General features: G+C 65.3%; 51 protein-coding genes and 1 pseudogene (1 of these 52 cut by a window edge). 27 read left to right on the top strand and 25 right to left on the bottom strand.

Annotation, left to right across the window (positions count from 1 at the left end; genetic code table 11):
* The 6 genes from OCK02_RS21680 to OCK02_RS21655 form a co-directional block, all read left to right on the top strand.
* Window positions 1-1,222, top strand: partial view of a DUF3141 domain-containing protein gene (locus OCK02_RS21680; protein WP_263814826.1) — the 3' portion only. Its footprint begins 1,007 nt before the window's first position; only the last 1,222 of its 2,229 coding nucleotides appear in the window; the start codon falls outside the window, past its left edge; the stop codon is at window positions 1,220-1,222.
* Window positions 1,223-1,243: 21 nt separating this feature from the next.
* Window positions 1,244-2,194, top strand: a complete 951-nt coding sequence (locus OCK02_RS21675; RefSeq protein WP_263814825.1) for a phosphate acetyltransferase — start codon at window positions 1,244-1,246, stop codon at window positions 2,192-2,194.
* 3 nt (window positions 2,195-2,197) lie between these two features.
* A complete protein-coding gene (locus OCK02_RS21670; protein ID WP_263814824.1) occupies window positions 2,198-3,376 on the top strand; it encodes an acetate/propionate family kinase in 1,179 nt (392 codons plus the stop codon).
* A 27-nt stretch (window positions 3,377-3,403) separates the two neighbouring features.
* A complete protein-coding gene (gene fabI, locus OCK02_RS21665) occupies window positions 3,404-4,189 on the top strand; it encodes an enoyl-ACP reductase FabI (protein WP_263814823.1) in 786 nt (261 codons plus the stop codon).
* Window positions 4,190-4,415: 226 nt separating this feature from the next.
* Window positions 4,416-4,898, top strand: a complete 483-nt coding sequence (locus OCK02_RS21660; RefSeq protein WP_230808882.1) for a MaoC family dehydratase — start codon at window positions 4,416-4,418, stop codon at window positions 4,896-4,898.
* Window positions 4,898-5,767: an HpcH/HpaI aldolase/citrate lyase family protein gene (locus tag OCK02_RS21655; protein ID WP_263814822.1), complete on the top strand. Its 870-nt coding sequence runs from the start codon at window positions 4,898-4,900 to the stop codon at window positions 5,765-5,767. The genes OCK02_RS21660 and OCK02_RS21655 overlap by 1 nt, the downstream gene beginning before the upstream one ends.
* Before the next feature lie 52 nt (window positions 5,768-5,819).
* Here OCK02_RS21655 and OCK02_RS21650 read toward each other — a convergent pair whose 3' ends face one another.
* From OCK02_RS21650 to pxpB, 3 genes are all read right to left on the bottom strand, one after another.
* A complete protein-coding gene (locus OCK02_RS21650; RefSeq protein ID WP_148191180.1) occupies window positions 5,820-6,233 on the bottom strand; it encodes a VOC family protein in 414 nt (137 codons plus the stop codon).
* A gap of 71 nt (window positions 6,234-6,304) precedes the next feature.
* Entirely contained in the window at window positions 6,305-7,261 is a 957-nt protein-coding gene (locus tag OCK02_RS21645; RefSeq protein ID WP_263814821.1) for a biotin-dependent carboxyltransferase family protein, read from the bottom strand.
* Complete coding sequence (gene pxpB / locus OCK02_RS21640; RefSeq protein WP_263814820.1) at window positions 7,258-7,983, bottom strand: 5-oxoprolinase subunit PxpB; 726 nt, start codon at window positions 7,981-7,983, stop codon at window positions 7,258-7,260. The genes OCK02_RS21645 and pxpB overlap by 4 nt, the downstream gene beginning before the upstream one ends.
* Window positions 7,984-8,194: 211 nt before the next feature.
* On the opposite strand from pxpB, the gene OCK02_RS21635 reads away from it, so the two are divergent.
* The 7 genes from OCK02_RS21635 to OCK02_RS21605 all read left to right on the top strand — a co-directional run bounded on the left by OCK02_RS21635 (window position 8,195) and on the right by OCK02_RS21605 (window position 15,331).
* Complete coding sequence (locus OCK02_RS21635) at window positions 8,195-8,971, top strand: 5-oxoprolinase subunit PxpA (protein ID WP_263814819.1); 777 nt, start codon at window positions 8,195-8,197, stop codon at window positions 8,969-8,971.
* Between the two features lie 5 nt (window positions 8,972-8,976).
* Entirely contained in the window at window positions 8,977-9,837 is an 861-nt protein-coding gene (locus OCK02_RS21630) for a D-amino-acid transaminase (protein ID WP_263814818.1), read from the top strand.
* Window positions 9,838-10,071: 234 nt separating this feature from the next.
* The gene (locus OCK02_RS21625) at window positions 10,072-10,716 is read left to right on the top strand and encodes a DUF47 domain-containing protein (protein ID WP_263814817.1); all 645 of its coding nucleotides are present in this window, start codon (window positions 10,072-10,074) and stop codon (window positions 10,714-10,716) included.
* Window positions 10,716-11,726, top strand: coding sequence for an inorganic phosphate transporter (locus OCK02_RS21620; protein ID WP_230808890.1), 1,011 nt, complete (start codon window positions 10,716-10,718; stop codon window positions 11,724-11,726). The genes OCK02_RS21625 and OCK02_RS21620 overlap by 1 nt, the downstream gene beginning before the upstream one ends.
* Window positions 11,727-11,882: 156 nt before the next feature.
* Complete coding sequence (locus tag OCK02_RS21615) at window positions 11,883-12,635, top strand: transporter (protein WP_412178889.1); 753 nt, start codon at window positions 11,883-11,885, stop codon at window positions 12,633-12,635.
* 246 nt (window positions 12,636-12,881) lie between these two features.
* On the top strand, window positions 12,882-14,342 hold the full coding sequence (locus OCK02_RS21610) for a DUF3300 domain-containing protein (RefSeq protein ID WP_263814816.1): 1,461 nt from the start codon (window positions 12,882-12,884) through the stop codon (window positions 14,340-14,342).
* A gap of 23 nt (window positions 14,343-14,365) precedes the next feature.
* Window positions 14,366-15,331: a DUF2950 domain-containing protein gene (locus tag OCK02_RS21605; protein WP_263814815.1), complete on the top strand. Its 966-nt coding sequence runs from the start codon at window positions 14,366-14,368 to the stop codon at window positions 15,329-15,331.
* Window positions 15,332-15,371: 40 nt separating this feature from the next.
* Here OCK02_RS21605 and OCK02_RS21600 read toward each other — a convergent pair whose 3' ends face one another.
* The 10 genes from OCK02_RS21600 to OCK02_RS21555 form a co-directional block, all read right to left on the bottom strand.
* Window positions 15,372-16,151 (bottom strand): carbon-nitrogen hydrolase family protein, encoded by a 780-nt coding sequence (locus tag OCK02_RS21600; RefSeq protein WP_263814814.1) that lies wholly within the window; start codon window positions 16,149-16,151, stop codon window positions 15,372-15,374.
* A gap of 91 nt (window positions 16,152-16,242) precedes the next feature.
* The gene (locus OCK02_RS21595) at window positions 16,243-17,535 is read right to left on the bottom strand and encodes a hypothetical protein (RefSeq protein WP_412178885.1); all 1,293 of its coding nucleotides are present in this window, start codon (window positions 17,533-17,535) and stop codon (window positions 16,243-16,245) included.
* Window positions 17,536-17,581: 46 nt separating this feature from the next.
* Window positions 17,582-18,313, bottom strand: coding sequence for a histidine utilization repressor (gene hutC, locus OCK02_RS21590; protein WP_263814876.1), 732 nt, complete (start codon window positions 18,311-18,313; stop codon window positions 17,582-17,584).
* A 56-nt stretch (window positions 18,314-18,369) separates the two neighbouring features.
* Window positions 18,370-19,383, bottom strand: coding sequence for a zinc-dependent alcohol dehydrogenase (locus OCK02_RS21585; protein WP_263814813.1), 1,014 nt, complete (start codon window positions 19,381-19,383; stop codon window positions 18,370-18,372).
* Window positions 19,384-19,386: 3 nt separating this feature from the next.
* A complete protein-coding gene (gene hisD / locus OCK02_RS21580; RefSeq protein ID WP_263814812.1) occupies window positions 19,387-20,715 on the bottom strand; it encodes a histidinol dehydrogenase in 1,329 nt (442 codons plus the stop codon).
* A gap of 37 nt (window positions 20,716-20,752) precedes the next feature.
* Entirely contained in the window at window positions 20,753-21,553 is an 801-nt protein-coding gene (locus OCK02_RS21575) for an ABC transporter permease (RefSeq protein WP_263814811.1), read from the bottom strand.
* Window positions 21,550-22,494, bottom strand: coding sequence for an ABC transporter permease (locus tag OCK02_RS21570; RefSeq protein ID WP_263814810.1), 945 nt, complete (start codon window positions 22,492-22,494; stop codon window positions 21,550-21,552). Before OCK02_RS21570 ends, OCK02_RS21575 begins: the two co-directional genes overlap by 4 nt.
* A gap of 108 nt (window positions 22,495-22,602) precedes the next feature.
* Window positions 22,603-23,709, bottom strand: a complete 1,107-nt coding sequence (locus OCK02_RS21565) for an ABC transporter substrate-binding protein (RefSeq protein WP_263814809.1) — start codon at window positions 23,707-23,709, stop codon at window positions 22,603-22,605.
* Window positions 23,710-23,743: 34 nt separating this feature from the next.
* Complete coding sequence (locus tag OCK02_RS21560) at window positions 23,744-24,871, bottom strand: ABC transporter ATP-binding protein (RefSeq protein ID WP_263814808.1); 1,128 nt, start codon at window positions 24,869-24,871, stop codon at window positions 23,744-23,746.
* 199 nt (window positions 24,872-25,070) lie between these two features.
* Window positions 25,071-25,838, bottom strand: coding sequence for an SDR family NAD(P)-dependent oxidoreductase (locus OCK02_RS21555; RefSeq protein ID WP_263814807.1), 768 nt, complete (start codon window positions 25,836-25,838; stop codon window positions 25,071-25,073).
* A 125-nt stretch (window positions 25,839-25,963) separates the two neighbouring features.
* Here OCK02_RS21555 and OCK02_RS21550 point away from each other — a divergent pair, with 125 nt between their 5' ends.
* A complete protein-coding gene (locus tag OCK02_RS21550; RefSeq protein ID WP_263814806.1) occupies window positions 25,964-27,073 on the top strand; it encodes a histidinol-phosphate transaminase in 1,110 nt (369 codons plus the stop codon).
* A 31-nt stretch (window positions 27,074-27,104) separates the two neighbouring features.
* Here OCK02_RS21550 and OCK02_RS21545 read toward each other — a convergent pair whose 3' ends face one another.
* The 5 genes from OCK02_RS21545 to speB all read right to left on the bottom strand — a co-directional run bounded on the left by OCK02_RS21545 (window position 27,105) and on the right by speB (window position 32,174).
* Window positions 27,105-27,908 carry an ABC transporter permease gene (locus OCK02_RS21545; RefSeq protein ID WP_263814805.1) on the bottom strand — a complete coding sequence of 268 codons (804 nt, stop codon included), beginning with the start codon at window positions 27,906-27,908 and terminating at the stop codon, window positions 27,105-27,107.
* Entirely contained in the window at window positions 27,905-28,759 is an 855-nt protein-coding gene (locus tag OCK02_RS21540) for an ABC transporter permease (RefSeq protein WP_230808902.1), read from the bottom strand. Before OCK02_RS21540 ends, OCK02_RS21545 begins: the two co-directional genes overlap by 4 nt.
* A complete protein-coding gene (locus OCK02_RS21535) occupies window positions 28,756-29,793 on the bottom strand; it encodes an ABC transporter ATP-binding protein (RefSeq protein WP_263814804.1) in 1,038 nt (345 codons plus the stop codon). The genes OCK02_RS21540 and OCK02_RS21535 overlap by 4 nt, the downstream gene beginning before the upstream one ends.
* Before the next feature lie 167 nt (window positions 29,794-29,960).
* Window positions 29,961-31,049, bottom strand: coding sequence for an ABC transporter substrate-binding protein (locus OCK02_RS21530; protein WP_412178884.1), 1,089 nt, complete (start codon window positions 31,047-31,049; stop codon window positions 29,961-29,963).
* 66 nt (window positions 31,050-31,115) lie between these two features.
* Entirely contained in the window at window positions 31,116-32,174 is a 1,059-nt protein-coding gene (gene speB, locus OCK02_RS21525) for an agmatinase (RefSeq protein WP_263814803.1), read from the bottom strand.
* A gap of 185 nt (window positions 32,175-32,359) precedes the next feature.
* On the opposite strand from speB, the gene gcvA reads away from it, so the two are divergent.
* The 5 genes from gcvA (at window position 32,360) to repC (ending at window position 38,311) form a co-directional block, all read left to right on the top strand.
* Window positions 32,360-33,382 carry a transcriptional regulator GcvA gene (gene gcvA, locus OCK02_RS21520; RefSeq protein ID WP_263814802.1) on the top strand — a complete coding sequence of 341 codons (1,023 nt, stop codon included), beginning with the start codon at window positions 32,360-32,362 and terminating at the stop codon, window positions 33,380-33,382.
* 29 nt (window positions 33,383-33,411) lie between these two features.
* A complete protein-coding gene (locus OCK02_RS21515; protein ID WP_263814801.1) occupies window positions 33,412-34,587 on the top strand; it encodes an aminotransferase in 1,176 nt (391 codons plus the stop codon).
* A 192-nt stretch (window positions 34,588-34,779) separates the two neighbouring features.
* On the top strand, window positions 34,780-35,235 hold the full coding sequence (locus OCK02_RS21510) for a MarR family winged helix-turn-helix transcriptional regulator (RefSeq protein WP_263814800.1): 456 nt from the start codon (window positions 34,780-34,782) through the stop codon (window positions 35,233-35,235).
* A gap of 291 nt (window positions 35,236-35,526) precedes the next feature.
* On the top strand, window positions 35,527-36,774 hold the full coding sequence (gene repA / locus OCK02_RS21505; RefSeq protein WP_412178883.1) for a plasmid partitioning protein RepA: 1,248 nt from the start codon (window positions 35,527-35,529) through the stop codon (window positions 36,772-36,774).
* 334 nt (window positions 36,775-37,108) lie between these two features.
* Window positions 37,109-38,311 carry a plasmid replication protein RepC gene (repC, locus tag OCK02_RS21500; RefSeq protein WP_263814798.1) on the top strand — a complete coding sequence of 401 codons (1,203 nt, stop codon included), beginning with the start codon at window positions 37,109-37,111 and terminating at the stop codon, window positions 38,309-38,311.
* 69 nt (window positions 38,312-38,380) lie between these two features.
* Here repC and OCK02_RS21495 read toward each other — a convergent pair whose 3' ends face one another.
* Window positions 38,381-39,550 (bottom strand): alanine racemase, encoded by a 1,170-nt coding sequence (locus tag OCK02_RS21495; protein ID WP_263814797.1) that lies wholly within the window; start codon window positions 39,548-39,550, stop codon window positions 38,381-38,383.
* Window positions 39,547-40,839, bottom strand: coding sequence for a D-arabinono-1,4-lactone oxidase (locus OCK02_RS21490; protein ID WP_263814796.1), 1,293 nt, complete (start codon window positions 40,837-40,839; stop codon window positions 39,547-39,549). Before OCK02_RS21490 ends, OCK02_RS21495 begins: the two co-directional genes overlap by 4 nt.
* Before the next feature lie 378 nt (window positions 40,840-41,217).
* Between OCK02_RS21490 and OCK02_RS21485 the strand changes: the two genes are divergently transcribed.
* Together OCK02_RS21485 and OCK02_RS21480 are read left to right on the top strand one after the other, a co-directional pair.
* Window positions 41,218-41,883 carry a TetR/AcrR family transcriptional regulator gene (locus OCK02_RS21485; RefSeq protein ID WP_263814795.1) on the top strand — a complete coding sequence of 222 codons (666 nt, stop codon included), beginning with the start codon at window positions 41,218-41,220 and terminating at the stop codon, window positions 41,881-41,883.
* Window positions 41,884-41,935: 52 nt separating this feature from the next.
* Window positions 41,936-42,196 carry a heavy-metal-associated domain-containing protein gene (locus tag OCK02_RS21480; RefSeq protein ID WP_263814794.1) on the top strand — a complete coding sequence of 87 codons (261 nt, stop codon included), beginning with the start codon at window positions 41,936-41,938 and terminating at the stop codon, window positions 42,194-42,196.
* A gap of 147 nt (window positions 42,197-42,343) precedes the next feature.
* On the opposite strand, the gene adh is transcribed toward OCK02_RS21480, so the two are convergent.
* Window positions 42,344-43,852 (bottom strand): aldehyde dehydrogenase, encoded by a 1,509-nt coding sequence (adh, locus tag OCK02_RS21475; RefSeq protein WP_263814793.1) that lies wholly within the window; start codon window positions 43,850-43,852, stop codon window positions 42,344-42,346.
* A gap of 281 nt (window positions 43,853-44,133) precedes the next feature.
* Window positions 44,134-45,108 (bottom strand): helix-turn-helix domain-containing protein, encoded by a 975-nt coding sequence (locus tag OCK02_RS21470; RefSeq protein ID WP_230808915.1) that lies wholly within the window; start codon window positions 45,106-45,108, stop codon window positions 44,134-44,136.
* 295 nt (window positions 45,109-45,403) lie between these two features.
* Between OCK02_RS21470 and OCK02_RS21465 the strand changes: the two genes are divergently transcribed.
* The gene (locus OCK02_RS21465) at window positions 45,404-46,096 is read left to right on the top strand and encodes a GntR family transcriptional regulator (RefSeq protein WP_263814792.1); all 693 of its coding nucleotides are present in this window, start codon (window positions 45,404-45,406) and stop codon (window positions 46,094-46,096) included.
* 42 nt (window positions 46,097-46,138) lie between these two features.
* On the opposite strand, the gene OCK02_RS21460 is transcribed toward OCK02_RS21465, so the two are convergent.
* Window positions 46,139-47,437, bottom strand: a complete 1,299-nt coding sequence (locus OCK02_RS21460) for an alpha/beta hydrolase (protein ID WP_263814791.1) — start codon at window positions 47,435-47,437, stop codon at window positions 46,139-46,141.
* Window positions 47,438-47,702: 265 nt separating this feature from the next.
* Here OCK02_RS21460 and OCK02_RS21455 point away from each other — a divergent pair, with 265 nt between their 5' ends.
* From OCK02_RS21455 to repB, 3 genes are all read left to right on the top strand, one after another.
* Entirely contained in the window at window positions 47,703-48,839 is a 1,137-nt protein-coding gene (locus OCK02_RS21455; protein ID WP_263814790.1) for a M24 family metallopeptidase, read from the top strand.
* 292 nt (window positions 48,840-49,131) lie between these two features.
* On the top strand, window positions 49,132-50,349 hold the full coding sequence (gene repA, locus OCK02_RS21450; RefSeq protein WP_263814789.1) for a plasmid partitioning protein RepA: 1,218 nt from the start codon (window positions 49,132-49,134) through the stop codon (window positions 50,347-50,349).
* Window positions 50,346-51,377 (top strand): plasmid partitioning protein RepB, encoded by a 1,032-nt coding sequence (repB, locus tag OCK02_RS21445; protein WP_263814788.1) that lies wholly within the window; start codon window positions 50,346-50,348, stop codon window positions 51,375-51,377. The genes repA (OCK02_RS21450) and repB overlap by 4 nt, the downstream gene beginning before the upstream one ends.
* Before the next feature lie 109 nt (window positions 51,378-51,486).
* Here repB and OCK02_RS21440 read toward each other — a convergent pair whose 3' ends face one another.
* Window positions 51,487-51,627: a hypothetical protein gene (locus OCK02_RS21440; protein WP_263814787.1), complete on the bottom strand. Its 141-nt coding sequence runs from the start codon at window positions 51,625-51,627 to the stop codon at window positions 51,487-51,489.
* A 159-nt stretch (window positions 51,628-51,786) separates the two neighbouring features.
* Between OCK02_RS21440 and fba the strand changes: the two genes are divergently transcribed.
* Window positions 51,787-52,830: a class II fructose-bisphosphate aldolase gene (gene fba, locus OCK02_RS21435; RefSeq protein ID WP_263814786.1), complete on the top strand. Its 1,044-nt coding sequence runs from the start codon at window positions 51,787-51,789 to the stop codon at window positions 52,828-52,830.
* A 317-nt stretch (window positions 52,831-53,147) separates the two neighbouring features.
* Here the strand turns inward: fba and OCK02_RS21430 are convergent.
* Window positions 53,148-53,228: pseudogene (locus OCK02_RS21430) on the bottom strand (IS6 family transposase); the annotation flags it as partial.
* Window positions 53,229-53,612: 384 nt separating this feature from the next.
* Here OCK02_RS21430 and OCK02_RS21425 point away from each other — a divergent pair.
* Window positions 53,613-56,974, top strand: a 3,362-nt coding sequence (locus OCK02_RS21425; RefSeq protein ID WP_263814785.1) for an FG-GAP-like repeat-containing protein, incomplete at its 3' end; no start/stop codon positions are given.

Raw genomic sequence — 56,974 nt, 5'->3', positions numbered from 1 at the left:
GCAGGCGCTGGACTGGATTCTCGATCTTTACGACAGCGTCGACGAAATCCGTTCGCTCGGCCAGACCATCGTCTACGTCGTCCATGAGACGGTCGGGCACCTGGGGATTTTCGTGTCCGCCGGCGTGGCGCGGAAGGAACATGACGAGTTCGCCTCCAACATCGACCTGATCGACGTGCTGCCGCCGGGTCTCTACGAAGCGGTCCTGGAGCCCACCGGAGAGGCGGCGGAGCATCCGGAACTCGTCTCGGGCCAATGGATCATGCGCTGCGAGACCCGCACGCTGGACGATATCCGCGCGCTTGGCGGCAACGACATCGAGGACGAGCGCAGCTTCGAGGCCGCCGCCCGTCTCTCTGAAATCAACCTCTCGCTCTATCGGGCCTTCCTCCAGCCGGCGGTCAGGGCCGCAGTCAATCCGGTCATGGCCGAAGCGATGCGGCGGCTGCACCCGCTCCGTCTGTCCTACGAATGGTTCGGCTCCTCCAACCCGTTCATGACCTGGATCGAGAACGCCGCTGCGGGCGTGCGCGACGACCGGCACCAGACCGCGCCGGACAACCCGTTCATCGCCGTGCAGGAGCAGGTCTCGACCCGGATCGTCGAAGCGCTGGAAGGCTGGCGCAAGATGACGGAGGCGATGGCGGAGGAGACCTTCCGGATCGCCTATGGCGCCCCGGCGGTTCAGGCGGCGCTCGGCATCGACCCGACATCGAACACCCCGCCCCGCAAGGCGCCGAAGAGCCTGCTGACGAAGGCGCTGATCGAGGCGAAGACGGAAGCGTTGAAGGCCAGGCTCGCCGAGGGCGGACTGGTGGAAGGACTGGTCCGTTCTCTGCTGTATGTCGGCATGGCCCGCGGCAGTGTGGACGAGCGCGGTTTCGAGGCCATCCGCCGGGTCCGGCGCGATCACGCGAGCACAACGCAGATGAAGCTTGCGGAATTCAAGGCGCTTGTGAGGGAACAGTACTATATGCTGCTCATCGATGAGGCGGGGGCTCTCGCTGCCATCCCGAAACTGCTTCCGCAAGACGCGGGCCAGCGCCGCGCCGCCTTCGATGTCCTGCGCGGCGTGCTGGAATCGTCGGGCTCTTTGGGCGATGCTGCAGCGGGGCGCCTTCAGCGCGTTGCCGAGTTGTTCGATCTCGGAGAGAGCAGTCCGGGCAGCGTCCCGAAGCCTGTCGCCGTCCGCGGTAGCACGCGTGCCCGCAGCGCATATTGATCACCAGTCGGAGCTTCGCCCGTGACCGAATCGAACGCGACCAAAGCCGCACCGTCGAAATACGACCGCCTGATCGGCGCGGCGCAGGAGGCGCCCCCGGCCGTCACCGTCATCGCCCATCCATGCGACGAGACCTCGCTGCGCGGCGCGCTGGAGGCGGCGGACATGGGCCTGATCGTTCCGATCCTCGTGGGGCCGGAAGCAAAAATCCGCAAGGTGGCGGCCGAGAACGGCCTCGAACTGGGCGGGCACGAGATCGTCGACGCCCCGCACAGCCATGCCGCGGCCGCCCAGGCGGTCGCCCTGATCCGCGAGGGCAAGGGCGACCTCTTGATGAAGGGCAGCCTGCATACCGACGAACTGATGCGCGAGGTCGCAGCCTCGGCCACGGGCCTTCGCACCGAACGTCGCATCAGCCACGTGTTCGTCATGGACGTGCCGGGCCACGCCGAAACGCTCTTCATCACCGATGCGGCGATCAACATCTTTCCCGACCTCGACGCCAAGCGCGACATCGTCCAGAACGCGATCGATCTCTGGGTCACGATCGGGCTTGGCGAGCCGCGCGTGGCGATCGTTTCCGCGGTCGAGACGGTGACGACGAAGATTCCCTCCACCATCGACGCGGCAGCGCTGTGCAAGATGGCCGAGCGCGGTCAGATCACCGGCGGCGTGCTCGACGGGCCGCTCGCCTTCGACAACGCCATCAGCCCGGAAGCCGCCGAGATCAAGGGGCTGACGTCGCCGGTCGCCGGCCGGGCGCAGATCATCGTGGTGCCCGACCTCGAGGCAGGGAACATGCTGGCCAAGAACCTGACCTTCCTCTCCCATGCCGACGCGGCCGGGATCGTGCTCGGCGCGCGGGTGCCGATCGTCCTGACCTCGCGCGCGGATTCGGTCCGAAGCCGGCTCGCCTCCTGTGCGGTGGCTGCGCTCTACGCCGCCCGGCGGCGGCGGCAAGTGGCGGCCTGACGCATGGACGCCATCCTCGTCGTCAACGCCGGCTCTTCGAGCCTCAAGTTCCAGATTTTCGGCATTGCCGACGGCCGGTTGTCGCGAAAGGTGCGCGGCCAGATGGACGGCATCGGGACCCGCCCGCGCCTGTTAGCCAGCACCGCCGAGGGTGAGGTGCTGGTCGACAGGTCGTTTGCCGCGGATGCGGTCAAGGACCTGCCGGCCGCCATCGCCGAGACCCGCGCCTGGCTGCAGTCGCTGGTCGGTTTCACCCTGCGCGCCATCGGCCACCGCGTCGTCCATGGCGGGCCGGACTATGCGAAACCGGTCCTGATCGACCACGACATACTGGACAGGCTCGCGACCTTCCAGGAACTCGCGCCGCTGCACCAGCCGAACAACCTGGCGCCGATCCGGCTTGCCATGGAGATCGCGCCCGGTGTTCCGCAGGTAGCCTGCTTCGACACGGCCTTCCATCGCGGCCATGCCCCGCATACGGATTGCTATGCCCTGCCGTGGGAGTACTACGAGCACGGCGTCCGGCGATACGGTTTCCATGGCCTATCCTACGAGTACATCGCCGAGCGTCTCGCCGAGGTCGCGCCCGATGTGGCGGGCGGACGCGTCATTGTCGCCCACCTCGGAAGCGGCGCGTCGATGTGCGCGATGAAGGGCGGTCGCAGCATCGAGACGACGATGGGGTTCACCGCGCTGGACGGCCTGCCGATGGGGACGCGACCGGGCCAGATGGACCCGGGCGTGGTGCTCTACCTGATCGATCACAAGGGCATGAGCGTCGCATCGGTGACGGACCTGCTCTACCGGTCGTCCGGGCTGAAGGGGCTGTCCGGCGTCTCGGCCGACATGCGCGACCTCCTCGAAAGCAAGGAGCCGCACGCAGCCTTCGCCATCGATCACTTCATCCATCGTTGCGGGCTGAGTGCGGGCCTGCTGGCCGCCGCACTCGGCGGCCTGGACGCGTTCGTCTTTACCGCCGGCGTCGGGGAGAACTCGGCGCCGATCCGCGCCCGCATCGCCGAACGCCTCGCATGGCTCGGCGCCGACCTCGATACGGCGGCAAACGCGGCCGGAGCGGCGCTCGTCTCCACGCCGTCGAGCAAGGTCGCGCTCTACGTCCTGCCGACGGATGAGGAACTGATGATCGCCCGCCACACGCTCGCGCTCATCGCCAGACCCTGAAACCCGAGGCAATGGAGAGAAGCAGCCATGTCCCTTCCGGTCGTTAGTGCACAGCTTCTCAAGGGAAAGAAGGGACTTGTGGTCGGCATCGCCAACGATCGATCGATCGCCTGGGGATGCGCGCGGGCCTTCCGCGCCTTCGGCGCCGAGCTGGCGGTGACCTACCTCAACGACAAGGCGAAACCCCATGTCGAACCGCTCGCCCGGGAGCTGGAAGCGCCGATCTTCATGCCCATGGACATGGCCGTGCCGGGGCAGCTCGAAGCGGTGTTCGAGACGATCTCCAGCCAGTGGGGCGAACTGGACTTCCTCGTCCACTCCATCGCCTATTCGCCGAAGGAGGCGCTCGGCGGTCGCGTTGTCGACGTGTCGCGCGAGGGGTTCGCCCAGACGATGGAGATCTCCTGCTGGTCGTTCATCCGCATGGCCCATCTTGCCGAACCGCTGATGAAGAACGGCGGCACGCTCTTCACCATGACCTACTACGGCTCCCAGATGGTCGTCGAAAACTACAATATCATGGGCGTCGCCAAGGCGGCCCTCGAGAGCGCGGTGCGCTATCTCGCCGCCGAACTCGGGCCGAAGGGCATTCGCGTGCACGCGATCTCGCCCGGCGCGCTCGCAACGCGGGCGGCGTCGGGCATACCGGAGTTCGACGAATTGCTGGAGAAGACGCGGACCAAGGCACCGGCGCGGGAACTGGTCAAGGTCGACGACGTCGGCGTTGCCACGGCATTTCTCGCCCATGACGCCGCCCGGCTGATCACTGGTCAGGTGCTCTACGTGGACGGCGGCTACCACATCGTAGACTGACGCCGGGCGGGCCCCCTCCGTCACTGCCTCTCCTCCTGCCGCCCGAACGAGCGGCGCTGGCGTGTTCCGGAGTGCTCCGCCGGTGCGCGTGATCGATTGCGATCAAGCGGCAACGCTCTATTCTCTGAGATGACGCCGCCCGCGGAATCGCGACAGGATTAAGTTGCGGGCGGATCGATCAGGAGGACGCAGTTCGCAAGGCGGCCTGACGTCAGAGGAGGAAACGATGCCAGAGGCTTCCCAGCCCCACCCCCGCGGCGGCCTGTATTTCGAGGACTTCGTCGTCGGCGCCACCATCGCGCACCGGCTGACGCGCACGGTCACCCAGATGGACAACATGCTGTTCTCCAACATGACCCTCAATCCCCAACCGCTGCATATCGATGCGCATTTCTGCGCCACGGAGACGGAATGGGGACGGCCGCTCGTCAATTCCCTGTTCACGCTCGGCCTGATGATCGGAATCTCCGTCAACGACACGACGGTCGGCACCACCATCGCCAATCTCGGCATGACGGACGTGACGTTTCCCGCCCCCCTGTTCGAGGGCGACACGGTCAACGTCGCGACCGAGATCGCGGGCAAGCGCGAATCGAAATCGCGGCCGAATGCCGGCATCGTCGAGTTCCTGCACCGCGCCTACAAGCAGGATGGCACGCTGGTCTGCGAATGCCGCCGCCAGGCCTTCATGCTGAAGAGGAACACCTGATGCGCTCGCTGCTGTTCGTCCCCGGCGACAGTGCCCGAAAACTGGAGAAGGCGCTGGCCTCGCAAGCCGATGCGCTGCTGATCGACCTGGAGGATTCCGTCTCGCTCGAGGCAAAGGACGAGGCCCGGTCGATCACCGCGGAATTCCTGCAAGGGAATGTCGCCGGCAGCGGCAGGCCGCGTCTCTATGTGCGCATCAACGGATTGTCGACCGGCCTCGCCGAAGCGGATCTCGATTGGGTCATGCCTGCGGCGCCCGATGGCGTCGTGTTGCCCAAGGCGGTCGGCGGGGCCGACGTGGCCGCGCTTGCAGCCCTCCTGTCGAGGCACGAGGCCGGGAATGTGCGGGCTGCGACCCGCATCCTCGCAATCGCAACCGAAAACGCCGCCGGCGTCTTCGCCCTCGGGACCTTTGCCGGCAGCAGCGACCGGCTGGTCGGTCTTGCCTGGGGCGGGGAGGATCTTTCGGCCGACCTCGGCGCCGCCTCCAACCGCACCGATAGCGGCGCCTATGCCGATCCCTACAGGCTGGCACGGACGCTGACCCTCCTGGGTGCTGCATCGGCCGGGGTTGCCGCCATCGATGCGGTCTATACCAATTTCCGGGACATGGCAGGGCTGGAGGCGGAATGCCGGGAGGCGCGGCGCGACGGTTTCGTCGGCAAGATGGCGATACATCCCGCACAGGTCCCGATCATAAACGCGGCCTTCGCGCCGACGACGGAGGAGATCGCAAGGGCCAGGGCCGTCGTCGCCGCATTTGCCGACAATCCGGGCGCGGGCGTCGTCGGTGTCGATGGCGAGATGCTCGACCGCCCGCACCTGCTGCGGGCCGAGCGCCTGCTCGCCCGCGCCGGCGAGGTGATCTGAGCGGCCGCGCGACATGGCGGCAGCGGGCCCCTGCCCCTGCCCTGCTCCGCCTTCAGCGCGCGAAGACGCTGTCGAAATCCTTGAAACCCTTGACCTCGATCGGGTTGCCGCTCGGGTCGAAGAAGAACATCGTCCGCTGCTCGCCCGGCTCGCCCTCGAAACGGACGACCGGGGGGATGTCGAAGGCGATGCCGCCCGCTTCGAGCCGCGCGGCCAGAGCGAACCAGTCGTCGAGCGGCAGGACGACGCCGAGATGCGGCATCATCACCATATGGTCGCCGACCCTGCCCGTGCGGGTCACTTCGAAGGGCTTGCCGAGATGCAGCGAGATCTGGTGGCCGAAGAAATCGAAATCGACCCAGGTGTCGGTCGAGCGGCCCTCGGCGCAGCCGAGGACGCCGCCATAGAAGCGGCGCGCCTCGTCGAGATCGGTGACGTGGTAGGCGAGATGGAAGAGTGAGCGCATCGGTTCTCCTTGATATCTGTCTACGAGGACAATTTCGGCGCGGGCGGCCCCTTGCCGGCCTCTGCCACTTATCACGAAAGCGTTGCGACCGGAGGTTTCTCCGTCATGCCGGCGATGGCGTCTGCGAGCGCGCGCCGTCCGTCGACCAGCAGGTCCTCCGCCTCTTCCTGCGAGATGGCGGCGAAGCGGATCGACCGCCCGCTCGGTGTCTGCGCAAGCCGCGGCAGGTCGACCGAGGCGACCGTGGCGATCTTCGGATAGCCGCCGGTCGTCTGTCGCTCGGCCATCAGCACGATCGGTCGACCGGAGGCCGGCACCTGGATGGATCCCGCCAAGGTGCCGTCGGAGACGATGTCGTGACCGCGCGCGGCCGGCAGCCGTGGTCCGTCGAGGATCTGCGCCATGCGGTCGCGACTGGGCGAGACGATGAAGGGTTCACCAAGAAAAGTGCGCCAGACGGCTTGGTCGAAATAGTCGTCCTGCGGACCCGCAACGACGCGGATCGGGCCGCGATCCTGTCGCCAGAGCCGGCGAAACGCCAGAAGCGGCGCGGCCTTCGCCTTGCCCAGCGGCAGACGATCGTTCGCCGCGAGCCGCCGGCCTTCCAGGCCGCCGAGGCCGGAGCGAAGATGCGTCGCCCTGGAGCCCAGCACCGGCGGCGTATCGATGCCGCCCGAAAATGCGAGATAGCCCCACACCGCATCCCGCATGGCGCCGATCGCCAGCGTCCGGCCCGGCAGAAGATGATGGCTCTCCCATGGAAAGGCAGCCACGCCGTCGATCCGGATGTCGACCGCGCCGCCGGCGACTGCGAACCGGACCGGCTCCGTCACCTCGAAGACGCCGCCGCTGCCGGCGAATTCGAGAACGGCACAGTCGGGCCCGTTGCCGGCGAGCGCATTGGCGATGTCCATGGACGGGCCATCCATCGGACCCGAGCCGGACACGCCGGCGTGCAGCAGGCTGCTGCGGCCACGATCCTGCACCGTCACCATCGGGCCGGCCTGTCCGATCAGAAGAACCGTCATGCGGGTTCGGGCTCCACCGCGGTCTTGCCGGCCGCGACCGCTGCGTCGAGTGCGGCGGCTTCCTCGGGTCCGATCGGCCGGAAGCGCACCCGGTCGCCGGCGCCAAGCAGGAACGGCTCGCTGCGTGCGGGGTCGAAGAGCCTGAGCGGCGTGCGGCCGATGTAGCGCCAGCCGCTGGGACCGGGGACGGAATTGATGCTGGCCTGGCGACCGCCGATGCCGATCGAGCCCGCCTCGATCCGCTGGCGCGGCGTGGCAAGCCGCGGCGTATGGAGGATCTCCGGCAGTCCGCCGAGATAGGCAAAGCCCGGCGCGAAGCCGATCATGTAGACCCGGTATTCGGCCGCGGCGTGGATCGCCACGAGTTCTTCGACGCTCAGGTCCTTCATCTCGGCGAGCGCGGCAAGGTCGAGGCCGGCCTCGCCGCCGTAGACGACCGGAACGACGAAGCGCCGGGCGGCCCGGCTGCCGGGCACCGCTGCCCGCAATCGTGCCTCCAGTTGCAGCCTCAGCGCCTGTGCCCGCAGGATGGAAGGATCGTAGAGGACGAGAAGCGAGCGATAGGTCGGCACCATTTCCGTGATGGCATCGACCGGCCGCTCGGTCAGATCAGCGGCCAGGGCGATCACGCGCGCGTTGACGTCCTCATCGATCTCGTCGGATAGCTCGATCGAAAGGGCGCTGTCGCCACAGGCGACGATGCGTGGATACGTCACCGACATTGCGTCATGCGTCCTTCAGATCATCCTTGCCCAGAGGGCGTTCCGCGTCATCGCCGGTCGCCTGGTGTTTCAAGACGGGCTTGGCATTTCAGCACGCCGACTGTATCTCAAGCTATCGGATCATAAGGGGTGGAGTCCGTTCGACGCAACACGTTGCGCAAGGTTACATGCCATCCGTGACGTCCACCGAAAACAGAAACGCTGCGAGACTATGACGACCGTCGACCTGAATTGCGACATGGGAGAAAGCTTCGGCGCCTACCGGATCGGCGACGATGCGGCCATGATGGAACTGGTCACCACCGCCAACATCGCCTGCGGCTTCCATGCCGGTGATCCCGTCGTCATGCGCGACACGATCCTCGCCGCCAAGGCGCGCGGCGTGTCGATCGGCGCGCACCCGTCATTCATGGACCTCTACGGATTCGGACGCCGGCGTATCACCGGCGAGCGGCCGGAGGATGTCGAGGCGCAGCTCGTCTACCAGATCGCCGCGATCCAGGGCATGGCGACTGCGGCCGGGTGGCCGATCACCCATGTCAAGCCACACGGCGCGCTCGCAAACATGGCAGCCGAAGACGCCGCCCTTGCCATCGTCTGCGCCAGGGCCATCAAGGCCGTCGATCCCGGATTGGTGTTCGTGGCGCTCCCCTATTCGCAGGCGATGCGGGCTGCCGAGGCGGCCGGGCTCGCGGTGGCCTGCGAGGTCTATGCGGACCGGCGCTACGACGACGACGGCATGCTGGCCTCCCGGCAGATGGAAGGTGCCGTCATTCACGACCTGCAACAGAGCGTGGACCAGGTGCTGTCCATGGTGCTGGACGGGCGCATCCCGACGATCGGAGGCAAGAAACTGCCGGTCGAGGCCGCGACTATCTGCATCCATGGGGACACGCCCGGCGCCGTCGGCGTGGCGCGCGCCCTTCGCGAAGCCCTTGCTGCCGCCGGGATCGAATTCTCCGCGTTCAAGAAGCCCGATCTCCAATAGAGGAAATGCGCGTGACCCGTATCGTCTACCTGAACGGCGCCTGGATCCCCGAAGCAGACGCCAGGATCTCCATCTTCGACCGTGGCTTCCTCTTTGCGGATGCGATCTACGAAGTGACGGCGGTGATCGGCGGCAAGCTCATCGAATATGCCGGGCACGCGGCCCGCCTGCAGCGGTCGACGGAGGAACTGGCCATGCCGTGTCCCCTCAGCCCCGAGGCGCTTCTGGCTGTGCATCGCGAGATCGTTCGCCGCAACGACCTGCAGGAAGGACTGATCTATCTGCAGATCTCGCGCGGGGTTGCCGACCGCGACTTTGCCTATCCGCAGGACGCGGCGCCGACGCTGGTCCTGTTCACGCAGGCCAAGGCAGTTGTCGACAATCCCAAGGTGAAGACGGGAATATCGGTGGCGATGCAGCCCGATCTGCGCTGGGCGCGGCGGGACATCAAGACGGTGCAACTGCTCTATCCCTCCATGGCCAAGATGGAGGCCGCAAGGCTCGGCGCGGACGATGCCTGGCTCGTCGAGGACGGCTTCGTCACCGAGGCGACGTCCGCGAGTGCCCATATCGTGACGAAGGACGGCACGCTCGTCACCCGGCAACTGTCGCAGGCGATCCTCCACGGCATCACCCGGGCCAGCACGCTGGACCTGGCGCGACGGGCCGGCATTCCCGTCGACGTGCGCCCGTTCACGCCGAAAGAGGCCATGGACGCGGCGGAGGCCTTCATCACCTCGGCCACGAGCTTCGTGCTTCCGGTGACGAAGATCGACGGTCAGCCCGTCGGCAGCGGCGTCCCGGGTCCGGTCTCCGCCCGGTTGCGCGAACTCTACATCGCCGAGAAGCTCGCCAGCGCCATCTGAGGCCGACGTCATCCTCCGGCCGGCTGGCACCCCTTCGCTTGTCGTCGCCGGCACGACGCCGATCAGCCTGAAGACCGGCCCGACGCTCCGAGAACGCCATGGAAGTTGCGAATGGAAGGTGAATTGTGTGGCCTAGCGCAAGCAAGCCGGTGATATCCGCTCGTCCGCACCTTTTCATCGCGGCCGCAACCCGTTATGGGCTGTCACAAAACTGTCATATATGGGAAAACGATCGTGCTGAGCTGGTTTCGCGCCCTGATGCCCCGGGAAGACCGTTTCTTCGACCTCTTCGACGCACACGCGCTGACGGTGGTCGAGGCGGCGGAGGCGCTTGAGAAGGTTCTGGCGGGCGGTCCGACCCTGGAACAGCACTGCAGCCGGATCGTCGAACTGGAAGACAAGGCCGATCGCATCACGGCCGACGTGTTGCTTGCCGTGCGCAAGAGCTTCATCACCCCCTTCGATCGCGGCGACATCAAGGACCTGATCCAGTCGCTCGACGACGCAATCGATATGATGCACAAGGTGGTCAAGACGATCCGCCTGTTCGAGCAGAAGAGTTTCGACCCCGGCATGCAGGAAATGGGCGTGATCGTCGTGAAGGCCGCCCGCCTCGTGGCCGAGGCCGTGCCGCTGCTCCACAAGATCGGCACCAACGCGACGCGCCTGAATTCGATCGCCGAGGAGGTGATGCGCATCGAGGGCCGCGCAGACGAATTGCACGAGAAGGGCCTGAAGGACCTGTTCCAGCGCCACGGCGCCTCCGACCCGATGGCCTACATGATCGGCAGCGAGCTCTATGGCGAACTGGAGAAGGTGGTCGACCGCTTCGAAGACGTGGCGAACGAAATCAGCGGCATCGTGATCGAGAACGTCTGATGGACGCGACGCTTGCCTTTCCGCTGCTGGTGGCGCTCATCGGCATCGCGCTCCTGTTCGATTTCCTGAACGGGTTGCACGATGCGGCGAACTCGATCGCCACGATCGTCTCGACGCGGGTGCTGCGGCCGCAATTTGCGGTGATGTGGGCCGCGTTCTTCAATTTCATCGCTTTCCTATTCTTCGGCCTGCATGTGGCCGAGACGATCGGCAGGGGGATCATCGATCCGGCAATCATTTCGCCGGCGGTGATCTTTGCGGCACTCATGGGCGCGATCATCTGGAACGTCGTCACTTGGCTGTTCGGAATTCCCTCCAGTTCCTCGCATGCGCTGATCGGCGGGCTCGTCGGCGCGGGGCTGGCACGGAGCGGCTTCGATTCGATCGTGCTCTCTGGCGTGCTGAAGACGGTAGGTGCCATCTTCATGTCGCCGGCAATCGGCTTTTTCCTTGCGCTGATGCTGGTCCTGATCGTTTCCTGGGTCTGCGTGCGGCAGACGCCGTTCGCCGTCGACAAGGCTTTCCGCGGGCTGCAGTTCATTTCCGCCTCGCTCTATTCTCTCGGCCATGGCGGCAACGATGCGCAGAAAACCATGGGTATCATCGCGGTTCTTCTCTATTCGCAGGGCCACCTCGGTTCAGAATTCTACGTTCCATTCTGGGTCGTCATCACCTGCCAGGCGGCAATCGCACTGGGCACGCTCTTCGGCGGCTGGCGCATCGTCCACACGATGGGCTCGAAGATCACCCGGCTCAACCCGATGCAGGGTTTCTGCGCGGAGACGGGCGGTGCGATCACACTGTTCGCAGCCACCTGGCTCGGTATTCCCGTCTCGACCACGCACACCATCACCGGCGCGATCATCGGCGTCGGCGCGGCGCGGCGCGTCTCGGCGGTGCGCTGGGGGCTTGCGGGCAATATCGTGATCGCGTGGTTCGTGACCCTGCCGGCGGCGGCACTCGTGTCGGCATTGACCTATTGGGCCGTCAACCTCTTTGGTGGCCACTGAAGCCGGCTCGTCGATTTCCAATCACGGCGCTTGCCAGCCTCCGGCTTTGCGTGCACCCTCCCTTGCGGAAGAGGATTCGCGGCTGCTTTTCGGGGGACGAGCATGGCAGGCGGAATGATGCGGGTGACCGCCCTTCTCAGCGTGAGTTGTGCTCTCATGAACGCCGCGGTCGCGCAGGAGAGCAGTGCCGACCTGGCGAAGAAGCTGTCCAATCCCGTCGCGTCGATGATCAGCGTACCGTTCCAGTTCAACTACGACCGTGGCTTCGGTCCGGAAGACGGGAACCGGGAGACGCTGAACATTCAGCCCGTCGTCCCCATATCGCTGAACGATGACTGGAACCTCATCTCCCGGACCATCATGCCGGTCATCTGGCAGGATGACATCGCCGGTCCGTCGGGCCACCAGTTCGGGCTCGGCGATATCACCCAGAGCCTGTTCTTCTCTCCCAAGCAACCCGGACCCGGCGGATTGATCTGGGGCCTCGGTCCGGTATTCCTGATCCCGACCGCCACAGACGATCTCACCGGCAGCGGCAAATGGGGCGCCGGTCCGACCGGCGTGGCGCTGAAGCAGGACGGTCCCTGGACCTATGGGCTTCTGGCCAACCATATCTGGTCGTTCGCCGGCCAGGATGACCGCACGGACGTCAATTCGACCTTCCTGCAGCCCTTCCTGTCCTACACGACCCACGATGCGTGGACGTTCACCCTCAACACCGAATCCACCTACGACTGGGAGGGCGACCAGTGGTCGGTTCCCGTCAACGTCATGGTCGGAAAGCTGGTGAAATTCGATCAGCAGCCGGTGAGTTTCACGGCCGGCCTACGCTACTGGGCCGACGCGCCGGAAAACGGCCCGGAAGGCCTCGGCTTCCGCTTCGTGGTGACGTTTCTTTTTCCGCAGTGAAGACACGCTGGCCCGGTCATGCCGGCGTTCGTGGTCGCACCGTCACCGCATGGGCCTGCCTTGGAGGGGCCATCTATCTTTATTCCGCTGCTTGATGAATAATAAACGAACAATCCAGCCATTCCTTGTGCTGCCTTGCGGTTCAAGCTATGCGTGCATCAGATGCCGTGCCGATGGGTCTGCAGACCCGAATATCGCCGTTGGGCGATTGGATTTCTCGAGACTGAAGCAGGGAGGGCCGAGGTCATGGGTGCCGACAGGTTTTCGTGTCAATTGCGTTCCGGTCTTGCCGTCGCCCTGTTGCTCGGTCTTGCCGGGGGTTTCCAGCCGGCAGGCCGGGCACTGGCGCAGGAGCAGACGGCGGCCGCATCCGCCGCGACCGGACAGGATGGCGACGAGCAGCCGGATCTTCTGACAGAAGACGAGCTCGAGGTTCTGGTTGCGCGCGTTGCGCTCTATCCGGACGAACTGGTCGCCCTCGTCAGTTCCGCCTCGCTCTATCCGCTGCAGGTGGTCGAGGCCGAGCGGTTCCTGCAGCAGAAGGCAAAGGACAAGGACCTGCAGCCGAAGGACAGCTGGGACAGCAGCATCATTTCGCTGCTCAACTACCCCGATATCGTCAAGATGATGAGCGAGGACCTCGACTGGACCCAGGCGCTCGGCAGCGCGCTGGCCTACCAGCAGAAGGACGTGCTCATGGCCATCCAGACGCTGCGCGACAAGGCCGTGGCCGATGGTGTCATCAAGACGGACGACAAGGTGCAGATCGTCAATCAGGGCGACAACGTGGTGATCCAGCCGGCCGACCCGGAGAAGGTGTATGTGCCACGGTATGAGCCGGAGATGCTCTATGAGCCCGGCTACGTGCCCGCCCCCATCACCTACTACGACGATCCCTACCCCAGCTACTACTATCCGTCCGCGCCCTATTTCGCGGCCGCCATCACCGGTGGCGCGATCTGGGCTGCGACGGTGGACTGGGACGACTGGGGCGTGTGGGGTGGTCGCTGGGACGGCGACGTCGACATCGATTGCGACAAGTGCTTCAACGACATCGACATCGATCGCGACAAGTTCAAGATGAACGACGTCGACTGGAAGAACGTCGACCGTTCGAAGATCAAGTTCGACAAGAACCAGTTTGCCAATGTCGATCGCGACAGGCTCAAGAACGAGTTCAAGGGCAACCGCGACAACAACATCGCGAACCGTGCGAAGGACGTGCGCCGTAACGGCGACGGCCGGATCGCAAACCGGGGCGGGAAGATCTCGGTCGACGATGTTCGCAAGAGCAAGGTGGATGCCGATCGCGCCCGCCAGCGGGCCGGCAACATCGACCGAGGCAACATCGATCGCGGCGGACAGGCGGCTGCCGCGCGCAGGGATGGCGGGAACGTTGCCAATCGCGCGGGCGGTTCCGCGGCTGCCAAGAAGGTGACGGGTGCCAAGTCGCAGAACATCAACCGGAAGGCGAACAAGCCGCGGCCCGGCGGGCAGGCGCAGAAGCGCTCCGGCGGAAAGCCGTCGGCGCTCGGCAAGGTGGGCAACGGCAAGAAGACGCAGTTTGCATCGCAGCGCGGGCGGCAATCCATGAGTGGCGGCGGCGGCCATCGCCGGCCGCAGGCCTCGGGCGGCCGCCGGGGTGGCGGTGGCGGTCATCATGGCGGCGGAAGGTCCCGCGGCGGCGGTGGCGGTCACAGGCGCTGAGACGAACCGGTCGGGAGGCGAAGATGAGAAAAATTGCTTTTGACAGGCTGGTACGCTCGCTCACCGGAGCGATCCTTATCGGTGGCGCAATGCTGCAGGTTCCGGCGATGGCCGCGGACGAGCCGGACGACGCGCCGCTCACGGAATTCCTGTCCGAGAAGGATCCGCCCGGCTTCGACACCCCGGAAAAGGCGGTGGAGGCCTTCAAGTTTGCCGTGACGGATGGCGGGTTCGACCAGTTGGCGGAACTTCTGGGCCTCGATCCGGCCAAGGCCAAGACAAGCGGCGACGCGATGGACACGTTTGCCGACATCCAGGCCGGCGTGCAGGAGAAGGTGGTCGTCGTCGATGAGGGCGCTGACAAGATCATCGAGATCGGCAATATCCTCTGGCCCCTTCCCTTCCCGATCGTCCGCCACGACGACGGCAAGTGGGCCTTCGATACGCTTGCCGGCCTCGACGAGATTGCCGACCGGCACGTGGGCGAGAACGAACTGGAGACGATCGACACGTTGAAGGCCTATGTCGATGCCCAGGAGGACTATGCCTCGCAGGATCGGGACGGCGACGGGGTGCTCGAATATGCCCAGAAGCTGATCAGCAGCGAGGGCGCGCATGACGGGCTCTACTGGCCGGCCGAGCAGGGTGACGCCGAGCAGAGCCCGGCCGGCCCGGCGCTCGCCGATGGCGATGCGTTCGAGAAGGCAAAGGCCGGCGAAGGCTATCACGGCTATCGCTACCGCATCCTCGGCGGACAGGGCGACAACATCGCCGGCGGCAAGTACGACTATGTCATCAACGGCAACATGATCGCCGGTCACGGCGTGGTGGCCTGGCCCGTCCGGTACGGCATCACCGGCGTGAAGACCTTCCTCGTCAACAAGAACGGGATCATCTACGAGGCCGACCTCGGTGAGAATACGCCGGAGATCGCCTCGCGGATCCGCACCTTCAACCCGAACGACGAATGGGACATCGTCCAGGAATGACGGTCGGCTCGGGCGCCGCCCGATGCAGCGCAGGCTGGGCTCAGACCTGGCGTGCCAGGTCGGCGAGGTAGGTGTTCTCCGCCCGCGAACCCGCATAGGCGGCAGGGTCGATCTCGGCGAAGATCAGGGCCTCCCCTTCCGCCGGCGCTTGCGCCAGCAGGCTGCCGTCGGGAGCCGCGATGCGCGACAGGCCGGCATAGCCGAACAGGGCGTCGGCGCCGCAATGATTGACATAGGCGACGAAGACCTGGTTTTCGAAGGCGGGCACCTGGATCATCTTCTCGGCGACGAAGGTGCCCGAGGCGCCCTTCGGAAGCGCCGTCGGCACGACGACGAGATCGACGCCGGAAAGCGCCAGCCGGCGGACGTTCTCCGGGAACTCGACGTCGTAGCAGATCAGCATGCCGAGATTGAGCCCGCAGAGCTTGACCTGCACCGAAGATGGAACGTCGGGGCGGAACCACTGCCGCTCGTAGTCGCCGTAGAGATGGGACTTGCGGTAGACTGCGTTCGTCCCGATGCCGTCGGTGAAAAGGGCGCTGTTATAGACATCGTCGCCGTCGCGCTCGGCAAAGCCTGCGATGATCGCAAGGCCGCTTTTGCGAGCGATCGCCGAAAGGCTGTCTGCGATCGCGCCTTCGGCCGGCGAGGCAGTCCCGGCAAAGGCGGCGCCGGCGCCGTAGCCCGGGACCGCGAGTTCCGGCGCGATCAGGAGCTTCGCCCCGCCTTCGGCGGCCGCCTTCGCGGCGCTGGCGATCCGCGCGACGTTGGCGTCGACGTCGCCGGGGATGGCCTGCATCTGCAGGGCTGCGATCTTCATGCACTATCCTCCCGGTTGCTGGCGCCCTGGAATATGGGGGCGCCCTATGCATTTACAAACCTGCCACTCCGGCACGGTTCGCTGCAAGCCGTCATCCCCTGGCGGGATCGATGGAATCGAGAAAGCGCGACACGACGTCGTCACCCTCGACGGGTTCGCTTCCCGCCATGACGGCGACGGAAAAGCCGATCAGCGAGGAGACCGGATTGTGGGTCGTGGCGCCCGCCCGCAGGTTCATCACCAGCGTGGGGCAGAGGAACAGGCCGAGACGGATCACCGTGCGCCAGTCGGCCGGCAGCATGTCGCGGGCGGCGAGCTCGGCCAGCAGCGGACGCCACAGCCGCTCGGCCCTCACCTGCAGAAGGCCGAGCCGTACGGCGCTCGGCGCCCAGTCGGTGGTGACGTCGAGCACGCCATCGGCATAGGCCGCCGTCGCCGAATAACGCTCCGCCGCCAGCGCGGGATCGTAGAGCCAAAGCGGGTGGGCGAGGATGTTGTGGAAGGTCGTCTTGATCTCGGCCAAAAGCGTCGGCACATGCTCGCCGGCAAAGGCCGGGTCGAAGAAGGCGAGCACGGCGCGGCCCTCCTTCTCCTGATACCAGACGTTGGCATTGTGAGCATCGCCATGGGCGGTCACCCCGCCGGCGTCGGCAAGGTTCTCCGGCTTCAGCCGCTGCACGGCGGCGTCGAAAAGTTCGCCGACAGACCTTTCGTAGAGCACGCCGTTGACACGGAACCGCGCCTGCGAAAACGTCTCCCAGACGAGGCTCGCGCCATCAAAGGCAAAGTGCTTGCCAACGTAGAAGCCCGCGAGACGCCCGCCGGGGTAACGGCCTTCGGGGAGATCCACCAGCCGGTCGTGGAACAGCCGGTGGACGGGCTCTGCGGCCGCCTGCTGCGGCGTCACGGGATGCAATGTCTGCCGGTAGACCGCGAGCACGGCTTCGGTCAGGCCCGTCTCGGCGGCAACGGCAAGGTCGATGCCATCGGCGTCCGGCTGCAGGTCGAGCGTGCGCAGCACGTCGGAAAAGCGGGGATCGGTGCGGCGGCGGTAGACGAGGATCTGTTCGCCCGGCAGGACAGACATCAGCACCGGCTGGTCGACGGGCAGGCCGGCGCGGGCGAGGATGTCGGCGCGGTAGTATTCGCCGGTCATCGCTTCCTCGCCGTCCTCCTGATGGAACTTGAAGAAGAAGCTGCCGTCCGCCGTCTCGAAGAAGCCGTTCAGCGAGTTGAGGCTGTACTGGTCGTGATTGATCGTCAGGCCGGTGGCCTCGATCGAAAAGAGACTGCGCAGAAGCTCGACGAGCATGGCTTCCGCCACGCCGTCGCGCGCGCCGGCGAGCCGGCGGATTTCCGCAGTCCTGCTGGGGGCGGTGCTCATGGGTGCGGGCTCCTGTAGGCTGGCAGGGCAGGCATTTTCACCGGCCTCATTTGCTGTCTGGACGATAGCGGCTGCCGAGCGTGTAGCGGCTGCCGACATAGCTGAAGACGTTGACGGTGGCGACGACGGGGCCGCTCCAGGTCTTGCGATCGAGCACCAGGCAGCTGTCGCCCGGCTGGATATGGAGCAGGCGCGCCTCGTCTGCGCCGGCGGGCCGGGCGCTGATCAGGTGCTCGACCTCCGTCAGCGGCGTCGCGTTCTGCAGGTAGTCATAGGTGGCGGTCCGGGTGAAGTCCTGCTCGACATAGCCGGAGACGAGATCGGGGTTGACGTAGCGCTCCTCGAGCTGCACCGGCAGGTCGTTTTCGAAGTGGATGATGACGGAATGGTCGACCGGCCGCGCCGCAGCGAACTCGAAGGCGAGCAGCAGTTGCGGCGTCGGCCGCTCGATGCGTTCCAGCACGACGACCTCGGCACGATGGCGGCTGCCGCGGGCGCGGATCTCGGTGGCGATGTTGCTGATCTCGATCAGCGTCGACTGCGGCTTCGGCGGGGCGACGAAGGTGCCGACACCCTGGATGCGGCGCAGGTGCCCCTCGGACGTCAGCTCCCGCAGTGCGCGGTGTACCGTCATCCGGGATACCCCGAGTGCCGAGACGAGTTCGTGTTCCGACGGCAGCCGTGTGTTTCGCGCCCACTTGCCGCTGCCGATGTTGCCGAGGACGAAATCCTTGACCTTCTCGTAGAGAGGGGACGCGGAATCGGAAAGCACGTCCATGGTCACTGTCTCCCGCATATTGTCGTTCCCGTCCAGGTCGGCTGCCGGTGTCGCCGTCAGTCGGCAATCGCCACGATGGTCTTGAGCGCGGCCGTTTCGCCCTTCAGCAGCCTTTCATAGGCGTCGGGCACCGCCTCGAGCGAGGGCAGGACCTCGATCAGACGGGCCAGCCGGTCGGCAAGCCGCGGCAGAAGCGCGACGGCGTCGGGCAGTTCGCCGGCGAAGGCGTGGCAGCCGATCATCGCGATTTCCCGCTCGACCAGGACGTTGGGGTCGAAATCGAGACGGCCGTGGCTGATACCGACGAGAGCCAGCGTTCCGCCGCCGTGCAGAAGGTCCAGCGCGGCTATAATCGCCGCCGTGCTTCCGGTCGCATCGACCGCATGGCGCAGCCGGGCGTCGCCAAGGGCCGTAGAGACGGCCCCGGCATCGAGCGTGACGATCCGGCCGCCGGTCAATTGCGCGACCGTCTCCGCCCGGGCGACGTTGCGGTCGGACAGCAGGATCGGGCCGTCGTGCAGGTCGGCAAGCAGCAGTGCCGTCAGGCCGCCGATCGTGCCGCAGCCGACGACGAGCACCGGTTCGCCGGCGCCGGGGGCAAGGCGGCGTACGGCGTGCAAGGCGACCGCGAGCGGCTCGGCCATCGCCGCAACCCTTGCCGGCACCGATGCCTCATGCCGCACGAGCAGGCGGGCGGGGAGTTGAACGGCTTCGGCAAAGCCGCCGTCGCAGACCTCGCCGACAAAGCCGAGCCTCTCGCAGACATTGCTGCGGCCACTCCGGCAGGCGGGGCATTCGCCGCACCAGAAGCGCGAATCCGCCACGACGAGGTCGCCGGCGGACAGGTCGGACACCCCCTCGCCCACTTCAATCACCCGGCCGCAGAACTCGTGGCCGGCGGTCGAGGGCCGGCGGCTGATCCATTGTCCGGTGCGGTAGTTGTGCAGGTCCGATCCGCAGATGCCCGCGGCGCGGACGTCGAGATTGACGAAGCCGGCGGGCGGGGTGCCGGGAACTTCGATCTCTTCGACCCGAAGGTCCCTGGCATCGTGAAGCCGGACGGCCTTCATCGCTCAGGCGTCCTTCTTCAGATAGGCGTCGCGCACGGGCGAGACGGCGAGCGCATGCGAGGAGAAGCCCTCGTAGAGCGCCAGGTTGTGTGAATGCCTGGCAAATTCGGGATAGGCGGGGGCGGTGACGTAGCCGATCGAGCTGCGCTTGACGAAATCGGTCACCGACAGCGGGCCGAAGGTGCGTGCCCAGCGGCTGGTCGGCAGCACGGCGTTCGGTCCGAGCGAGAAGTTGGCGATGCTGACGGGCGTGTGCGTGCCCATCAGGATCTCCGAGGCCTCGGTGATGTGACCGAGATGGATGAAGGGCTCGATGGAGAGAAGCTCCAGATGTTCCGGCGCGTAGGCGTTGACGAAGGCGTAGCTCTCCTCGATCGAAGAGGTCAGCACGATACCACCGGTCTTGCCGCTGAGCACGGCCTTCGAGAAGGCGACACGCTGCTCGGTCATCCGGCTCCAGTGGTCGGGAAGTGCTGCCAGCGCCTGTTCTGCAACACGACGGCTGTGGGTGACGAGATAGGCCGACGAATCCGGGCCGTGCTCCGCCTCGATCAGGAGGTCGAGGGCGGCAAGGCCGCCATGGACGGTGTCGTCGGCGAGGATCATCACCTCCGAGGGGCCGGCCGGAAGCCCCGTGTCGATGACGCCGGACAGCGCGCGCTTGGCGGCGACGACCCAGGGACTGCCGGGGCCGACGATCTTCAGTGCCGGCTTGACGGTCTCGGTGCCATAGGCGACGGCGGCGACGGCCTGGGCGCCGCCGACCTTGTAGACCGTCTCGACGCCGGCGAGGCGGGCGGCGACGAGGGTTGCCGCATCGACGCTGCCGTCGGGCGCGGGCGGGGTGACGATCGCAAGATCGGGAACGCCGGCGACGACGGCCGGCACGGAGGTCATCATCGTGACCGACGGAAAAGAGCCCTTGCCGCGCGGGACATAGAGCGCCACCGAGCGGATCGGGGTGAAGCGGTCGCCGGCAAACGCGCCGGGCCGGATCTCCTTCAGCCACATGGCCTCGGGCTTCTGCTCCTCGTGGAAGGTGCGGATGTTGTCGATGCCGAACTTGATCGATTCCACGACGCTGTCGTCGACGAGCTTGAAGGCGGCGTCGAACTCGGCCTCGGTCACCTTCAGGTTCGCCTCGGTGACGGCAGCCTTGTCGAGGTCGCGGCCGAAGCGCGCCAGTGCCGCGTCGCCCTCGGTACGGACCGCCTCGAGGATGGGGGCGACCTTCTCGATGAAGCTCGAGATGTCGGTTTCCGAGCGGCGCAGCAGCGCGGCCTTCTCGTCTGCGGAGAGCTTTGCATATTCGTAGAACGACACGTCAGTCATGGGTCTGTCCTTCATGCCGGCCGCACGGGCCGCGCCGTCATTTCGATTTCAGAAAGATGTCGAGGCCGACCAGCCGGTCGAGCACGGCGATTGCGATCGCGGCACTGGCGATGAAGACCACCGAGATGGCTGCAAGGTCGGGCGTGATGATCGAGCGGATCGAATTGTAGATCTGCACCGGCAGGGTGACGCTGCGCGCGTCGACCAGAAGCAGGCTGACCAGGAATTCGTTGAGCGCCAGGATGAACATCAGCAGCGAGCCGGTGATGATCCCGGGCAGCACCGCCGGCAGGGTGATGTAGAGGAAGCGCTGCAGCGGCGGCGCGCCGCAATTGGCGGCGGCGAGCTCGAGATCGGGCGAGAGGTTGCTGGCGCTCGCCGTCACCGCCCAGATCATGAAGGGAAGGTTGATGACGCAGCAGGCGATGCCGACCGGCCAGAGTTTGCCGAGCACGCCCATGTTGCCGAACACCAGCATCATGCCGATGCCCGAACCGATCAGCGGGATGGTGAACGGCAAAAGCAGGTAGATCTGGATCGAACGGGCGAAGCGGACACGATACTTGGCGAGTGCGATGCCGGCGAGCGTTCCGACCGGGATCGAGACGATCGTGCAGATGGTGGCGACGATCAGCGAGCGGACGAAGGCCTGCCGCAGGTCGCTCGCCTGGGCAATCGCGCCGTACCATTTCAAGGACAGCCCTTCCGGCGGGAAGGTGATGATGTTGCCGGCGGTAAAGGACGCGCCGAGCACGACGATCGTCGGCGCCGACAGCATGACGAGCGCGGTGGCGACGAAGGTCCAGATGACGACGGACTTGCTGCGGCTGCCGGTCATTTGCGGCCTCCGGTCATGGCGAGCGTGCCGGCGCCGAACAGCATGAAGACGAGCCCGACTAGGAGCGAACCGACGGCGACGAGCATCAGGGACAGCGTCGCGCCCATGCCTTGGTCGGAGGTGCGGAAGAACTGGTCGTAGATGGCGTTGGCGATGAAATCCTGCGAGCCGCCGCCGAGGATGGCGGGAATGGCGAAGTCGGTCAGAGACAGGGTGACGACGACGAGACCGGCGCCGACGAGGCCCGGGCGCGCAAGCGGCAGCACCACATGGCGGAAGGTGCGCAGCCAGTTGGCGCCGAGCGAGCTTGCGGCCGATTCGAGTTCGGCCGGGATCGCCGTCAGCGCCGGCGCCAGCATCAGGACGGCGAAGGGCAGCATGTATTGCACGAGGCCGAAGAGGACGGCGGGATAGTTGTAGAGAAGCCGCATCGGCGGCACGCCGACGAGGCCGAGGGCCTCGTTGACCATGCCCTGGTTGCCGAGGATGATCAGCCAGCCATAGGCGCGCACCACCTGGCCGATGAAGAAGGGCAGGAACAGCGCCACCAGCAGGAACTTGCGCAGTGCCGAAGACGGCGTGCGCACCATGAGATAGGCATAGGGAAAGGCGAAGATCAGCGTGACGACGGTCACGATCACCGAGCCGAGCAGGCTGCGCCCGGCGACGGTGGCGAAGAAGCTCTCGGTCAACGCCCGCTGGTAGTTGGCAAGCGTCAGTTCCTCCGACATCAGGAAGGTGGAGGTGTCGAGGACGCGCAGGCTGGAATCGCCGATCTGGACGAGGCCCAGCACCAGGATGCCGACCAGAAGCACCGCCGGCGCCAGCATGAGATAGGGCAAGCCCTTCTCGAAGCGGGCCGGCCAGAGGCGGGCGGCGAGGCTTTCGAGCCCGTCCATGACACGCCACGTCCATGGATAGGCGGCACGGGATCTGCGCATCGTTTCCGTCCTGCTTGCGATGGCCCTTGGGGGCATGACCCGGTTCCTGTGGGCAACGGCCCGCCAGGAGCCCGCCGCGCCCGACGGCGCGGCGGGAAGCGCTGGCAATCAGCCCTGCATGATTTCCTTGAACTTCGAGAACCACTGGCTCTCGTTTTCGACCTGGATCTTGGACGAGATGCGGATGAGGTGCTTGAAGTCCTCTTCGGTCGTCGGATAGGACGGGTCGCCGACGAGGTCGGCCGGGGGCGTCAGGCCGGGGACGACGCCCGGAAGGCCGAGGCCGTCGAGCCAGACCTGCTGGGCTTCTTTGGTCAGGGCATGGTTGATGTACTGCTTGGCCCAGTAGAGCTCGTTCTCCGGCAGGCCCTTGGGGATCCAGAGGCCGTCGGTGTCGAACTTGGCGCCTTCCTCCGGCACGACCCAGGCGAGTTCGATGCCGTTCTTCCTGGCTTCGCGGGCGTTGGTGGAGATGGTGCAGGCCGCGTCGATCTCGCCCTTCTGGAACCAGGTGGTGAAGTCCGGGTCTTCGCCGAGCAGCGGCTGCTGCTCCTTGACCTTGGCGATGAAGTCCCAGGCCGGCTGCATGTTGGCCGGGATGTCCTCCAGCTTGCCGCCGCCGGCGACCTGGGCGGGGAAGTGGAAGCCGATGCCATCATTGTAGAGCGCGATGCGGCCCTTCAGCTTCGGATCGAGCAGGTCCTTCCAAGACTTCGGCGGGCCATCCGGGAAGGCGGAGGGGCGATAGGCCAGCACGTAGACATAGCCGTAGGTGTTGACGATCGGGTAGCCGTCGAGGCCGACCGGCTTGGCAAGCTCGGTAGTGATCTTCAGGTTCGGCAGATCGGACAGGTCCTCGGTGACGCCGCGCAGCGCCGACTTGGTGGCGTTGGTGGTGGTGTCCCAGTTGATGTGGATCGGCGGTACGCGGCCCTGCGCGACGGCGGCCCAGACCTTCGGCTGGATCTCGTTGTCCTCGGTCAGGTCGTGACGGACGGCGATGCCGGTCATCTTGGTGAAGCTGTCGGAGACGCCCGCCTTGAGGCTGTCGACCCAACTGCCGCCCCAGGCGCGGACAATGATCTCGGCCGGCTTCTCGGGCTCCTGGGCAAAGGCCTTGCCGGTGCCGAGCGTGGCGGATGCACCGACGGCCGCCATCGAGGCAAGCAGCGTGCGGCGGCGGATTTCAGTGGTCAGGAATTTATCATGTGACATCGTGCGTTCTCCTCTGGCCGAAACCTTCTCTGGTTTACTTCTTGAAGACATGCATGTCCCGCGCATTCCAGCCGAGGCAGACGGAATCGCCCGGGCTGAACTGCAGGTGGTTGACGGGATCGTGGTCGAAGACGCGGAAAAGCTGGCCGCCGAGGCCCGGCAGCCGCACCTCGTAGACGATGCGCTCGCCCTCGAAGATGGCGTCGGCAACCGTGCCCTCGACGAGGGTGTCGAGATTGCCGAGGGCTTCGACGCGCGGGGCGATGCGGGTCTGCTCGGCGCGCACGGCGCCCGCGCAGGCGTCGCCGCCGGCCAGCGTTTCGCCGACGGCGAGCCCGGGAAGCGTGCGGCCGTGCGCGCTGACCGACACCGTAGTGCCGTCACGGGCGGCAACGACGCCCTCGATGAAGTTGGTGACGCCGATGAAATTGGCGACGAAGGCGTTGGCCGGGGTGCGATAGGCCTGCACCGGCTCCGCCTTCTGCTGGATCAGGCCGCCTTCCATGACGATCACCTCGTCGGAGACGACGAGCGCCTCGCGCTGGTCATGGGTGACGTTGATGGTGGTGACGCCGAGTTCCTTCTGTATGCGGCGGAACTCCAGCTGCATCTCCTCGCGCAGCTTGCGGTCGAGGGCTGCGAGCGGTTCGTCGAGCAGGAGCAGATCCGGCTCGAATACCAGCGCCCGGGCGATCGCCACGCGCTGCTGCTGGCCGCCGGAAAGCTCGTTGATGCGGCGGCCGCCATAGCCGCCGAGGCGGACGAGCTCGAGATAGCGTTCGACCTTCTCGGGGATCGCGCGGGCGTCATGTCGGCGCATCTTCAAGGGGAAGGCGACGTTTTCGGCCGCCGTCATGTGCGGGAACAGCGCCAGCTTCTGGAACACCATGCCGATCGCGCGGCGATGGGGCGGAACGGCACTGACGGGGCGGTCGTTGATGTAGATCTCGCCGCTCGTCGGCGCGTCGAAGCCGGCGATCATCCGAAGCAGCGTGGTCTTGCCGGAACCGGAGGGGCCGAGGATGGTGAGGAACCTGCCCTTGGGAAGGTCGAAGGAGGCATTGCGCACGGCATGCACGTCGCCGAAGACCATGCCGACGTCCCGGACGGAGACGGCGATGGTATCGCGGGGCCCGCGACGTTCGGCGGAAGCGGCTGCCATGACTATTCCCCCTGCCCTTGCGGGCTCCTGCGCGTCATGGCGGTTTCCGGGGAATCCATTCATGGCGCCAAGTTGCCTATACAAATACGTACAAGTAACGTCAATCGCATCTGCGTATAAAACATGCTGTTGCGCGAGTTGCCTCGAATATGTGCAGGGCCGCCGCTGGGCCATGCCTCCGATGCTTCCGCGCCGTCTCTCATATCGAAGCGAGGTATCCCCCGTCCACCGGGATGCAGTGGCCCGTGACATAGGCGGCCGCATCGCTGCACAGGAAAATCACCACCCCGCCGATGTCGCCCTCGCCGCCGAAGCGCCCTTGCGGGATCTTTGCCAGCATGCGCTCCTGCCAGGCCCGGTCTTCGTAGAAGACTTCCGTCATGGCGGTGCGGAAATAGCCCGGCGCGATCGCGTTGACGCGAATGCCGTGGGCAGCCCATTCCGTCGCCAGTGCACGTGTCATGCCGAGCAGGCCGGTCTTCGAGGCGCCGTAGGGAACGGCGGTCGGGATGCCGACGAAGGAGGTGAGCGAGCAGAGATTGACGATGGCCCCGCCACCCCTCTCCGCCATGATGCGGCCGGCGGCGCGGGCGCAGAAGAAGGCGCCCTTGAGGTTGGTGTCGACGATGCTGTCCCACAACGCCTCGTCAACGTCGAGCGAGGGGCGCACGTTCTCGAAGCCGGCATTGTTGACGAGGATGTCGAGGCCGCCGAGGGCTTCCGCTGCCTTCCCGATCGTCGCGGTGGAGGCATCGATGTCGCGCACGTCCTGCGCCAGCGCCACGCATCTTGCGCCGGCCTGCTCGACCAGGGCGATCGTCTCGGAAAGCTGCTCCGGCTTCCGGGCGGTCACCGCGATGTCGGCGCCCGCGCCGGCAAGGGCCACGGCGATCGTCTGGCCGATGCCGCGACTGGCTCCCGTCACCAGCGCGCGACGGCCGGTGAGATCGAAGAGGGGGCGGGGCATGGCGGCTCCTTTCATGGCTGGTTTCGGGATCACAGCATTAAACGCTTTACATGTCTATACATATGTACAGACTGACGGCGCCGACCTATCGGCGGCTCGGAACGATGCTTATGGAGAATACGCAGATGGCAGATCCTTCAAGCCCCATTCGCGAAGAGGTTCGCGCCATTGCGCCCTACAATGCCGGCCTGACCATCGACGAGGTCCGGCGGCGCCACGGGGTCGAGGTGGTGGCCAAGCTCGGTTCGAACGAGAACCCGAACGGTCCCTCGGCAGGCATCGCATCGGTGCTCTCCGCGATCCATGAACTGGCGCGGCTCTATCCGGATCCGAGCGGACGGGCGCTCGCGGCCGAGATCGCCGGCAGGTTCGGCGTGGAGGAGGGCCAGGTCGTCCTCGGCAACGGCTCGGAGGATCTGATCGCCGTCATCTGCCGTGCGGTGGTGCGCCCGGGCGATGCCGTCGCCACCCTTTACCCGTCCTTCCCGCTGCACGAGGACTATACGACGCTGATGGGCGGTCGGGTCGATCGCATCGCCGTGAGGCCGGACCTGACGATCGATGTCGACGCGCTCGTGACGGCGGCGCGCCGCAAGCCGCGCATGCTTCTCTTCGCCAACCCGATGAACCCGGTCGGCTCCTGGCTGACGCCGGCCGAACTCGACCGCGTGATTGCGGCGGTGGACAAAGATACGCTTGTCGTCGTCGACGAGGCCTATGCCGAATATGCTGCGGGCGAGGACTATCCCTCGGCCGTCGATCTGCTGCGCGACACGCCGCTGAACTGGGCCATGCTCCGGACCTTCTCCAAGGCCTACGGGCTGGCCGGTCTCCGCATCGGCTACGGCATTGCGAGCTCGGCCGAACTCTGCGGCTTCTTCGACCGCGCCCGGACGCCGTTCAACACCAACGCCATCGCCCAGGCGGCGGCACTCGCAGCGCTCGCCGACCCGGCGCATCTCGACCTTTCCGTCGCCATGGCGCTGTCCGAACGCGACCGCATTGGGAAGGTCCTGCTCGACCTCGGCTACAGGATCGCGCCGTCGAAGTGCAACTTCCTGTTCTTCGATGCCGGCCGGGATGCGACGGTGCTGGCAGAGGCGCTGCTCGCCCGCGGCGTCATCGTCAAGCCGTGGAAACAGCCGGGTTTCGAAACCTTCGTTCGCGTCAGCATCGGCAGTCCGATCGAGAACGATCACTTCCTGGCAGCCTTGAAGGCCGTGGGCCCTGCATGATGCGCCACGGGTCAGGCTCGCCGTGCGGGCCTTAGTGCTTGTCGGTATTCGCCATCGCTCCCAGAAGCTTCGGAAGGTCGCCGAAGCGGGCGACGAGACCGAAGATCAGGGCGGCGATCGCGACAAACAGGATCGTCACCGATGCCATGGTCGGCGTGTAGCCGTAGCGCAGCGCGTTGAAGATCTTGATCGGCAGCGTCTCCATGGTGAAGCCGACGGTCATGTAGGCGACGATGTATTCGTTGAGCGACAGCACGAAGGCGAAGGCATAGCCGGAGACGAGATAGGGCAGGATCAGCGGCAGCACGACGGTGCGGAAGATCGTCCGGTCGTCGGCGCCCATGGTCGCGGCCGCCTCGACCAGCGAACGGTCGATCGAGGAGAAGCCGAGCGAGAGCGTCACCAGCGGCAGGGTGACGAAGAAGATCGCGTGGCTGATCGCAGCCGTCCACGGCTGGCCGTAGAACCCGGTCGTCGCCCAGAACGTGAGCATTCCCAGCGCGGTGATGACCGGCGGCAGGGTGAAGGGCGCGATGCCGAGAAGCTGGAAGATGTTGGCCCAGGGCGCATGTCGCCGCCAGAGGAACCAAGAGAGTGGCAGCGCGATCGCGAGCGCCAATGCCGCCGAGACCGCGGCGAGCGTGATCGAGGCGAGAAGCGCGTTGCGCCATTCCGGATTGGCGAAGATCTCGCCATACCAGGAGAGCGAGAAGCCCTGCGGCGGAAAGGCGAGCGTCTGCTTCTCGTTGACCGAGACGCCGGCGACGACGATCAGCGGCAGCGACAGGAACAGCCCGACGATGCCGAGATAGAGACGCTGGAGAAACGTGGTCATGCGGCTTCTCCCTTGCGGCCGGCGATCAGCGTGAGTGCGACGAGGCCGAGCGTGACAAGCACGAGGAACACGGCCATGGCGGAGGCGAACGGCATGTTCGACTGATAGATCGCCTGGTCGGTGATCAGCACCGACAGCGTCCAGTGCTGCGGCCGGCCGAGGATCTGTGGCAGCAGGTAGGAGCCGAGCGCGAAGATGAAGACCATGATCAGCGTCGCGACGATGGTGTTTCTGAGCGCGGGCACGACGACGGTGAAGAACGACTTGACCGGCGATGCGCCGAGCGTGCGGGCGGCCTCCGTCAGCGTCGGGTCTAGACGCACGAGAGCGGGATAGAGCACGAGCACGGTATAGGGCAGCGCCTGGTAGACCATCGCCGTCAGCACCGCGCCGAAACTCGGGTTCAGCGCCACCGGCTCGCTCATCAGCCCGATGGCGACGAGAAGGTTGGTGATGCCGGCCGTACGCGAGAACAGCGTCGACCAGGCAAAGCCGATGATGACCTCGGACAGCGACAGCACCGACAGGAGCGCAACGAGCCACAGGACCTGCGTCCTGCGGCGGGCGCGCGACAGGAGGTAGGTGAAGGGAACGGCGATCACGACGCAGCAGATGGCGACCGTCACCGCCAGAAACAGCGAGAAACCCAGCACCTTGCCGAAGAAGAGGCTGAGGAACCGGGCATAGTTGTCGAAGACGAAGGCCGTCGAATAGAAGCCGGCCGGATCGCGCTGGAAGAAGGATACCGCGATCATCGTCGCAAACGGGATGACGAAGAAGACGATCAGCATGCCTGCCGGAAACAGCAGCGGCCCGTAATCGGCCAGTCTCTGCGGTGCCTCGCGTCTCATGACTTCAACACCACGCAGGCATCGGGCGAAAGCCTGATGCCGACGGCCTGGCCGACGCTCACGTCGGGTCGCGCGTTCGGCATCGAGACGGCGACGATCTGCTTGTCGCCGGCCTCGACGAAGGTCTCGATCGTACCGCCGAGGTCGCGGACGAATGTGACCCTCGCTTCGATCGCGCCATGGCCGGGAGCGGTGAGGTGAACATCCTCGGGACGGACCGACAGCACGCCGCTGGAAAGGCCGGCGGGAACGGCAAGGTTCTCCACGACGGAGCCCAGCACCGTGGCGCGACCGGCGCTGTCTGCGGAGAAGTCGATGAGGTTCGTCATGCCGATGAAGTCGGCGACGAAGGTGTCGGCGGGGCGGCGGTAGATCTCGACCGGCGCGGCTGCCTGGCGGATCTCGCCGCCGTTCATCACGACGACGGTGTCCGCCATGGTCATGGCTTCGCGCTGGTCGTGGGTGACGACGATAGTGGTGATGCCGAGGCGCTGCTGCAACTGGCGCAGTTCCACCTGCATGGCCTCGCGCAGCTTGGCGTCGAGCGCAGACAGCGGCTCGTCCAGCAGGAACAGCTTCGGCGAGGTCGCGAGCGCGCGGGCGATCGCGACGCGCTGGCGCTGGCCGCCGGAGAGCTTTGCCACCGGGCGGTCGGCATAGCCGGGCAGATGGATCATCGACAGCAGTTCGTCGACGCGCTTCTTCTGGTCTTCCTTGCCGACGCCGCGGATGCGCAGCGAATAGGCGATGTTCTCGCCGACGGTCAGGTGCGGGAACAGCGCCAGCGATTGGAACACCATGCCGAGATCGCGCTTGTGCGTCGGCACGCGGGTGATGTCTGCGCCGTCCAGCCTGATCGCGCCACCGGTCGGCAGGTCGAGCCCGGCGATCATGCGCATTAAGGTGGTCTTGCCGCAGCCGGACGGGCCGAGCAGGCAGACGAAGGTGCCGTGCGGAACGGTGAGATCGACGTTCTTCACCGCCGTGAAGGTGCCGAATTCCTTGGTGACGTTCTGGAGTGTCAATCCGGACATATGCTCTCCGCTCCGCAGGTTTGCGAGCATTCAGGTTGTGAAACTGCCCCTCACCCTAACCCTCTCCCCGCAAGCGGGGCGAGGGAATGTGCGGAGTTTGCCGCTTGTGCCTTCTCCCCGTTCACGGGGAGAAGGTGGCCGGCAGGCCGGACGAGGGACCGCGCCGCTCAGCCGACGATCAGTTCGGTCCACTTCTGGTTCAGCCAGTCGGACTTCGTCTGGTACATGTCGTAGCGCGGGATGATCGGCTCGATGTCGGAGGAAACGGCGGCGAATTCCGCATCCGTCAGGTCGAGCAGGTCACGCCGGACCGTCGGCGCCGTGCCGACCTTGCGCGACAGCACCGCCTGGACCGCGGGCTGGCTCATGTAGTCGATGAAGACATGCGCTTCCTCGACCTTCTGAGAGGCGCGCGAGAGCGCCCAGCAGCCCGAATCCTGGATGCCGCCTTCCTTCGGGAAGGTGGAGCGGACCGGGTGGCCGTCAGCGGCGGCAAGGCCGGTGACGTCGTGGTAGTACTGGCCCATCGGGATCTCGCCCGATTTCAGCGCCTGCTCGAACTGGGCCTCGTCGCGATACCAGAGCGCCACGTTCGGCTTGACTTCGGCGAGCTTGTCGAAGGCCTTGAGGATGCCCTCCTCCGTGTCGAGCACGCTGGTGCCGCCGAGGAAGGTCTTGGCGGTCACTTCCAGCAGGAAGGAGTTGGACACGAGTGCGAGCAGGCCGAGCTTGTCGGCGTTCGCCGGATCCCAGAAGGCCGCCCAGCTCTCCGGTGCTTGCTCGTAAACGGCGGTGTTGGTGACGAGCGTGATGTACCAGGCCACGGCGCCGATGCCGGCGACCCGGCCGTCCGGATACTTGTTGACGAAGCGCTCGATCAGGTTCTCGCCGTTCTTGATCTTGCCCATGTCGAGCGGCGCCCAGAGCTCGGTCGCCTGGCCCTTGAGCATCGCAACCTGCGACATCATCGAGACGTCGGCCGGTGCCTGGCCGGCACGTGCGGCCTGTTCGAGTTGGACCAGCCAGGCCTCGCCCGTCGGCTCGGCGATGGATTCCACCGCGATGCCCGTCGCCTTGGTGAATTCCGGGAAGATGTTCTTGTCGAACGAATCCTTGAAGTATCCGCCGTAGACGCCGACCTTCAGGGACTTTTCCTGCGCGCGCAGGATCGACGGCATCGCCAGCAGCGACGCGCCCGCCATGCCGGCGCCCAGCACGCCGCGGCGGCTCACGGTGGCGTTGAGAATATCACGCATTGTCCTTACTCCATTCTTTGCCAGACGGCTTCCGGCCGCCGGGTTGTTCCCATTTTATATTGCAAGTCAAGCCTTGGCGATGACGGAAGGGCTGAACACCATCAGGCTCAGGATTTCGAACAGCACCTGGGCGCCGGCATGGGCGGTATTGGTGGTGGCGTCATACTGCGGAGCGACCTCGACGACGTCGCCGCCGACGAGATTGATGCCCTTGAGGCCGCGCACCAGTTCCAGCACTTCGCGGGTGGTGAGGCCGCCGATTTCCGGCGTTCCCGTTCCCGGCGCAAAGCTCGGATCCAGGCTGTCGATGTCGAAGGAGAGGTAGGTCGGACCATCGCCGACGATCGCCTTCGCCCTCTCGATGATGGCAGGGATACCCATGCCGGAGACGTCCTCGGCATGGATGACGGTCATGCCGGCATCGTAGGAGAATTCCCAGAGATATTCCGACGAGCCGCGGATGCCGATCTGGATGGTGCGGGTCGGGTCGAGGACGCCGTCGAGCACCGCGTTGCGGAACGGGCCGCCGTGATGGAACTTGGTGCCATCGAAGGAGCCGCTGGTGTCGCAATGGGCGTCGATGTGGATCATCCCGACCGGCTGTTTTTTGCCGACGGCCTTCATGATCGGGTGGGTGATCGAATGGTCGCCGCCGACGGCGAGCGGGATCACGCCGGCATCGACGATCTGGTTGAAGCGCTTTTCGATGTCCTCGTGGCTCATCTCCAGCCGGTAGCGGCTGCGGAAGGGAACGTCGCCGATGTCGGCGACGCGCAGTTCCTGCACGGGCGCGCAGTCGAGGACATGATTATAGGGGCCGATGCGCTCGATCGAACGCATGGCGCGCGGTCCGAAGCGCGAGCCGTTGCGGTTGGTGACGCCGAGGTCCATCGGAACGCCGGTGATCGCCACCTGCAGGTTGCCGAAGTCCGGGTCCTCGGCCTCGACCGGCATGTGCGGCGCAGAAAGAAATGTCGGCACGCCGGCATAGGGCGCGAGCCGCGTGCCGCTCTTGGAGAAGATCTTGTCGGCGACCTTGCGGAAAGCCGGATCGAAGATGTCCCCGCCGTGTCCGTCGCCGAATTTCTCCCGCAATGCCTGGAGCTTACTGTCGTCGAATGCCATCGTCCGCCTCGCTTCTGGTCGCAATAGGGCAAGCGGGGGAGCCGGGCCTGGCTGCCGATAGTGTCGTTCCCCCAGGCTTTTGCCCTTGTTTTCATGATTACGTCGCAAAACGACTGGAAAATCAATTGACAATGTTATAGCTTTTTGTGTGAGAAAATTTCACATATGAACCCGCTCCGATTGCCATGTCGAACCGCCTGCCGCCCCTCAATCCGTTGCGCGCCTTCGAGGCGGCGGCGCGGCGCGGTTCAGTGACGGCCGCAGCCCGCGAACTCAACGTCACCCATGGCGCCATCAGCCACCAGATCCGGGCGCTCGAGGAATCGCTCGGTGCGGTCCTGTTCGAGCGCGGCGGCAAGCGGTTGAAGCTGACATCGCAAGGTGCGCTGCTCTTGCCGGCGGTGACGGAGGCCTTCGGCGGCATTGCCGCCGCCACCGCGCTGATGAAGCGGCCGGCAACGAGCGGCTCGCTGACGATCACCTGCGTGCCGGCCCTTCTTTCATTCTGGATCGTTCCGCGCCTCAACCGCTTTACCGAGCAGTATCCCGACGTGAAGCTGAGCCTCGTCGCCTCCAACGAGCCGGCGCAGGTCTTCTCGCGCGACGTGGACGTGTCGATCCTCTACGGCGACGGCAACTGGCCCGATTGCTGGACCCGTCTGTGGAGCCACCTGCGGCTGTTTCCGATTGCCAGCCCGACCCTGCTCAACAGCAGGCCGCTTCGTTCCGTGCGCGATCTCTCCGACCATATGCTGCTGCATGGCGATCGCGACGGACGGGAGTGGAACACCTGGTTCGCCGCCGCCGATGCGGTCGATCTTCCGAAGGGACAGCAGCTCTTCACCAGCGATGCGCGTCTTTCCACCGAGGCCGCGCTTCATGGCCAAGGCATAGCACTTGGCGACACGATTACCGCGGCGAGCCTGATCGCGCGCGGCGAACTGGTCGTGCCGTTCGACCTTTCGGTTCCGGCAAACGATGCTTTCTATGTCGCCTGCCGGCAGGAGGTGCGCGCAGCACCGATCGTCAAGGTCTTCATCGACTGGCTGTTCGCCTCGCTCGAGGAGGATGGCCTTCCCGAACCGCAGGCGTCCGCGCGCTTGCTGTTGCGCACCCGCGGCGGCCGCAGCGGCGAAGGCTATCAGCCGGTGTCCTCGCCGCGCACACGTCCGCACGACAATACTCGAAAACGCAAGACACGCGCCTGAGGCGCCAATCCACTGCAAGGACCTGTCCCATGCCCAGATTCAATCCCCTCGTTGCGAACCTTGCCGCGCCGCCGATCCCCACCGTGTTTGCCTGGGGCAGAAGTTACGATGGCAGCAAGGGGTCGCTGATCGACCTGTCGCAGGCCGTGCCCGGCTATCCCGCCCATCCGGAGATGCTGCGCCGGCTCGGAGACTATGCCGCCTCCGCCGCCTATACAGGCTACGGCCCGATCGAGGGCGAGGACGCGCTCAGGCAGGCTTATGGCGCCCATGTCGCCTCCGTCTACGGTGCCGCGCTCGGCGCCGAAAACATCCATGTGACGGCCGGGTGCAATCAGGCCTTCATCTGTGCGGCAATGGCGGTCGCAGGCGCCGGCGATACCGTGCTGATGAGCGATCCCTACTATTTCAACCAGGAGACCACGCTTGCGATGCTGGGTGTGAAGGTCCGGCTGGCGCCTTGCGATCCCGACAACGGCTTCCAGCCCGATCTTGCGGCGATCGAGACGGCGATGACACCGGATGTCCGCGCGCTGGCGCTCGTCTCGCCGAACAACCCGACAGGGGCGGTCTACTCGCCGGAACTGCTTTCCGCGGTGTTCGATCTCTGCCGGGCGCGCGGCGTCTGGCTCATCCTGGACGAGACCTACCGCGACTTCCTGCCCGAGGCCGGTGTGCGCCCGCACGGGCTGTTCGACAAGGAGGGCTGGCGGGAGACATTGATCGGTCTCTACAGCTTCTCCAAGGCGTTTTGCATTCCAGGCCATCGGCTGGGTGCCATCACGGCGAGCCCCGCGGTCGTCGAGCAGGTGGCGAAGGTGATGGACAACGTGCAGATCTGCCCGCCGCGTTCGGCCCAGGCGGCGGTCGCAGAGGCGTTGCCGCTGCTTTCGGACTGGCGCGAGGAGAACCGGCTGGAGATCGCGCGCCGTGCGGCGGCATTGAAGGAGACGATGGAGGGGCTGAACGGCTGGTCGATCGGTGCCGTCGGCGCCTATTTCTCGTTCATCCGCCATCCTTTCGCAGAAGAGACGTCGACGGAGGTTGCAGAACGGCTGGCAAAGGACGCGGGCATCCTCTGCCTGCCCGGCAGCTACTTCGGTCCGGGGCAGGAACACTACCTGCGCTTTGCCTTCGCCAATGCAGGCGCGCCGACGATCGGGCTCCTGCGGCAGCGGTTGCAGGAATTCGGCGGTCCGGCATAAGCCGGTCCGCGCTGCTCACGAAGCGGGGCGGTCCTTCAGCCGCGCGCCAGGGTGGCAGGCGGTAGGTTGGAGGGCATATAAGAGCAGCTTCATTTATCCCCAAGCGTGTACCCCCTACTCCGACTTTGCATATTGCCAACCGCTTTCATTGAGAGGACCCTCACTTCCAGGACTGGCGTGGGAGGCGCCCTCATGGACACCACGTTGGAAATCGGACAGGAGGAACTCGACAACGCCTCGATCGAGCGGAGTGTCCTCTTCCAGATCAAGCGCTCCCAGTCGCTGCTGGCACGACGTTTCCAGACGCGTTTTGCCGCCTTCGGCGTCACGCCCGGTGAATATGGCGTTTTGCTGCTGGTCGCGACCAACCCCGGCCGCAAGCAGACGGAAATTGCCGACGCGCTCGGTATCCAGCGCGCGAACTTCGTGCCCCTGATCAACGCGCTCGAGCGCAGGCTTCTGACCGAGCGACGGCCGTCGCCGCAGGACAAGCGCTCCAACGCCTTGTACCTCACCCCGGCGGGAGAGGAATTCGTCGAGCAGATCTGCCAGGCGGAGGCGCGATTCGAGGCGGAGTGCACGGCTCGCCTCGGGGGCCGCGAGGCGCGAGACGCCTTTCTCGTCCTGTTATCCCGGCTGGCTGTCTGATTGCCAGAGGTCGCCCGGCGGCCGGTATTCCGGCTTAAGCCGAGGAAATGATTCCGTTTCCGGCAACACCGTATCCGGGCGATTGCCAAATATGCCTTGACGGGCATCGGGAATCGCCGCACCGTCCCTAACGGAAAAATATGGCCAATCCGGTTTTTCCCGTAACCTTGGCATCTGTCTGTTACATCGGCTGCGTGACGTATGCACCTGGCCGCGAATGGGGCGATGCTGAAAGCCCGCCTGACCGGTCGGGAAACGGACGGGAGGCAGCCGGATGGGGGAAGGATGCGCATGGCGATGTCGCCGAACATGACGACGGGTGCAGAACCGACCGCCGACGAGGCGATCGCCTCGGACGCGCGCATCCTGTCGGCCCAGCTCAAGTCGATGCGCGAGCGCTTCTTTCCGCCGACGGCGCGGAAGGTGCTGCGCAGTTTCACCTCCGGCGAGGCGGCGCGGCTGATCGGCGTTTCCGACGGTTATCTGCGCCAGCTCTCGCTGGCAGGCGAAGGACCGCAGCCCGAGACGGGACCGGGCGGGCGCCGCTTCTACTCGCTGACCGACATCAACGCGCTGCGGGCGCACCTGGCCGACCAGGCTCTTGCCAAGGGCAACCGGGTCAAGGCCCGCGCCTATCGCAAGTGGCGCGACGGCGCCGGTGGCGAACACCTGCAGGTCGTGGCGGTGACCAACTTCAAGGGCGGCTCCGGCAAGACGACGTCGGCGGCGCATCTGGCACAGTATCTCGCCCTTGCGGGCTATCGCGTCCTCGCCGTCGACCTCGATCCGCAAGCGTCTCTCTCGGCCCTGTTCGGCTACCAGCCGGAGATCGATCTCGAGGGCAACGACACGCTCTACGGCGCGATCCGCTACGACGATGAAGCCCGGCCGCTGAAGGACATCATCCGCAAGACCTATTTCGACGGGCTCGACCTCGTTCCGGGAAACCTGGAACTGCAGGAGTTTGAGCATGTGACGCCGCGGGCGCTGGCAAGCCGGCAGACGATGGCGCCGGGGCAGCCGCTGTTCTTCGCCCGCGTACACGCGGCCCTGCGGACGGTGGAGCAGGACTATGACGTCGTCGTGCTCGATTGCCCGCCGCAACTCGGCTACCTCACTTTGTCGGCCCTGTGCGCCTCGACCTCCGTGCTCGTCACCGTGCACCCGCAGATGCTCGATGTCGCCTCGATGAACCAGTTCCTGTTCATGACGTCGGATCTCTTGGGCGTGGTGCGCGAGGCCGGCGGCCGGCTGAACTTCGATTTCCTGCGCTATCTCGTCACCCGCTTCGAGCCGAACGACGGACCGCAGGCGCAGATCGTCGGACTGATGCGCTCGCTGTTTGCCGACCGCGTGCTGACATCGCCGATGGTGAAATCGACGGCGGTCTCGGATGCGGGCCTGACCAAGGAGACGCTCTACGAGGTGGGACGGGAGAACTTTACCCGCGCGACCTACGACCGGGCGATGGAAAGCATGAACGCCGTCAACGCCGAAATCGAGGGGCTGATACTGCAGGCCTGGGGGCGCGGCGCATAGCAATTGCGTCCGGCCGGACACGATGGACGGCCGGGCATGATGAAGCAGAAACGGGAAAGGAACAGAGCAAGAAAAAAGGCCTCCAAAACGTCGCCATTCCGGAAGCCCTCTTCAATGTAGCAATTCAAGAGAATCACTTCCGACAGCCAAAGTCAAGAGTCCGCGCGGATTTCCTCCGTCGCGGAACCGATATCCTGTTGCCTGCCGACTGAGGCAAACCGACAGGAATGCTCCTTTCCCAAGGACGGGAGCCTTCGCGCACGCGCCTTGTGAACGTGCGAACGCTCTGGTGCGGCGTCAGGTCAGGCCTCTTGCCTCCTTGAGAGGGACGACCATGACCGAGAGACTGGCAACGACGCCTTTTGGCGGCGGCAGGATGACTGCGCGCGTCTTCGCGATGCAGAAGCATGTTGCGGACACCCAGGCGCGGCTCGCCGCCGACGGCGGCGGCAACGACAACGGCACCAGCGAGAAGTGGCAACTGCTGCGCGCTTTGACGGAGGCGCGCGAGCACTACGGCCTGTCGGACCGCACGCTCGCCGTGCTGGAGGCGCTTCTGAGCTTTCACCCTGACCGGGTCCTCGATGGCCGCGCGCCGATCGTGGTCTTTCCCTCGAACGCCGAACTGTCGGTACGCTCGCGCGGGATGGCGCCGGCGACGCTGAGGCGGCATCTGGCAATGCTGCAGCAGGCGGGCATGATCCTTCGGCGCGACAGCCCCAACGGCAAGCGTTACTGCCGGCGTGACGATCGCGGTGTGGTGGAGGACGCCTTCGGCTTCGACGTGGCGCCCCTGGCCTTGATGGCCTCCGACATTCACGAGCGGGCGGAGCAGGCCCGTGCCGAGGCGAGGCGGGTCCATGCACTGCGCGCCGAGGTGACGCTGCACCTGCGCGACATCGCCAAGATCGTCGAGGCCGCTTTGGCCGAAGGGCGCAAGGGCCCCTGGCTGGAGCATCAACTGGCGCTCGCGGGCCTGTCCGGACGGCTGGGGCGGGCGACGCCCGCAGAAACGCTCACAGAACGGAAAACGGCGCTGCTGACGCTTCGGCGGGGCGTCGAGGATGACTACCTCAAATCGCTCTCTGACGAAGAAATGAGCGCCAATGACGATCAAACTGAGCGGCATATTCAGAATTCAAACCCAGACCATCCAATTGAATTAAAAGGCCATGACATAAACCAGGAGGCGCGACCGGCGGACAAGAAGGAGCCGGAGCGCAGGAGCGTAGCCGTCAGCCTGAAACGTGTCCTGGCTGCGTGCCCCGAAATCGGCTCCTATGCGAAGGAAGGCATTGCCAGTTGGGCGGACCTGATCAAGGCGGCCTCGCTTGTCCGCTCGATGCTCGGGATTTCGCCGGATGCCTATGAAAAGGCGCGCGCCGCGATGGGCGACGGGGCGGCTGCGGTCGTGATCGCCGCCATGCTCGAGCGATCGGACCAGATCCGGTCTGCCGGCGGATACCTGCGGGAACTGACGCGAAAGGCCGAGGCCAGGCAGTTCTCGGTCCTGCCGATGATCAAGGCGCTCGAATGAGCGGAGATCTCCTTGATCCGGCTGGAGTTCATCGCGGTGGACGTGCAATCGCGAGACCGCGGGACGGCGTTAACCCGTCGGCAGCACCGGCCATTCGCCGGTGATCCGCCCGTTTTCCATGATCTGGAGCGGGCCGAATTGCTGCAGGACAGCTTCGGACTGGGTGGGCCGGAAGAAGACGTGGTCGTCGGGGGCGACCGGAAAGGTGGGAGAGAACGCCATCAGCTGCTGGTTGGAGGAATCGCCCCAGATCCCGTTCCGCTTCAGGCCCGGCGGATAGACCGGCCGGGCCATGAATTTCCCGCCATAGAGGAAACAGCCGTCGCGCGGGAAGAGGCCGAGCGCCTGGACGAGGGTGGAAATGAGCTGCGGCCCCGGCAGCCGGGTCTTCAGGACCTTCAGCACCGGCGTCGCGATGAAGAGAGCCGGCGCCAGTGCTGCGAGGTCCGGCCGATCGAAGTCCGTCGGCTTGACGATGGCGGATCCGATCGAAACCTCGTTGGCGACCCGGTTGCCGGCATGCGAAAAGGCCGTCTGGCTGCCGCCGGTGTTGAGGATGGCCCGTTGTTCGACGGGAAGGACGTCGACGAACGCGGAGAAGCGGGCCCGAGCCCGGCGAAGGGCTGCTTCCGGTCCGCCGAACAGCGAGGGAATGGCGGGGACATGGGCCTCGTATCCCATCAGCCCCTCACAACGCAGATACGGCTCCCCGGATGCAGCACCGATGGCCCTGCCGAGGTCTGCGGGCGTATCGAACCCGCCGCGCTGCATGCCGATATTGATTTCGAACGCGACGTGCAGCGGCCTGCCGAGCGTGCGGGCCAGGGCGGCATATTGCGCAACCCGCGCCTCGGTGTCGATCAGCCACGTCACCCTCCCCGCGAGCGCCTTGGCCTGATCCGGATCGGCATGGGCAAAGGCTTGTGCCACGGCTGAGACGGGCATGGGCTTGCCGAGCAAGGCATGGACATCGGGAAATTCGCCGAGCACCGCCATCGTCACGGGCAGGTGGAAGGTCATGATCCGCCGTGTTCCGAGGACGCGCATCGCGTGCCCGAGAAGGGGGAGCGATGGCAGGGATTTGTCGACGAGGCGGATCGCAGGTCCTCCCCGCATCGCTCCGCGAACGATGGAGAGGTTGGCGTTCAGCCGTTCGAGATCGATGACGAGCGCAGGCCGATGGACCCCGGCTTCTTCCAGGGCTGCCGACATCATGCCGAAATAGGCGGTTCTCTTCATGCCGGAAGACCGAACAGGCGGGCAAGGTAGGGAGAGACGAAGCGGCGGTCCGGGTCGAAGTTTTGGCGGACCTCCATGGCGTCCTTCCATCGCGGATAGAGGGCTGCAAGCCCTGCGGCTGTCAGGTTGTGCATCTTTCCCCAATGCGGGCGCCCGCCGTAGCGCCGGAAGATCGTTTCCGCGGCGGCCATGAAGGCCCTGGGATCCTCGGCTGCGTCATGATGGATGGCGATCGAACAGGTCTTGCGCCGATAGAACGGGCTGAGCCAGAAATCGTCCGCTGCCACCGAGCGCACCTCCATTGGGAAATAGACCTCCGGGAAGTGCTTCTCCGATAGGGCGATGATTTCCGCCAAGGCCTTAGGGCCTTCCTCGAAGGGCAGGTGATATTCCATCTCGTTGAACCTGCGGCGCCGATCGCTGGCATAGACGTGGAGCCAATCCTGGACGTAATCCTCTTCGGGCAGGCGCGTGAGCGCGGAGCCGATCAAGGCGCGCCGCAGCGGCGGCAGCCATCCGAGCCAGGTCCGAAGTCTCTTCAGCGTCGACAGCCCCTCCTCGTCCTCCTCGGACGGGCGCGGCGTGACGTCTGCCGTGGACGGGTCGCTGGTGATCAGCAGGGCATGGCCGGAAAAGGGAATGAAGTAGAACTCGGCCGACCGGTGCCCGTTCATGAAGCTATCGAAGCCGGAGAGGATTTCGCGGATCGGCACGACCCGGCGGCGCCGGCGCAGCCGGTAGGTCGCCGCGTTCTGCAGCGTTACCGCGGTCAGCGCTCCGAACGCGCCGAGCGACACGCCGGTCGCCTCGATCGTCTCGCGATCGGTCTCGAAGTCGTAGCGGCGCACGTCGCCGCGGCCGTCGACGATCTCGATCTTGCGAAGCTGGGTTTGATAGGCGCCGAGCGTGGAACCGGAGCCGTGCGTCGCCGTGCCGAGCGCGCCGCCGACCGTCTGCCTGTCGATGTCGCCCATATTGGGCAGCCCCTGCCCTACTGCGTGAAGCTGCTTGGCGAGATCGCCGAGACGCGTCGCAGCACCCACCGTCGCCTGCAATGCGATTGCGTCGTGGGACACCAGCCCCTGGAACCGGTCGAGGTCGAGAATCGTCCCTTCAGTCTCGACCAGCGGCGTGAAGGAGTGCCCGGCGCCGGCGATCCGGATCGGTCCGGGCGCCGTCCTGATCGCATCGGCAAGTTCGGCAAGGCCGCGCGGTTTCATGATTTTGGCATTTCTGGCGATGACGCTGCCGGACCAGTTGCTCCAGGCGATGCTCGCAGTCTGGTTCATGCGTCGCCGCCCTTGCTGGCGGAGATCACAGCCAATGCAAGGGGGGCGCAGAGCCGTGCGCCGGCCGGAAGCCCGTTTCCTGCGCCATCCACCATTCAGACGGCCTCCTGCCCCAATACCGCCGAAATATGATAGAGTATCATATCATCGAAGCCTGATGGTTCGCCCCTGGCTTGTCAACGGGAAACTGCGGCGTCGCGGAGGCAGCCGAGCCGCTGATCCATTTTGGGGCCGTCGTGGACGGATACGGGAATAGTTCATTAAGTTTGTACTGTTTTAGTGGGGTGTCATGATGATGCTTCGGCGCCGCCGCGTCCAGCGCGGAGACGCCATTTCCTCAATGGAAACAGGCGAAAAGAGAGACGAGGACAAGCAGGTATGACGGCAGATGCCGATGACCTCGGACAGCGCCTGCGGCGCAAACCGAAACAGGAGCGTAGCCGGGAACGCGTCGAGGAGATCTTGCGCGTTGCAAAGCAGCTGATCGGCGAAAAGGGCATCGACGGGATGACCATGCGCGAGGTGGCGCTTCAGACCGGCGGGCCGATCGCCTCGGTCTACCAGTACTTCCCGAACAAGTCGGCCATCATCGCGATGCTCTACGAGCAGTACAGCGCGGCGACGCGCGCCGGCATCGGGGCCAGCCTCTCCACATTGAAGGACATTGCGGACGTCCGTGACGCCGCCGACGGCATTCTCGACAGCTATTATCTGCGGGTGGCCGGCGATCCCGCCATCCAGGATCTGCTCAATGCGATCCAGGCCGACAAGGACCTGCAAAACATGGACATCACCGAGACGCGGCGCCAGGCGGACCTGTTCTGCCAGCTGTCGTCGCATCTGGTGGCCGAAGGCGAGCGCGAGCGCTTCGGGAGGCTCGTGTTTCTGTTGTTCCAACTGGCCGGGAGCATGGTCCGCCTGGCGATTGCCCTGCCGGCGGACGAGGCGGAGAACATGCTGGTCGACTTCAAGCACATCATCCATGGCCAGTTGGCCGGCTTCTGTCCCGCCGGCATCGAGGGCAACGCGCAGGAAAACCCTTGACCTTCCCATGTGGCATGGCTCCACCTTGAGCCTTTCAACAGGGAAAGACGAGATGCCCGAAGAACCGATCCTTGCGTTTGCGGTGGAAGACATGACCTGCGGCCACTGCGTCCGAACCATAACCTCCGCCGTAGAAGCCGCCTTTCCCGATGCGAAGGTGAATGCGGATATCGCCACCCACCGCGTCACCGTCTCCGGCCGCGTCGATGCCCGGACCGTCGCCGATCTCATCGCCGCCGAAGGTTACACGCCGGTGGTGCTGGAGACTGCGGCTGGAAACGCCGGGGCCAATCCGGACCGATCTCCGCCGTGAACCGGTCATCTCATCCGGCGCGCAACCGATGGGCGCGACGGCCGTGGCCGCGGGCTACCGCAGAAACACGGTGAGGCATGAAAGACCCCGGAGACCTCGCCTGGTCTCCGGGGAAAGCGACGCGCCGTGCGGGGCGGCCGGGGAGGATCAGAAGAAGCCCAGCGCCTTCGGGCTGTAGCTCACCAGCATGTTCTTGGTCTGCTGGTAGTGGTCGAGCATCATCTTGTGCGTCTCGCGGCCGACGCCCGACTGCTTGTAGCCGCCGAAGGCCGCATGGGCCGGATAGGCATGGTAGCAGTTGGTCCAGACGCGGCCCGCCTGGATCTCGCGGCCGAAGCGGTAGGCGCGGTTGCCGTCGCGCGTCCAGATGCCGGCGCCCAGACCGTAGAGCGTGTCGTTGGCGATTTCGAGCGCTTCCTTCTCGTCCTTGAAGGTCGTGACCGAGACGACGGGGCCGAAGATCTCCTCCTGGAAGATCCGCATCTTGTTGTGGCCCTTGAAGATCGTCGGGCTGACATAGTAGCCGCCGGCCAGTTCGCCGCCGAGGTCGTTGCGCGATCCGCCCGTCAGCACCTCCGCGCCTTCCTGGCGGCCGATGTCGAGATAGGCGAGGATCTTCTCGAGCTGTTCGCCCGACGCCTGCGCGCCGATCATGGTCGAGGGATCGAGCGGATCGCCCTGCCTGATCGCCTCGACGCGCTTGACCGCCTTTTCCATGAAGCGGTCGAAGACGGATTCCTGGATCAGCGCGCGGCTCGGACAGGTGCAGACCTCGCCCTGGTTGAGCGCGAACATGGCGAAGCCTTCGAGCGCCTTGTCGAGGAAATCATCGTCTTCCGCCATGACATCGGCGAAGAAGATGTTCGGCGACTTGCCGCCGAGCTCGAGGGTGACCGGGATGAGATTCTGGCTGGCATATTGCATGATCAGCCGTCCGGTGGACGTCTCGCCGGTAAAGGCGATCTTGGCGATCCGCGGGCTGGTCGCCAGCGGCTTGCCGGCCTCGAGGCCGAAGCCGTTGACGATGTTGAGCACGCCCGGCGGAAGCAGGTCGCCCACCAGTTCCGCCCAGACGAGGATCGATGCCGGCGTCTGTTCGGCGGGCTTCAGGACGACGCAGTTTCCGGCTGCGAGCGCGGGTGCAAGCTTCCAGGCGGCCATCAGGATCGGGAAGTTCCAGGGGATGATCTGGCCGACCACGCCGAGCGGCTCATGGAAGTGATAGGCGACAGTGTCCTGGTCGATCTGGCCGATCGAACCCTCCTGGGCGCGGATGCAGGCCGCGAAATAGCGGAAGTGATCGATTGCGAGCGGAATGTCGGCCACCGTGGTCTCGCGGATCGGCTTGCCGTTGTCCAGGGTTTCGGCCCTCGCGAGGAGATCGAGATTGTCCTCCATCCGCTGGGCGATCTTCATCAGGATGTTGGCGCGCTCGGTGGCGGACGCCCGGCCCCATTTGTCCTTGGCCGCATGCGCCGCGTCGAGGGCGGCCTCGATGTCGCGCTCGTCGGAGCGCGCGACCTCGCACAGCTTGCCGCCGGTGACCGGCGTGATGTTGTCGAAGTACTTGCCCCCGACCGGCTCGCGCCATTCGCCTCCGATATAGTTGCCGTAGGTCAGCTTGAACGGTGTCTCGACGATTTTCTGATGCAGCATGCGATCCTCCCTAGATCTGGTTCGCTGGAACCGATGGCAGGAGTGTGCGTGCGTTTTCTCTTACGGAATAGCAGGGCCTGGTGCTTCCGGGCCGCTGCCTGTCGCAGGATTGAAACAGATGGGGCGGGCAAATGGAGTTGGCGCGCATCGCGGCCATCCGGGCAGTCGACGCGCGTTTGCGGCGCGATCTGCCGGAATCACGCGGCGGGCTTCGACACGCCATTTTCGAGCATGTCACCCCTCCCCCGAAGACAGTTGGTCGCCGGGTGAAGGTTCTGCGCTCAATGCAGGTCGAGTTTCTTGATCTTCCGGTGCAAGGTGGCGCGGCTCATGCCGAGGGCGGCGGCGGCGCGGGAGATGTTGCCATTGGTGCGCGAAAGCGCGCGGCGAAGGGCGGCGCGTTCCGCCTCCGCCAGTTCTCCGTTCGTCGCGTCGCGACCCTCCTGGAGCGCGTCGGCGGCGGGCAGTCCGGCGGCGATCCGGCCGTCGTCGAGCTTCAGCGCCAGGCGCGCGGCGCGTGTCGCACCCACCACGAGGTCGTCCTTGTCGACGGCCAGCAGAGCGGATGCCGAGTTCGCGCCCGCCGGCAGCATGATGAAGCGGGCATCGGAGAAGGCGCTGCGGAACAGGTTGATCTCGATGCGCATGGCGGCATCGCGGACCGCCTGCGAAAGGATCGACAGGGTCATTTCGTCGACGTCGTCGCGGCGGGTGGAGATGTCGAGGGCGGCGGCGAGCTGTCCCCGGTGATCGCGGATCGGGGCGGTGGTACAGCAGAGGCCGATATTGGAGCAGAGGAAGTGCTGGTCGCGGAAGACGGTCACGCAGCGCTCGTCGGCAATCGCCGTGCCGATGCCGTTGGTGCCGACGCTGGCCTCCGTCCAGACCGAGCCGGTCCAGAGCCCGAGATTCTGGAAATCCTTGTCGTCACCGCGCGCGCCGCGCCGTTCGAGTGCAACGCCGTTCCGGTCGGTGAGGAGAATGCAGTAGCCGGCCTTGCCGAGCATGGCGAACAACCGGTCCAGTTCATCGGTGGCGTTCGCGACGAGCTGTCCGGAGACTTCCTGGGCCAGGTTAAATTCGCCTTCGGTCAGGCGCAACGGCGGCCGCTGTTCTTCCGGCGCAAGGCGGTGCAGGGTCATGCAGCGCTGCCACGATGCGACGATCGGCGAACTCGCGGCGGCTGAGCCCCGCAGCGCCGTCGAATAGACCTGTTCTGCATGCGCAGATTCTGCGGGCGCGGACCGTCCCACCATCGGCTCCTCCCTGAACCGCGGGGATTGTGGCGGAATCTCAAGCGTGAGGCAACCGCGGTCAGCCGCGGCCCGGCCGAAAGCGGCGGTGGAAGTGTCGCAGCCTTGCGACAGTCGGCAGTGAGGCCTTCGATTTGTGTGATCGCTGTTCGGAAGGCTCGAGTGTTTGCGAAGACGCCGTCCTGCGTGGGGCCATGGGGTGCCGTCGCAGGAAAGTCTTGAAATGTCGACAGTTTGTGTGCAAAAAAGCTGACAAGATGCCGCGCTGACACCGGCAAGAGCTAGGAGCAAAGGGGCGATGGAGTCAAGCAGGGCACGGGGGTCCGGCACCCAGTCCGTCTACAAGACCATCCGACAGGAGATCCTGACGATGGCGCTCGAGCCGGGGAGCCCGCTCGACGAGGTGCGCCTTTCCGAACGCTTCGGAATGTCGCGGACGCCGGTGCGCGAGGCCCTGTTGCGGCTGGCTGCGGACGGTCTGGTGACGACGCTGCCGAACCGCAACACGGTCGTCTCGGCGATCGATTTCGCCACGCTGCCTTCCTATTTCGAGGCACTGAGCCTGATGTACCGCGCCACGACGCGCGCGGCCGCCATGCACAGGGATGCGAAGCTGATGGAGAAGGTGCACGCCCGCCAGCGCGACTTCCGCAAGGCCGTGGAGGATCGGGACGCCTTCGCCATGATCGAGGCGAACCGCGATTTCCACGTGGCGATCGCCGAACTCGGCGGCAACGGCTACTACACGAGCTTTTTCACCCGGCTCCTCGACGAGGGCCGGCGAATCCTGCGCCTCTACTATTCGACGTTCGAGGACCGGCTGCCGCGGCAGTATGTCGAGGAGCATGAGGCGATCATCGCCGCGATCGAGGCCGGCGACGTCGACCTCTGCAATCGGCTGGCGGCGGAGCATGCCGCCCAGATCGTTCGCCAGATCCAGGACTACATCGCCCGGGATCTTCGCCAGCCGATGGACCTCGCCGAGCGATAGAACAAGCGGCGGACCGGGTCGAGGCCCCTCCCCTTGCGGCGGTCAGACGCGCGGTCCGCCGCGCTCCTTCACCATCTTCACCAGCCGGGCGAAGACCGCGCCGGACTGGCGCACGCCGTCATGCTCGTATTCGTTGGTCACCCAGGTCTCGACGTTGCCGACATGGCGCGCGGTTTCAAGCGACAGCGCCGCGTCCACATACATATCGTCGAAATAGACGGCGGCCGCGACCGGAACCTCGTTGTCTGCAAGCCTCTGCGGATTGTAGAGCCTGCCGTGGTGCGACCGTGCCGCGAGGGCCTCGACGGCTGCCTGGAACGGTCGCAGCGAGCGGATTTCCTGAAACATCCACGGATACATCATCTCGCCGGTCATCTGCAGCGGCCGATGCGCTTCGGAGAATTCGGGATGCTCGGCGCGGATGCGATCCGCCGCCCAGGCCGTCGCCCCGTCTCCCTGAGCGTAGATGACCTCCTGCAGCACGGCAAAGAGCGGATTGGCGTCGTAGGAGGTGAGCTCCATGACCGCGGCCAGGAAGTGATCGGACAGCCGATCCTCGGCGGAGTTCGAGAAGGCCTCGTCCATCAGCCAATGGATGTTCTCGAAACCCGGCGCCATCCCGAGATCGATGCCGACCGTCTGCAACCGCCGGACGGTCAGCCGGTCGCCGTCCGGCAGGCGCACGTCGTTCCCGGCGAGGTGATCGGCGATGCGGCCGATCCGGTCGCGATCATGGGGATAGCGGCTGTAGTAGCGGGCGTTCTTTTCGGCAACGCGTGGATAGGTGCGGCGGTAGACGTCGTCGGCGGTCGCGTCGAGGCCGGCAAGGCCGCCGGTCACGTAGCAGGCCGAAAGGCCCTCGGGCGCCGCCGAGAGATAGGTCAGCGTCAGGAAGCCGCCATAGCTCTGGCCGAGGGTTTCCCACTTCACGCCACCGAAAAGCGTCTTTCGCAGGTGCTCGCAATCGGCCACGATGCTATCGGCGCGGAAATGGCAGAGATAGTCGGCGGCGGGCTCGCCGCGCTCGAAGGCCGCCATCGTCGCGCCTTCGATGCGGGAGCTGCGGCCCGTGCCGCGCTGGTCGACAAGGACGAGCCTGTGCGTCTTCAGCGCCTCTGCCAGCCAGCTCGGCCCGCCGCCGGTCGGTCGCGGGGCCTTTCCGCCCGGACCGCCCTGCAGGAACACCAGCAGCGGCAGGGTTTCGCGGGAGCGCGCGGCGTCGCAGAGCTCGCGGGCGAAGATCTCGATCGTTGCGCCGTCCGGGTTCGACCAGTCCAGCGGAACGGGAACGAGATGGTCGCGGACGAAGAGCCCGGGGATGGTGTACTCGCGGATCGGCAAGGCTGGCTCCTCGTTTCCGGTGTCGCCCTGCGCGCAAGGAGCCGGCGGCGAATTCTTGAACTGGACGACAGCACTAACGCGAAGCGCATCGCCCTGCACGCGGAAAGCGGAAGCAAGCCGAGATTGCGCATGATCCCGTACGAGAATGGCGGCCGCGTCTGGATGGATTCAATGTCGACAAACTGCCTACAATTCTTCTATGCTGCGCCGCAGGCGGCCACGCATGCTGCAGCCGCCCGAACGAAAACCGAAGCCGGAAGATCTCATGACCACTCCCCCTCCCCTCATCACGGACGCCGAACGGCAGACCCGGCTGCAGGCGCTGCGCCGGAACATGGATGCGGCAGGCCTTGACGGCGTGCTGCTCGGCTCGACGGAGAGCCTGCGCTATTTCACCGGCCTCGTCTGGCACCAGAGCGAGCGTCTGCTCGGAGCACTGGTGACGCCGACTACGCTGACCTATGTCGTCCCGGCCTTCGAACAGAGCCGGGTCGAGACATTGCCGCATCTGGAGGGCAAGATCGTCGTCTGGCAGGAGGAAGAGGACCCGGCGGCGCTGGTAGCGTCCCTGCTGGGGCCGCGGGGCCGCCTGGCGCTCGACGACGCCCTGCCGCTCTTTGCCTATCATGCGCTTGCCGGCGTGCTCGGAGCGGAACGCCTGGCCGATGGCGGCCGGCTGATCCGCGATCTGCGACTGGCAAAGTCACCGGCCGAGATTGCGCTGATCACCTACGCGATGGGCCTGACGCTGGAAGTGCAGCGGCGCACACATGCGATCATGCGGCCGGGAATCCGAGCCTCGGAGGTCGTGCGCTACATCGACGAGCAGCACCGGGAACTGGGCGCCGACGGCGGCTCGACCTTCTGCATCGTCTCGTTCGGTGCTGCGACCGCCCTCCCCCACGGCGCCGATGGCGACCAGACGCTTGCGGCAGGCGATGTGATCCTCGTCGATACCGGGACGCGGATCGACGGCTACCATTCCGACCTGACACGGACCTATGTGCTGGACGAACCGGATGTGGACTTTGCCCGCGCCTGGGCGATCGAGCGCGCGGCACAGCAGGCGGTGTTCGACGCGGCCCGGCTGGGGGCGCCCTGCCACAGTCTCGACGATGCCGCCCGCGCGGTGATCGCCGGACATGGGCTCGGCCCCGACTACCGCCTGCCGGGGCTGCCGCACCGGGCGGGCCACGGACTGGGGCTCGAGATCCATGAAGAGCCTTACCTCGTCCGTGGCAATGCGACGACGCTTGCCACCGGCATGTGCTTCTCCAACGAGCCGATGATCGTCTTTCCGGGGCGCTACGGGATCCGGCTCGAGGACCATATCCACATGACCGCGAGCGGGCCTGAATGGTTCACGACGCCCGCCAGGGGGCCGGCGGAGCCGTTCGGCTAGGTCCCCAGTCATCGATCTGACCGCGCACGCACATCGGATCCGCAAGGGCGTCGGCCGGAATGGCGGCGCCCTTGCCTTTGTAGATCAAGGCAACCGAACTGATCTTTATCAATAGCTTAGCGAAGTGGCGCTTCCGCCTCCCCTCCCCCGCCCGATGACCGGCGTCGCCCTAACGCAGCTGTGCATGTTAACGCCGCGTTAACGATAAACCGTTTGACCGAACGGACAAATCAGTTGAAAAACAGTCGCGACGGAATTTTTCCGACTTTTCTCAATTAACCGTCGGGCCATCATGGAAAACGCACTCAGACGACCCCAGGACCTTCTTTCGTCCGCCGACCGGATCATGCGACATTCGCAATTGCTGTCGGCGCAACTGCAGAACCTGCGACAGCAGATGTATCCGCCGGAGGCGATGAAGTCGCTCCGCACCTTTTCCTCGAAGGACACGGCCGCCCTGCTCGGCATCGCCGAATCGACGCTGCGCCAGATGTCGCTGGATGGCGAGGCGGTGATCCCCGACCGGCAGGACAACGGCCGACGGGTCTACACGCTTTCCCAGGTCAACGAGATCCGCGCCTACCTTGCCAACCGGCGGCCGGCGGAAGCCCTCGACTTCCTTCCGCGCCGGCGGGCCGGTGACAAGCTGCAGGTGCTCGCCATCGCCAACTTCAAGGGTGGGTCTGCGAAGACGACGACGACCGTGCACCTCGCCCACTATCTCGCCTTGCAGGGCCTGCGGGTCCTTGCCATCGATCTTGATCCGCAGGCTTCGCTTTCCACCATGTTCGGCTACCAGCCCGAGTTCGACGTGGATGCCAACCAGACGCTCTATGCCGCGATCCGCTATGACGAGAACGAGCGGGTTCCCCTCTCGGCGGTCATTCGCCGGACCTACTTCGACGGCGTCGATATCGTTCCCGGCAATCTCGAGCTGATGGAATACGAGCACGAGACGCCGCAGGCGATCGCAAAGGGCCTGTCGCGCGGTGACGGCATGTTCTTCCGTCGGCTGAAGACGGTGCTCGCGGAGGTCGAGAACCGTTATGACGTGGTGCTGATCGACGCGCCGCCGCAGCTCGGCTACCTGACCCTCGGTGCGCTCTATGCGGCGACCGGGCTTTTGATCACCGTGCATCCGGCCATGCTCGACGTCGCCTCGATGAACCAGTTCCTGGCGATGACGAGCGACCTGCTCGGCGTGATCGAAGACGCTGGCGGTTCGCTGGAGCACGACTTCATCCGCTACGTGCTGACCCGCCACAATCCGCATGACGTGCCGCAGGTGAACGTCGTGGCCCTTTTGCGCTCGCTGTTCGGCGAGGACGTGCTTGCCGCTTCCGTCGTCGATACCACCGCGATCGCCAGTGCCGGTCTGGAGAAGAAGAGCCTCTACGAGATGACGCGAGGCAGCGTCGGTCGTGATACGCTCAACCGGGCGCTCGAATCGGTCGATGCCGTGAACGCCGAGATCTTCCGCCACATCAAGACTGTCTGGGGACGCAAATGAACAGCGCCAGTGATCGATCCAAGAGAATGAAGGCCATGTTCGGCGGCATCAACGCCGACGAGCTTGCCGCGGCGGTTGCCCCCTCGCCCCTGTCCCAGGCCGGCCGGCGGGTGTCCTCCGGCGCCGTACGCTCGATGCAGGATTCCTTTTCGGCGATTGAGGACGAGAACGCCCGCCTGCGCGAGCAAATCGCCGGGTCGGAAGCGGTCGTGGAAATGGCCCCGGACCAGGTGGTGCCCTCCTTCGTGCGCGACCGCATGGACGGGCAGGTCGACCCGGATCTTGCCGAGTTGGTGCGCAGCATCGGCGAGCACGGCCAGCAGGTGCCGATCCTCGTGCGCCCGCATCCGGAGGCCAACGGGCTTTTCCAGATCGCCTACGGCCATCGTCGCTGGCAGGCGGCGCGCGAGCTCGGTCGTCCCGTCAAGGCGATCGTACGGGAGCTGTCCGACGACGCCCTCGTGATCGCCCAGGGCAAGGAGAACAGCGAACGGAAGGACCTGTCCTTCATCGAGCAGGCGCTTTTCGCGCAGGAACTCAAGGAGCGCGGCTTCGATCGGCAGACCATCGCTGCGGCGCTCGGTCGAAGCGAGGACAAGGGGTTGGCCTATATCTCGATCCTGACGTCGCTCGCCGGCGCGCTGCCGCAGGAGATCGTCCGCAAGATCGGGCCGGCGCCGAAGACCGGCCGCCCGAAATGGGAGAAGCTCGCGGCCCATTTTTCCGACCGCAAGCTGCCAGCCGCCCGATCGTCGGCGGCGAACGGACTGATCTCGTCCGACCGGTGGCTGAGTGCCGATAGCGATGCCCGCTTTGCCCTGTTGCTTTCGCTGCTGGAGGCCAAGGAGAAGCCGGCGCCGGCACGAAGCGTCATCAAGGGCGCGGCCGGCCAGGATGCCGTCTCGATCGAGAGGGCAGGGACGGTGACACGGTTTTCCGTCGACGAGCGGCAGGTCCCGGGCCTCGCCGAGTGGCTGGCACGCGAGATGCCGGGTCTTCTGCAGCGCTTCGAACAGGGGCGTGGCTGAGGGTCGCCACGGGCGGACCCGCCGCCGATGGCGGGTCCCGGTGCGGCTTCCGGCCGGGACGGGGCGCGGGGAGGGGCTGAGAAGCGTTCCCGCTGCTATTCCACTGAAATCAAAGCGGAAATTTCGACGGTGTATCAGCTGTAACGCCGAAGGTGCCGAAAAGACGATGGCAGGAGTTGCGGAAGCCGCGGGTCTGCGAATCGCCAAAGAGGTCGAACTCGACATCCGGAGCGGGCCTGGCGGCTGTCATTTGCGTCATCCAAGGCCTTGAAATCCCTTGCTAATCGATTTGATTTTCTTTCAATCGATTTGGTTTAAGCTTGGCGGCGGTCGGCCTGTTGCAACGCTCCTTGCTTCTGTGATTAGTGCCAGCCATCCAGGATTTTTTGCCAGAACAGGGAGATACGGAATGGCGTTGATTACCATGCGGCAGTTGCTCGATCATGCTGCAGAGAACGACTACGCACTGCCGGCGTTCAACGTGAACAACCTCGAATACATCCAGGCCGTCATGCGCGCCGCCGACGCGACCGACTCTCCGGTGATCCTGCAAGCAAGCCGCGGTGCCAGGGCCTATGCCGGCGACGCCTTCCTGCGCCACCTCATTCTCGGGGCGGCAGAGGAATATCCGCATATCCCGGTCTGCCTCCATCTCGACCATGGCGATCAGCCCTCGACCTGCATCTCCGCGATCACCAACGGCTTCACTTCGGTGATGATGGACGGCTCGCTGCTGGCCGACGGCAAGACGGTCGCCAGCTACGAATACAATGTCGGCGTGACGGCGGAGGTGGTGAAGATCGCGCATGCGGCCGGTGTATCGGTCGAGGGCGAGCTTGGCTGTCTCGGCAACCTGGAAACGGGCGCCGGTGACAAGGAGGACGGCCATGGATTCGAGGGCAAGCTGTCGCGCGAGGAGCTTCTGACCGATCCGGACCAGGCGCTGGACTTTGTCAGCAAGACCGGCGTCGACGCGCTGGCCGTAGCGATCGGCACCAGCCACGGCGCCTACAAGTTCACGCGCGAGCCCGACGGTGAGATCCTGTCGATCGAGACCATCGCGAAGATCAACCGGAAACTGCCGAACACGCATCTCGTCATGCATGGATCGTCGTCCGTTCCAAAGGACCTGCAGGACCTGTTCAACGCCTATGGCGGCAAGATGAAGCCGACTTGGGGGGTGCCGGTATCGGAGATCCAGAAGGCGATCCCGCTCGGCGTCCGAAAGGTCAACATCGACACCGACCTGCGCCTTGCGATGACCGGAACCATCCGCAAGCAGTTCGCCGAAAACCCGGAGAACTTCGATCCGCGCAACTACCTCAAGCCGGCGACGGCGCTGATGGTCGATGTCTGCAAGGAGCGCTTCGAGGCCTTCCGCTCGGCTGGTAAGGCATCAAAGATCCGCGTCAAGCGGTTGCCGGACATGGCAAAGTCCTACGCCGCGGCGTGAGCCGTTTCACCGGGGCGGGGAGGCGACTTCCCGCCCCGGTTCGGAATGAGTTGCCTGCGTCGTAGCCAGACTTCAGGCGCCAGTTGAGGCCTTTAGCTGATTGCGGCCGCGTTGTTCACGCAGCCGGCACCAGATCACGCCGGCCATCACGAAGGCTGACGCCTTTATGGTTAACAATCAGTGGATAAAGATAACTGTCAGTTTGCTTTCATTGCGGGCGGTGGACGTCCAGAAATCAGCCTGTTACGCGAACGTCCTATACAGCATGAACTGGCCAGACGGGGATACCGCAACAACCGGGAGGCGGGCACGGGCGGCAGGAGGTCCTCCACCATGCGCAGGCTCAGCGGACGGCGGAAATAAAGCCGCACCGCATGGGCTGTCGCTTCCGCTGGAAAGGCCCATAGTCCCGGATCCTCATCAGCCGTCGGCTAAGCTTGCAATGCCCATCCAACTCATCCCCCTCCGCCAGCGGCAGTCATCTACCGGCGAGGGGGAGTACACGGGCGCCGGTCGGTCGCCACGACGAGCGCCATGACGAATTGCCACTTTCGCAGGCAGAGATCGAAACTTCTCGTTTTAATACTTGACGAAAGTACTCATGAAAAATATTAAGTTGCTGCCGTTCAATCACGGCGGGTTCATGTATGTGCGTCGGGCAGGGGGCTCAACGCACTAAAATTACTTTTTCAACTGTGGCCCTTCCTGATCGCATCTCCTGCGTTCGGGTCGGCGAGGCCATGTCTTTTTATGGGGCCGGTCTGGCCCGGGGAGAATCAAACATGAGTGCGCCAACCATCACCGTAACTCCGACGACCGTCGTATTCGGGGAGCAGCAAGACCTCGGAACGTCGACACAGGCGGTCGAGACGCTCGTCTTCGACGCCAACGGCGACGGTCTCCAGGATCTCGTCCTCAACGGACGCAACTCAAATACGATCTCGCTGATGCTGAACCAGGGCGACGGTTCTTTCGGAGCCGCAACGACGATTGCGACCGGATCCCAATGGCACATCTACAACGGCGACATCGACGGCGACGGCAATCAGGACGTCCTGATGACGCGGTGGAACGAAGACTACAGCGAACAGACGCTGGGTTACCTGAAGAACAATGGCGACGGCACGTTCGGCGCGTTTGAAACGCTTGAGACCGGCTTCCGGAACATTCTGGACGTCACCACCGTCGACTTTGACGGCGACGGCGATCTCGACGTGCTGACGGCTGGAAGCGGCGACGCAGGGGTCATGATCGCAAAGAACAACGGCGACGGCACGTTTACGAAGTCGCTGCTGGCGACCGGCACATCCGTCTACTCCGTCTCAACGGGCGACATCAACGGCGACGGCATCCTCGATGTGGTCACAACGGACGGCAGCGGCACGCTTAAAGCATTTACCATCGGCGCGGATGGCCAGAGCACCCAGACCCATACGGTCAATCTCGATCCGATCTACCCCGCCGAAAGTGTCGAGCTCGTCGATCTCGACGGCGACGGCGCCCTCGATGCAGTGGTCGCAAACTCCAACCGCAAGGAACTGTCCTGGTTGAAGGGCAATGGAGACGGCACGTTCGGCCCCAAGCAGACGATAGCCGACGGCAACGAACAAAGCCCCTATGTCACCGGTTTCCGGGTGGTCGACGTCAACGGCGATGGCCGATTGGACATCATCGCCGGTTCGCCGAGGACGGTTGGAGAAACGGCGCAGACCCAGCAATCCTACCTTTCCTGGTTCGAGCAGGAGGCGGACGGCACCTTCACCGAGCACATGACGAATGTGAAATATCCGTCCGAAGCCGACTTCTTCGACGTCAACTATGGCGACCTCAACAATGACGGCGTGATCGACCTGATTTCCGCAGGTCCGGTTTCGATCGGCGGCAGCCGCAACTATGTACGCTTCGCAACCGGGATGGAGGCGATCGAGGTCGCCGAAAACGCGCCGACCGCGCTTCACGGCATTGCCTTCAGCGATGATTCGACCGGCGCGGTTGAAGTCACGCTCAGCGTCGACCGCGGCACGCTCGAGGCCACCTCTGCAGCCGGCGTCACCGTCTCCGGCTCCGGCTCCGGGTCGCAGGTCGTTCTGACCGGCACCATCGCCGACATCAATGCCTTCCTCGAAAACGATGGCGTGCTGTTCACCACGGCCAACAACGACGAGACCAGCGCCAAGCTCAACATCACCATCAACGATCAGGATCCCCTGAACCCCTCCGTGGTTTCCAAGACGATCGGGCTGGCCGTGACGCCGGCGGACGACCTGAGCCCCGTGGAGGTAGAGTTGAGCGGCGACACCGTCGCCGAGGACGCAGCCATCGGAACACTGATCGGGACGCTGTCTGCCACCGATCCCGAGGGTGGTCCCGTCACTTACAGCCTCTACAGCGGTGGCCAATATGTGACGCTGGACGGAAACCAGTTGAAGCTCAACACCGCGCTCGATTTCGAAGGCCAGAGCAGCTTCCAGATCATCGTCCGCGCCACCGACGAGGGCGGCGCCTTCACCGACCAGACCCTGACGATCGACGTCACCAACGCCAACGAGGCACCGCTCAGCATTGCACTGTCGAAGCTGCTTGTGCCTCAGAGCAGTGCGGCGGGCACGGTCGTCGGCGACCTGACCACCACCGATCCCGACAGCGGCGACACCTTCACCTACAGTATCCCCGGCGGCAGCGAGGCATTCGATATCGTCGACAACAAGCTCGTCGTCAAGGACTTGAGCGGAGCTCTGATCCACGACGTCAAGGTGCTGGCAACCGATTCGGGCGGCCTGACCGTCGAGAAGTCCTTCCGCATCACCACGACCGACGACGACGGTAACCCGCTCGGCTCTGCCGGCACGATCACCATCGATGCATCCAATGCCGCAAGCATGGACTTCGAGGCCTATATCCGCGGCGGCTTCCTCGCCGGAACCGTTGGCGGCGGCATGCCGGTGTTCGACAATGGCGGCGCGTTCTCCGGCAGCGAGGTTATGATGGCCTACGGTTCGGACACGGCTTCGAAGTACGTGCTGGCGCGCGGATCGATGGAGTATTACTTCGCCACCCATACTATCTGGGGCGAAATCGGCACCATCGAGTACGGCACCCGCGGCAACGGCGCTTACGATTCGTCCGGTTCTTTCCAGGGCGGCGCGGCCGAACTGCGGATCACCGGGCTCTCTCTCAGCAACAACAAGCCGACCGGCGCTGACGAAGCGGAAATCGAGGCCAACGGTCCGGTTCACAACTTCACCGTCGCGCACATGTACGGCGATATCGGTTCAACGGCCAGGATCGGGGTCTATTCAGATTCGCTCGATGCCTACGCCCAGAACTATATCGGCTCGGCCGGCGCAGACGTCTTCACCGGTACCGTATTCGCCGACACGATCAACGGTGGTGCCGGCGATGACACACTCAACGGCGGCGGCGGCAACGACACGATTCGAATCGGCTCGGGCAACGATATTGTCGATGGCGGTGACGGCATCGACACGGTCATCGTCGACGGCAATTTTGCTGACTACAACCTGCTCGCGCTCAGCACCATCTATCTCACCGAGAACGCGTCCGGCGAAATGGATCGTATCCGTACCACCGAGTACATCAAGTTCAAGGACGCACTCTATAACGTCGCCACGCAGGAGGTGACGCCGATCGAAGACCTGGCACCGACAGGCCTCGACATCTCGGCGAAGACCGTCTCCGAGAATGTGGCGATCGGCACGGTCGTCGGGACCTTCTCGGCGACCGATCCGGAAGGTGGTGCGCTGGCCTACACCTTGACGAGCGACGCCGGCGGCCTGTTCAGGCTCGATGGCGCCAAGCTCGTCACGGCAAAGGCGATCGACTACGAGAAGGTGAAGTCGGCTACGGTGACGGTCGAGGTCTCCGACGGCGTCAATATCGTGGCCGAGAGCTTCACCATCGGCGTCACGGACGTGAACGAGGCGCCGACCGCGCTTTCGCTGTCCAAGTCGTCGGTGGCGGAGAACGCCAAGGTCGGCACGGTCGTCGGCACGCTGTCGGCGAAGGACCCGGAAGGCGGCGCGGTCTCCTACAGCCTGTCGTCCAACCCCGGCGGCATCTTCAAGGTCGTCGGCAACCAGCTGCAGCTGGCCAAGGCCGTGGACTACGAGACGGCCAGGAGCCA

The sequence above is a fragment of the Rhizobium sp. TRM96647 genome (assembly GCF_025780115.1).
In the GTDB taxonomy this organism is placed as follows: Bacteria; Pseudomonadota; Alphaproteobacteria; order Rhizobiales; family Rhizobiaceae; genus Mycoplana.
The sequence above is the reverse complement of the archived record's forward strand: the minus strand, read 5'-3'. Positions and strand labels throughout refer to the sequence as shown.

Excerpts from the sequence above, each read along its gene's own strand:
- OCK02_RS21670 (WP_263814824.1), top strand. The coding sequence starts at position 2,198 with ATGGACGCCATCCTCGTCGTCAACGCCGGCTCTTCGAGCCTCAAGTTC.
- fabI (WP_263814823.1), top strand. The coding sequence starts at position 3,404 with ATGTCCCTTCCGGTCGTTAGTGCACAGCTTCTCAAGGGAAAGAAGGGA.
- OCK02_RS21660 (WP_230808882.1), top strand. The coding sequence starts at position 4,416 with ATGCCAGAGGCTTCCCAGCCCCACCCCCGCGGCGGCCTGTATTTCGAG.
- OCK02_RS21655 (WP_263814822.1), top strand. The coding sequence starts at position 4,898 with ATGCGCTCGCTGCTGTTCGTCCCCGGCGACAGTGCCCGAAAACTGGAG.
- OCK02_RS21650 (WP_148191180.1), bottom strand. The coding sequence starts at position 6,233 with ATGCGCTCACTCTTCCATCTCGCCTACCACGTCACCGATCTCGACGAG.
- OCK02_RS21645 (WP_263814821.1), bottom strand. The coding sequence starts at position 7,261 with ATGACGGTTCTTCTGATCGGACAGGCCGGCCCGATGGTGACGGTGCAG.
- pxpB (WP_263814820.1), bottom strand. The coding sequence starts at position 7,983 with ATGTCGGTGACGTATCCACGCATCGTCGCCTGTGGCGACAGCGCCCTT.
- OCK02_RS21635 (WP_263814819.1), top strand. The coding sequence starts at position 8,195 with ATGACGACCGTCGACCTGAATTGCGACATGGGAGAAAGCTTCGGCGCC.
- OCK02_RS21630 (WP_263814818.1), top strand. The coding sequence starts at position 8,977 with ATGCGCGTGACCCGTATCGTCTACCTGAACGGCGCCTGGATCCCCGAA.
- OCK02_RS21620 (WP_230808890.1), top strand. The coding sequence starts at position 10,716 with ATGGACGCGACGCTTGCCTTTCCGCTGCTGGTGGCGCTCATCGGCATC.
- OCK02_RS21615 (WP_412178889.1), top strand. The coding sequence starts at position 11,883 with ATGAACGCCGCGGTCGCGCAGGAGAGCAGTGCCGACCTGGCGAAGAAG.
- OCK02_RS21610 (WP_263814816.1), top strand. The coding sequence starts at position 12,882 with ATGGGTGCCGACAGGTTTTCGTGTCAATTGCGTTCCGGTCTTGCCGTC.
- OCK02_RS21605 (WP_263814815.1), top strand. The coding sequence starts at position 14,366 with ATGAGAAAAATTGCTTTTGACAGGCTGGTACGCTCGCTCACCGGAGCG.
- OCK02_RS21600 (WP_263814814.1), bottom strand. The coding sequence starts at position 16,151 with ATGAAGATCGCAGCCCTGCAGATGCAGGCCATCCCCGGCGACGTCGAC.
- OCK02_RS21595 (WP_412178885.1), bottom strand. The coding sequence starts at position 17,535 with ATGAGCACCGCCCCCAGCAGGACTGCGGAAATCCGCCGGCTCGCCGGC.
- hutC (WP_263814876.1), bottom strand. The coding sequence starts at position 18,313 with ATGGACGTGCTTTCCGATTCCGCGTCCCCTCTCTACGAGAAGGTCAAG.
- OCK02_RS21585 (WP_263814813.1), bottom strand. The coding sequence starts at position 19,383 with ATGAAGGCCGTCCGGCTTCACGATGCCAGGGACCTTCGGGTCGAAGAG.
- hisD (WP_263814812.1), bottom strand. The coding sequence starts at position 20,715 with ATGACTGACGTGTCGTTCTACGAATATGCAAAGCTCTCCGCAGACGAG.
- OCK02_RS21575 (WP_263814811.1), bottom strand. The coding sequence starts at position 21,553 with ATGACCGGCAGCCGCAGCAAGTCCGTCGTCATCTGGACCTTCGTCGCC.
- OCK02_RS21570 (WP_263814810.1), bottom strand. The coding sequence starts at position 22,494 with ATGCGCAGATCCCGTGCCGCCTATCCATGGACGTGGCGTGTCATGGAC.
- OCK02_RS21565 (WP_263814809.1), bottom strand. The coding sequence starts at position 23,709 with ATGTCACATGATAAATTCCTGACCACTGAAATCCGCCGCCGCACGCTG.
- OCK02_RS21560 (WP_263814808.1), bottom strand. The coding sequence starts at position 24,871 with ATGGCAGCCGCTTCCGCCGAACGTCGCGGGCCCCGCGATACCATCGCC.
- OCK02_RS21555 (WP_263814807.1), bottom strand. The coding sequence starts at position 25,838 with ATGCCCCGCCCCCTCTTCGATCTCACCGGCCGTCGCGCGCTGGTGACG.
- OCK02_RS21550 (WP_263814806.1), top strand. The coding sequence starts at position 25,964 with ATGGCAGATCCTTCAAGCCCCATTCGCGAAGAGGTTCGCGCCATTGCG.
- OCK02_RS21545 (WP_263814805.1), bottom strand. The coding sequence starts at position 27,908 with ATGACCACGTTTCTCCAGCGTCTCTATCTCGGCATCGTCGGGCTGTTC.
- OCK02_RS21540 (WP_230808902.1), bottom strand. The coding sequence starts at position 28,759 with ATGAGACGCGAGGCACCGCAGAGACTGGCCGATTACGGGCCGCTGCTG.
- OCK02_RS21535 (WP_263814804.1), bottom strand. The coding sequence starts at position 29,793 with ATGTCCGGATTGACACTCCAGAACGTCACCAAGGAATTCGGCACCTTC.
- OCK02_RS21530 (WP_412178884.1), bottom strand. The coding sequence starts at position 31,049 with ATGCGTGATATTCTCAACGCCACCGTGAGCCGCCGCGGCGTGCTGGGC.
- speB (WP_263814803.1), bottom strand. The coding sequence starts at position 32,174 with ATGGCATTCGACGACAGTAAGCTCCAGGCATTGCGGGAGAAATTCGGC.
- gcvA (WP_263814802.1), top strand. The coding sequence starts at position 32,360 with ATGTCGAACCGCCTGCCGCCCCTCAATCCGTTGCGCGCCTTCGAGGCG.
- OCK02_RS21515 (WP_263814801.1), top strand. The coding sequence starts at position 33,412 with ATGCCCAGATTCAATCCCCTCGTTGCGAACCTTGCCGCGCCGCCGATC.
- OCK02_RS21510 (WP_263814800.1), top strand. The coding sequence starts at position 34,780 with ATGGACACCACGTTGGAAATCGGACAGGAGGAACTCGACAACGCCTCG.
- repA (WP_412178883.1), top strand. The coding sequence starts at position 35,527 with ATGGCGATGTCGCCGAACATGACGACGGGTGCAGAACCGACCGCCGAC.
- repC (WP_263814798.1), top strand. The coding sequence starts at position 37,109 with ATGACCGAGAGACTGGCAACGACGCCTTTTGGCGGCGGCAGGATGACT.
- OCK02_RS21495 (WP_263814797.1), bottom strand. The coding sequence starts at position 39,550 with ATGAAGAGAACCGCCTATTTCGGCATGATGTCGGCAGCCCTGGAAGAA.
- OCK02_RS21490 (WP_263814796.1), bottom strand. The coding sequence starts at position 40,839 with ATGAACCAGACTGCGAGCATCGCCTGGAGCAACTGGTCCGGCAGCGTC.
- OCK02_RS21485 (WP_263814795.1), top strand. The coding sequence starts at position 41,218 with ATGACGGCAGATGCCGATGACCTCGGACAGCGCCTGCGGCGCAAACCG.
- OCK02_RS21480 (WP_263814794.1), top strand. The coding sequence starts at position 41,936 with ATGCCCGAAGAACCGATCCTTGCGTTTGCGGTGGAAGACATGACCTGC.
- adh (WP_263814793.1), bottom strand. The coding sequence starts at position 43,852 with ATGCTGCATCAGAAAATCGTCGAGACACCGTTCAAGCTGACCTACGGC.
- OCK02_RS21470 (WP_230808915.1), bottom strand. The coding sequence starts at position 45,108 with ATGGTGGGACGGTCCGCGCCCGCAGAATCTGCGCATGCAGAACAGGTC.
- OCK02_RS21465 (WP_263814792.1), top strand. The coding sequence starts at position 45,404 with ATGGAGTCAAGCAGGGCACGGGGGTCCGGCACCCAGTCCGTCTACAAG.
- OCK02_RS21455 (WP_263814790.1), top strand. The coding sequence starts at position 47,703 with ATGACCACTCCCCCTCCCCTCATCACGGACGCCGAACGGCAGACCCGG.
- repA (WP_263814789.1), top strand. The coding sequence starts at position 49,132 with ATGGAAAACGCACTCAGACGACCCCAGGACCTTCTTTCGTCCGCCGAC.
- repB (WP_263814788.1), top strand. The coding sequence starts at position 50,346 with ATGAACAGCGCCAGTGATCGATCCAAGAGAATGAAGGCCATGTTCGGC.
- OCK02_RS21440 (WP_263814787.1), bottom strand. The coding sequence starts at position 51,627 with ATGACAGCCGCCAGGCCCGCTCCGGATGTCGAGTTCGACCTCTTTGGC.
- fba (WP_263814786.1), top strand. The coding sequence starts at position 51,787 with ATGGCGTTGATTACCATGCGGCAGTTGCTCGATCATGCTGCAGAGAAC.